Genomic DNA, 56170 nt, shown 5'->3' with positions numbered 1-56170 from the left:
GCGACCGTCTTCCGGGCGACTGCCGTGCCGACTTCGGTCACGTCGCCCGCGGTGGCCGCGACCACGGTGACGTCGGTCTCGCCGTCGCCGACCGTCAGGTCAACCGAGAACTCGCCGCCGACCTCGCGCCGGACCGTCTCGGCGGGCGTCTTGACGACGACTTCCGCGCCGTCGGTGGTTCCGGAGACCGTTACTCGTTCGTCGCTGACGACGGTGGGCGGGAACTCCACGTCGAGAGTCGGCCCCTCGGGTCGGTCGCCCTCGGTGTATCGGTCCGCGACGAACTCGGGTCGCTCAACCGGGCTACCGGCGTCGATGGAGTGGGCCAGACGCACGAACTGGGCCATGCTCCACGCGAGTGGAGTCGCCGACCCGGTTCCCTCGCCGAACTCCCACCCGAACTCGGTGGGTTCGGGCCGGTCCCACACCTGCTCGGGAATCATCCGACCGGAGTTGGCGAAGTCGGCCATCGTTTCGAGCAGGTTTCGCGGTGCGACCGCGCCCGAGTCGGTACCCGCGAGGAGTTCGTACTCGCCGCGCTCGCCCGAGAAGATGGGCCAGAGCCGCCCTCGTCCGGAGTAGTCGAGGCTCCACGGCGCGCCCGCCGGATAGACGTCGCTCCCGTCCTGCTCGCCGTAGCCGTCGCCGTTGTACCGGTAGAACGCCGGGCCGTGCGGCGTCTCCACCCGGATGGTGTCGTCCACGACCGACAGCGAGTTGCGAATAGTAGCGTCGTCCCACGGCTTGACGCCGAGTCGGACGAGTTCGAGGAAGCCCGCGTCGATGACGTTGCGCTCGTCCAGCGAGGGGCCGCCGTTGGCAAGCCCTCGCTCCGCGCCGTCGTCGGGGTCCTCGTCGTCGTTGATGCGGAAGTAGTAGGGCGTGTTGGTGTGCCGGTCGGTGCCCGTCTCGGTCGCCATCCACTCCTCGGTGTTCTCCTGCCAGTCGTCGGCCAGCGCGAGATAGACCAGCGCGTCACCGCGTTCGCCCTCGTCGGCGGCGAGTCGGGCCGCGCAGGCGAGACCAGCGATTTCGGCCGCGGTGGTCGAGGGCGAGTAGCCCGACTCCTCCTCCCATCGCTCTTGGCCGGTGGCGGGACCGTTCGCCGCGACGTAGTCCGCGGACCGGGCGACGTTCTCGTAGTCGAATCCGACCTCCTCGAAGTCGAGGTCGTGGCGTGTCAGATACTGGTAGGCCATCACCTGCGGGAACGAGATATTGTCTATCTGCTCGCCGCCCCACCGCGTCCGACCGTCGAGATAGGTGTTCTGCGGGAGGAAGCCGTCCTCGCGCTGTTGGTACTCGTAGAGGTATTCGAGGGCGGCCCGGGCGCTCTCCTCGTCGCCCATCGCGTCGAGCGCGGTGTACGACTGGTAGAGGTCCCGCGCCCAGACGTAGTTGTAGCCGTAGTCCGCGGGGTCGTTGGCGACGACCGCCTCGCCCCACGGGACGCTCGCGCTGGCGACGCCAGCCCCGGGGAACTGCTTGGACTCGACCGCCTTCAGCACCATCGCGGCCGCGTCGTACTGTCGCCGGAGGTCGGGGTCGCCACGCACCGAGTCGGGGGTCTCGACGCTCTTCAGGTACTCTCGCCACCCCTTCGCGTACTCGGCGCGGACCGCGTCGAAGCCCCGCGAGAGCGCGCCCTCGGCCTCGTTCGCGGCCGCGCTCTCGTCGTTGTCGTCGGCGAAGCCGAGTGCTATCGTGTCTCGGACCTGCGGCGCGCTCTCGGCGAGTCGCCCGACGAGCGCGACGTTGCCCTCGGCGCTGTCGTGAGCCGTGAAACTGCCGTCCTCGAAGAGCGCCTCGACGTCGCCGCCCACCACGTCGGCGCTCGCAGCGCCGAAGCCTCGGTCCGAGGCGAGCGCGGCGGCGACGTCGTAGGGGTCGCCGTCCTCGTCCAGAATCACGGCCTTCTCGTCGCTCGTGGTGTCGCGGGCCGTGAGGTGGCGGTCGTTCTGCTCGCCGCGGACGCGGGCTTCGTCGCCCTTCCCGCTGTTCGAGAGGGCGGTGTCGGCCACGACGTACACGTCGTACTTCTCGGGGCCGCGGGACTGGAATCGCACGTCTGCGAGCAGGGCGTCGCGGTCGGGGTCGGCGGCGTACTCGACTCTTAGTGTCCAACCGCGTTCGGCGTCCTCGATGGTCTGCTCGAAGACCAGCGCGTCGTCGTCGGCCATCTCGGTCCGTCGCTCGATGGGCGACCGGTCGTCGTCTTTCTTGCTCCCGTTGAAGGTGCGAGCCGAGTAGTCCGCGTCGGGGTCGGCCACCACGAAGTCGAGTGTCCGGAGGTTCAGTAGGTCGATTCGCGGGAATCGGGCCTGCGCCAGCGCGCCCTCGGTCAGCGTGAACCAGACCTGCGAGGGGTCGTCCTCGCCGTGGTCGGCGACGGTGCCGACGCCGTACTGCTCGCCGGTAGTCCAGTGGGCGTCCGCGCCGCCGGAAACGCCGGTCTCCCCGCCGAAGGGCGTGCCGGACGCCGCGCCCGCGCCGACCAGCGGGAGGGTCGCGCCCGCGCCGACCGCCTTCAGTACGTCCCGTCTCGATTCACTCGGAACTGGGTTGTTTTTTCGCACAGTCCCCAACGAATCAGCGACACCACTTGGTTCTTGTTGCCACGGAACGGCCGAAAGTCCGGCCGAAAAGCGTTAGTGAGTCGATGCAGCCGTCTCCTCGGGCGGTCCGCCCGGCAGTTCGTCGCGGTCGTGTGGTTCCTCGAAGTCGACGTCCGGTCCCTTCGGCACGATGCGCTTGGGGTTCAGGTCGGCGTGACTCCGATAGTAGTGGTTCTTGATGTGGTCCAGGTCAACCGTCTCGGCCACGCCGGGGGTCTGGTAGAGGTCCCGGAGGTAGGGCCAGAGGTTCTCGTAGTCCGAAATCTGCCGGACGTTGCACTTGAAGTGGGTGTGGTACACCGCGTCGAACCGAATCAGCGTGGTGAACATCGCCACGTCGGCCTCCGTGAGTCGGTCCCCGCAGAGGTATCGCCGGTCGGAGAGTCGGTCGTCGTACCGGTCGAGCGCGTCGAACAGTTCGGTGACGGCCTCGTCGTAGGCCTGCTGATTTCCGGCGAATCCGACGCGGTAGACGCCGTTGTTGATGGGTTCGTAGATGTCGTCGATGGTCTCGTCTATCTCGTCGCGGTAGCCCTCCGGGTAGAGGGTCACGTCGCGCTCGGCCACGTCTCCGAACTCGGTGTCGAGCATCCGCATGATTTCGGCCGACTCGTTGTTCACGATGGTCTGCTTTTCCGTGTCCCACAGCACGGGCACCGTGACGCGCCCGGTGAACTCGGGGTCGGCGGCGACGTAGGTCTCCCGGAGGTAGTCGAAGCCGTTGACGTGGTCCTCGGTGCATCCCTCTTTCTCTGGGCTGAACTCCCACCCGTCGTTCTCGCGGTATGGGTCCACGACCGAGACCGAGATGGCGTCCTCCAGTCCCAGGAGGCTCCGGACGAGCAGGGTGCGATGGGCCCACGGGCAGGCCAGCGAGACGTAGAGGTGGTAACGGTCCGCCTCCGCCGGAAATTCGGCGTCGGGGTCGGCTTCCACCCGACTCCGGAAACTCGTCTCCTGACGGTCGAAGTTCCCCTCCTCGTCGGTGGATTCGTAGGCATCGACCCGCCACTCGCCGTCCACGAGCATGTTCATGACACTCTAGGATGGGTCTCGAACGCCAAAAGGGTCGTTGCTCGCGGCAGTCGGGACCGCGATCCCTGCGCGAATTTCGACTACCCATCTCCGAACGGCGAATCTCGACCAATCATCCCGGCGCGCGCTGGCGCGACCTCGCTGTTCGAGGTCGCGCCCATGCGCGCGAGGGACGCGGCCGCGGATGCGGCCGCGAGGTTGGGGAGGTGTGAGGCTGTCGCGGTGCTGTGCGGGGTGGTACGGTGCTGTGCGGCGACTCCTTGGCTCGAGAAGTAGCTTGCTTCACCCGCGGTTCCGCTCGGCCCGCCGCCCCAGCACGCCGACCTCACGGTCTCGGTTGTCGGTCCCGACGGCGACCGCCTCGAAACCGTCGAACACCGGTTCAACTGCTACACTCCCGACGGTTCGGTTCCGTGACCGACACGCCTCGGGTCGTCGTCGGCTACCGTCGTTCTCCCACGAAACTCCGGGCCAGTTCCGCCTCCGCGCGTCGTAACCGATACGAGAGCGTCGAGCGCGGCAGGTCCAACTCCTCGGCCAACTCGCCGACCGTAATCCCGCGCGGCGTCTCGTAGTATCCGCGTTCGACGGCGGCCGCCATCGCCTCGTAGTGGGTGTAGGGGAGCGCGGGCCGCCCGCTGTAGGCCGAGAGCCACGCAGACTCGTCGGTTACCTGCTGGAGCGTGAACCGAACGTCGTCGCCCGACTCGGCCTGAATCGCGTCCGAGAGGTTCCCGAGGTTGGCGTCGCTCGGCAGCAGGACGTGCCACTCGTAGCGCGGGCCGTGGCGCTCGGTGGCGAAGAGGACGCCGGGCCCCAGATACGACAGCGCGAGGTGGGGAATCGAACTGCACGCGCTCGTTCGCTCCCACGCCGTGAACAGGATGCGCGTCGAGGGGTCCCGGTGGAGGACTTCGGTCCGGTGGTCGGCCCCGCAGTCCTCGGCCCCGAGGCAGTCGGCGGCGTGGCCCCAATCGGCGTACGCGACTTCGGCCGCCTCCAGCGACTCGGTGGGTCCGGTCAGTCGGTCCACCCGCCAGCAGTTGCCGGGCGTGACCGTACACGCCAGCGAGCGCCCGTACAGGTTCGGAGAGTCCCGGAAAGCGTCGGCCACCGAGTCGGCCCCGGCGTCGTACTCCAGCGCGAACGAGAATGCGCGCATACCGTCCGTTCGACCCGTGACAAGTTAGAAGCGGTGGCGTGTCCTCCGACGCACGACCGGCGGAGCGTCACTATCTTCTGGGAAACAAATCTCTACTCTTAAGAAATGTTTTCCAGTGCTAGAAATACGAACATATTTCCTCCATCCGCCGTCAGTCGTGGTGTCCGTTTGCGAATCTATCGACGGCGGAACGTGTCCGCTCGCCTTCAGCGGCGAACCGAAGGCCGTAGCGAGGACGCCCGGTGAACACGACGGTGCGTGATATGAGTTGGCACACACCAACCGAGAAGCCACGTATCTCTCTGCCTTTCGTTGGCACATGGTCGAAGCGGGCCAACTCGTACTGACTGCGGTCATGGGGGTACTACTGGTCGCCGTCGCCGCGTTCATCCTGCGCATCGAGAACTGGCGGTCGTACACGCCGCTCTCCGGTGGCGGCGGTGGTGCCTACCGCGAAGGCGCGGAGGTCACCCACCAGGAGAAACCCGGCGGGTTGGCGAGATGGCTGACGACCGTGGACCACAAGGACATCGGTATGCTCTACGGTCTCTACGGTCTCATCGCGTTCACGTGGGGCGGCATCGCCATCCTCCTGATGCGGACCGAACTGCTCACGCCGGACTCGGTAGTCATCGGGGCGAACTTCTACAACTCGCTGTTGACCTCTCACGGAATCACGATGCTGTTCCTGTTCGGAACGCCGATTCTGGCGGCGTTCGGGAACTACTTCATTCCGCTGCTCATCGGCGCGGACGACATGGCGTTTCCGCGGGTCAACGCCATCGCGTTCTGGTTGCTCCCGCCGGGCGCGCTCCTCATCTGGGCCGGGTTCTTCTTCGCGCCGCTCGGTATCGGCGTGGACCCGGCCCAGACCGCGTGGACGATGTACACGCCGCTCTCCGTGGAGCAGACGAACCCCGGCGTGGACCTGATGTTGCTCGGACTCCACCTCACTGGCGTCTCGGCGACGATGGGCGCTATCAACTTCATCGCCACCATCTTCACCGAGCGCGGCGAGGAAGTCGACTGGAAGAACCTCGACATCTTCTCGTGGACGATGCTGACCCAGTCGGGGCTCATCCTGTTCGCGTTCCCGCTGCTCGGGAGCGCGCTCGTGATGCTCCTGCTCGACCGCAACTTCGGCACCTCGTTCTTCCTGAACCCCGGCGGTGGCCCGTTGCTGTGGCAACATCTGTTCTGGTTCTTCGGCCACCCGGAGGTGTACATTCTCGTCTTACCGCCGATGGGCCTCGTCAGCCTCATCCTACCTAGATTCGCGGGCCGGAAGCTGTTCGGCTTCAAGTTCGTCGTCTACTCGACGCTGGCAATCGGGGTCCTCTCGTTCGGCGTCTGGGCCCACCACATGTTCAGCACTGGCATCGACCCCCGCATCCGGGCGTCGTTCATGGCCGTCTCCCTGGCAATCGCGGTACCGAGCGCGGTCAAGACGTTCAACTGGATTACGACGATGTGGAACGGCAGACTTCGACTGACCGCGCCGATGCTGTTCAGCATCGGTTTCGTCCAGAACTTCATCATCGGCGGCGTCACCGGCGTCTTCCTCGCCTCGGTCCCCGTGGACCTCGTGCTTCACGACACCTACTACGTGGTCGGCCACTTCCACTTCATCGTGATGGGCGCTATTGCAGTCGCCGGGTTCGCGGGCATCTACTACTGGTTCCCGCTCTACACCGGCCGGATGTACCAGCGTACCCTCGCCAAAATTCACTTCTGGCTCACCATGATCGGGACGAACTTGGTGTTCTTCGCCCTGCTCATCCTCGGCTACGGCGGGATGCCCCGGCGCTACGCCACCTACCTCCCGCAGTTCCAGGACCTCCACTTCGTCGCCGGAGTCGGGACGTTCATCCTCGCCTTCGGCCAGCTAATCTTCGTCTGGAACATCGTGACCTCGTGGCTGGAGGGCCGGAAAGTCGAGAGTGGCGACCCGTGGAACCTCGAAGACGACGGTCTCAAGACCAGGGAGTGGACGTGGTTCGAGCGCAAGCGCGAGACCGCGGTCACTGCCACCGACGGCGGTGACGGCGTCGCCACCGACGACGGCGACGAATCCGGGGACGACTAACCCTCCACCTCGAAGACGAACTCCACACCGCCGGCTTCGCTCTCGCCGACCTCGACCTCCCACCCGTGCGCATCGGCGATGCCTTCGACGATGGAGAGTCCGAGACCCGTCCCGTCGTCGGTCGAGTGGCCACACTCGAACAGTCGGTCGCGCTGGCCCTCGGGAATACCCGGTCCGTCGTCGGCGACTGCGAACCCGCCGTTTCGACCGACGACTCGGACCGTCGGGTCGTCGCCCGCGTGGTCCACGGAGTTCCGAAAGAGGTTCTCGAAGAGGTTGCAGAGGCGGTCCGGGTCGGCTTCGACGGTTTCGGGGGCCTCGACTTCGAGGGCGGCCCCGCCGGTTGCGACGTTCGCCCACGCGCCCTCGGCCACCTCCGCGAGCGCGACCGGTTCGGTCCGTCCGACCGTCTGGCCCTTCCGCGCCAACACGAGCAGGTCGTCGATGAGCGACCCCATCCTGTCGTGGGCCGCCGCCACCCGGTCGAAACTCTCCTCGCGGCCGGTCTCGCGGGCGAGTTCGAAGTGGCCTCGCGCGACGTTGAGGGGGTTGCGAAGGTCGTGGGAGACCACGCTGGCGAACTCCTCCAATCGCTCGTTCTGGGCTTCGAGGCCCCGTTCGCGCTCCCGGAGTCGAGTCTCGCGGTCCGCTCGGTCGAACGCGGCCCGGGCGTTCTCGGTCAGGATTTCGACGAACTGGACGCTCGATTCGGTGAACGGTTCGTCTTCGTGCTTGCCCACGCTCAGAATCCCGTACTCGCCGACCGGAACGTACATCGTGCGACTGAAGGGACCGAGGTCGTCGGTCGTCGCTTCGTCCACCTCGACCGTGACCGTCTCGCCCTCGCGGTACGCCCGACCGTGCGGGCTATCCTCCACGCCGAACTTCGGTCGCCCGTCGATTTCGTCGGCGTTCTCGCCGCCGATGGCGACGTTGACGAGGGCGTTCTGTTCGGGGTCGTAGAGTCGCATACCGGTTCCGGGAAACTCCAACACGGTGTCGGCGGTTCGGCAGACGATGGACGCGATTTCGCGCTCGGTTTCGGCGTGCATGAGTTCGCGGGTGGCGTCGTGGAGCGCGTTCAGCGTATGCTCGTGGCGTCTGCGTTCGGTGATGTCCCGAAAGTATATCGAGAGGCCGTCCTCCGAGGGAAACACTCGCTCTTCGACCCACCGGCCGGGCTGAAACACGGATTCGGCGACCAGCGTGACTGGCTCTTTGGTTTCGAGCGCTTCGGTGTAGGCCTCGTAGAACTCGTCGCCGACGGCCTCGGGGAACGCCTCGCGGATGTCCTCCCCGACCAGTTCGTCGGGGTCGCGCTCCAGGAAGTCGGCGGCCTGCTCGTTGACGTAGGTCATCTGCCAGTCGTCGTCCAGCGCGTAGAAGGCGTCGGTGATTCTGCTGTGTAGTCGGCGAACCTGCTCGTTTGCCTCTCGGGCCTCCTGCTGGGCGCGGTACTGGGCGACGGCGTTCTCGATGCGGTTGGCCAGCACTTCGTACTGCTCGTTCCCGCTCCCCTTCTGGAGGTAGTCGGTCACGCCCGCCGAAATCGCTTCCGAGGCGATCTCTTCGCTCCCCTTCCCCGTGAAGAGGACGAACGGCAGGTCGGGAGCGAGGTCGCGCACGTCCGCGAGAAACTCCAGTCCGTCCTGCTCGGGCATCTCGTAGTCGCTCACGACGCAGTCGAACGACTCGGCATCGAGGCGTTCGAGTCCCGCCTCGGCACTGGTCTCGATGTGGGCCGAAATGTCGTCGTCGACTCGCTCTAAGTACGTCGCGGTGAGATCGGCGACCGGCGGACGGTCGTCTACCAACAGAACCCGGATAGCGGCCATTTACTCGGAGCGACGGACGACGTCTACAATAACGTTTCGTCGGTTACATGTCACCCTCGGCTCACTCTCCGGTGGTTATCGGCCCGACCTCGTCCACTGGTATCACGGAGTAATCGACCGTGAGCGTGTCCTGAGTGGCCCGAATCTTGCCGACGAACGTGGAGATGTCTTCGAGGCTTCCTTCGAGGATGAACAGTTCCATGCAGTAGTGGTCACCGACGTGGTTGTGGACGTTCGACGTGACCAACCCGTCGTGTTCGTGGCGGAGGTGCATCATCCGCTCCTCGACGGTCGTGTTCTCGTAACTGAACAGCACCGTAACCACGCCCATCAGATCGCGGTCCTCCAGTTTCTTGTCTTCGAACTCTCCGAGGAGGTTCCGGCCGGCTTCGCGGAACACCTCGCTTCGCCCGGTGTAGCCGTGTTCGTCCGCGAAGTCGTCTATGCGGTCGAGGAGTTCGTCGGGCATCGAGATGCTGACGACGGTCATGGTATTAATCGAGGGTCCGAAAAATAATAGCTTTTGTTATCAACTGCCGGATTTCGAAGGCCGTGTTACTAACTCGCACTCATAAGTGCTTGATGCACTCGCTCATGAACTCGTTCAACTGCCGGGCGGCGTCGGTGTCGAGGGTGACGATGGCCCCGTGTTCTTGCGGGAGTGGAAAGTGCATCACCACGGCGTCTTCGAACGAGCGGACGGTCCCGTCGAGGTCACCGTAGGGAAAGGCGCGCTGTTCGCGGGCGCGAGACTCGTTTCGAAGGTGCGAGACCATTCGCTCGATCTCCGATTCGAGCGTTTCGCGCCGCAGGTCGGGTCTGACGTACAGCACCTCGTAGTCGTCGGCGTCGTAGAACCCGACGCCGCGCAGATACTCTCCGGTAGTCTCCCGGAGAAACACCGCCAACTCTTCGACTCGTTCGCGGGGCATGTCACTCTAATCGAACCCCGTCGTGAATAATTTTTAGGCCGGCGAAGGTGTGACGCGCCGTAGTCGGAACGCGGCTACCCTTCCCGGCGCATCGCCTCCGGGTCGCCGAGCAATCCCCACGGCCGGTACGTCATGACGAGGACGACCAGCAGACCGATGACGAGCAGTCGGAGATTCGTCACGACGCTCTGGAAGGGGACGAAATCCTGCAGGAATCGCGGGAGTTCCAGCAGAACCGCCAGCAGGAACCCGCCGAGGAGCGCCCCGCGATTCCGCCCGCTTCCGCCGACGATGACCGCGATGTAGACGTAGAACGCCCACCGCGGTCCGAACTGACTCGGCACGAGGAAGTTGAGTTGGAGCGCCGTGATGGTGCCCGCCGCGCCCATCACCGCACTCCCGAGGACGAAACTCTGCGTCTTGTGGGTGAATGTGTCTTTCCCCACGCTCTCGGCGACCGTCTCGTCCTCTCGAATCGCCTTCAGTACCCGGCCCCACGGGCTGTCCACGCCGACCTCCAGTAGCCAGTACGTGACCGCGAGCAGGGCGAGCGCGACTCCGAGCAGAATCAGATTCGAGTAGTCCATCCCGAGGATGGGATTCGAAACCGAGAGGCCGCGTGCGCCCTGCGTGAGCCACTCCTCGTTCGTCAGGACCAGTCGGATGACCTCCGCGAGACCGAGCGTGGCGATGGCCAGATAGTCGTCTCGGAGGCGCAAAGTCGGAATCGCTATCAGGAGACCGACGGCCCCGGCCGCGAGTGCGCCCACGAACACGGCGGGCGCGAGCGGGAGCGGGACCCCGGCCACGTCCACCCAGAGGTAGGGGAGGTTCAGGCCGAAGGCGGTCGGCGCGCTCGGGGGTTTGGTGACGAGCGCCGCGGTGTACGCGCCGATGCCCCAGAAGGCGGCCACGCTGATGTTGAACAGGCCGGTGTACCCCCACTGGAGGTTCAGGCCGAGTGCGAGAATCACGTAGACGACCGCGAAGGTGGCGACGTTGACGAGGAACGCGGGGAGACCGGTTAACCCTGCGAGAACCACGAGGTCGCCGCCAGCGCCCGTCATCCCCACTGTCCTCCCGCGATGCCGTCCGGCTTGACGAGCAGCACGACCACCAGAATCAGGAACGAGACCGCGGCCCGATAGCTCGCGCTCACGCCGGGGATGGCGATGGACATCTCCTGGGCGATGCCGATGACGTACGCGCCGACCATCGCACCGTAGGGGCTTCCGATGCCGCCGAGGATGACCGCCGCGAACGCGACGAGCAGGACGTTGAACCCCATCCGAGGCATGATGACGCCGGTCTGGACGCCGAGGAAGACGCCGCCGACCGCCGCGAGTGCGCCCGACAGGCCCCACGTCGCCCGGAGAACCCTGTCGGTGTCGATTCCCGTGACCTTCGCCAGCGAGCGATTGTCGGCGGTCGCGCGCATCGCCACGCCCATCTTGGTCCGGGTCAGAAAGAGGTGGGTCCCGAGCGCGAAGGCCGCGGCGACCCCGACGATGGTCAGGCCGTCCTGCGTGATTCGCAGTCGGAGAAGGAGGTCGTAGCCCGCGACGGGGACGGTCGAATCGACCAGTTCGACGCCGCGCCGGAGCGGGAGTCCGTAGGACCGGAGTTGGTTCGACCAGACGATGCGAATCAGGCTTCGGAGGACCAGCGCGACCCCGATGGTGACGATGAGGAGGACGATGGACGAGGAGTCCCGGTGGCGGACGAACAGCACTCGGTCGAGTACGAGTCCGACGAGTGCGGTGGCGACGACGCTGACCGCGAGCGCCGCCGCGAACGGGAGTCCCATCGTGACCTTGGCGACGAAGGCCGCGTACGCGCCGACCGTCAGCAACTCTCCGTGGGCGAAGTTGGCGAAGTTGCCGATGCCGTAGAGTAACGACAGACCTATCGACGCGAGCAGGACGATACTGCCGAATATCACCCCGTTGACGAACAACTGGAGGAGGCTAGCCATCGGCCGAGTCCTACTGTCCCTGCGTCGTCGTCTCTGTCCCCGTTGCCGTCTCCGTCGTCGTCTCCGAATCTTGCTCCACGTCGAGGAACCCCTGCATCCGGTAGTCGCCGTCCTCGAACCGCCACCACTGGTAGGTGCCCGGTACGTCGCCGTCCTCGTTCAAGTCGATGGACCCGGAGACGCCCGAGTAGTCGATCTGATCGCCGTTCTGAAGCGCCTGCTTGGCGGTCTCGAACGAGGAGACGGTCTCGCCCTCGGGGCGAGAGACGGGATAGATGGTCTCCCGGAGCGCCGAACTGTCGAACTCGTCGGCGGCCTCGATAGCGAGCGCCGACAGCATCGTCGCGTCGTAGGAGTAGGCCGCCCAGACCGACGGTTCGGTGTCGTGGCGGTCTCGGAACGCCGAGACGAACGACTCCCACGCGTCGCTCTCGGTCGGCGCGCTCGGCGTCGTGCCTATCATCCCGTTCAGCGCCCTCGCCGGAACGTTCTCCTTGATCGGTTCGGCGAGGGTACTCTCCGCGCCGACGTACTGCACCTGGTCTTTGAGTCCCATCTCGAACGCCTGGCGGGCCATCGTGGTGAACGACTCCGGATACGCGACGAACATGATCGCCTCGGGGTCGCCTTGGGACGCCTGATTGAGTTGCGGGCGATACGAGGCCTCTCCGGAGTTGTACGGTACCATGTTGGTGATGGTGCCGCCGCCCGCCTCGAAGCGCGACTTGAGGACGTCGGCGAAGCCCCGACCGTAGTCGTTGTTGACCAGTATGACAGCGGCCGACTCGATGCCCTCGTCGAGCGCCAACTGCGCCATCGCCGCGCCCTGAAACGCGTCGGAGGGCGCGGTCCGGAGGACGTAGCCGTCGTCGTCCAGCGTCGTAATCTGCGGACTGGTGCTGTGCGGACTCACCTGTACGACCTGATTCGGAATCGTGACCGAGCGCGCGATGGCGACGGTCACGCCGCTGGAGACGGCCCCTATCAACAGCGGGACGCCCTCCTGATTGACCAACTTCTGGGCCGCGCTGACGCCGGTTTGCGGCGCGCTGGCGGTGTCTTCGAGCGACACCTCCAACTCGCCGCCGTCCTTCAGTCCGGCCTCGTTCACGCGGTCGAGCGCGAGGTTCATCCCGCGTTCGTGACGCTGGCCGTACACCGCGAGGTCGCCGGAGTTCGACACTGCCGACCCGATTCTGTACGTCTGGCCCTGCTGGAGTAGTCCGGTCGTCGTCGCCGCGACGCCGCCCGCGCCGAGCGCCTTCAGCACTGACCGTCGTGTGGTACGTGTTTGCATTTCCCCCCACCATCGGGTTGGTCAACCCAATCCGCCTAATACGCTTCGGTGGTACGACAGGTTCGGGCCACGGGCGGGCGGATAAATCTCGGCTTACGTGTCACTCGGCGTCGAAAACGCGGGTACGCCGGGTTTCGTCGTTCTCTCTTCTCTCGACGCTCTCGCCGCCCAATTCATCTGCCGCGCGCTGGCGTGGCCCGCGGTCTTGGGTCACGCCCATGTGCGGGAGGGTCGAGTAGCGCAGCGGAGCGAGCAACGCAGTCGGGTGGGAAGGGTGTGGTCCGCGGTTGCGGTGCGGGTGCGGTATGATTGGCTCAAGGGGTAGCTAGCTTCTTTAGGATTAGAATTCGTCTCCTTGGCCGCTAAAGATGAGTCTAATAGTGCTTATAGATGGCTCTAACATTTCTATATCCATCTACTCAACCAAAAACCGATTACTGGAAATACATTTATATTATTTTGATACCTGAATTTAAGTGTTACAGATATTTACAGTGGTGTCAAAATAACTCATTCCTGGTTTTTAGGTCACTGAAACTGCACTACATAGCACTGTACACTAGAAAAGGTTACAAGAAGCTAGCTACCCCTTGAACCAAGGAGTACCGCCCCGCACAGCACCGCCAGAGCCACACCCTCCCCACCCGATTCCGCTTCTCGGCCACGGGCCTGCGATGCTCATCCCTCGCGCGCCTTGGCCCGGTCTCAAACCGCGAGACCGAGCCAGCACGCGCCGACCGCACCCCACGAGTGGAGACGAGTGCAAGAGACGGTTTGAAGAGCGAGTGCATGCCATGTCTCGAAGTCCAGTCCCGACCGCTTCCGGTCGCTCCACTCTCGAACCCCTAAGGCGCTCCTCACTGCTCTTGGGACGGCGTCGTGAACGGAATCGTCGCCACCGTGCGCTCGGTCACGGTCGCGGTGCGGACGATGAACGACAGCAGTATCGCGAGCGGGAGGAACGCCACCGTGACCGTCACGGGCAGTAGCAGGGGGAGCGAGTCGGTCAGCGCGGACCCCTGGTCGGCGGTGAACCCGAGGAGGACGACGACCGAAATCAACTCCGCGGGGAGTCCGGCGTAGAGCAGAATCCGCGACAGGGCCGACAGTTCCTCCTGCAGGTAGAGCGACTTGAAGTACTGGCGCGCCACGTCCACCTTCTGGAGGTGTTCGATGAGGTCGTCGAGCGCCTCCATCACCGACTCCGGCAGGTCGTCGCCGTGTCGCCAGCGAATCCGGCGAATCCGATTGATTTCGTTGGCGTAGTTGGTCGTCAGCGTGACCGACAGCACGTCGAACGTGCCGGCGCTCGAATCGTCGAGGAGGTCCACGACGCGGTCGGCGTGGTCGGTCAGCGACTTCACCACGTCGTCCACCGCCGAGCGCGTCTCTTCGCCCACCGCGCCGAACGTCATCCCGTCGATTCGTTCGGTCTCTTTGCGGGTGTTCTCGAAGAGGAGTTCGAGGAAGCCCTGGGGTTTCACCGGCGCGACTTCGCCCGCGTGGTCCTCTACCTCCTGTCGGTACTCGATGACGTTCCGAATCTCGGATTCGAGCTCCCCCGGCGAGTGGAACGCTCGCCCGAGGAGCAACTGGTTGATGGACACCACGACCGTAATCAGCGTGAGATTCCCGCTGATTAGCGCGCTGAACACGTAGTACATCGGCTGAGTGCGTTCCATCGGAACCCATCCGAGTCGCTCGACCGCGACCAGTACGGCGAGAACCACCACCAGCACGCCGCCAGCGACTACCAGCCGATTCCCGTCGAGGAGCAACCACTCCCGTAGCCTCTCTTTCTTCTCGACCAGCCTCGAACTGCCGCCGGACGACTCGCTACCACCGAACGACCCACCACCGTCTGACGACTCACCACTGCCGAACGATTCGGTCTCGTCGTCCCTACTCATTCCACGTCGGGTACGACAGTGAGACGGAAAACACTGTGTGCCGGAGGGGACGCCGGCCGGTCGCTCAGTTCCGCAACCGGGCGATCACCACTGCGGCCAGCAGGGCGACGACCGCCGCACCGACGCCGAACCCGGGGACGTTAGGGGCCTCGTTGCCGAGGACGCCGTCGTCCTCGGCCGCCGTCACGCCGAGAGTCGCCGTCTTCCCCTCGACGTCGACCGTGTAGTTCCCGGCCGCGTTCACCTGCCGGACGAAGGTGACTTCGGCCGTCTCGCCCGCGGGCACCGTCACGTTCCGGGTCGCCAACTCCTCGCCGAACATGGTCAGCGTCACCGCCTGCTCGCCCGCTTCGCCGCCGGTGTTCTCGACCGTGGCCGTGATTTCGACCTGCTCGCCCGCCGCGATGGTCGAACCGTTCAGCGACACGTCCACGACCGACGTGTCGGCAGGAATCGTCTCCTTGACGGTGAGACTCCCGGCCGAGGTGTCGCCGACCGCGACGTCGTAGCTACCGGGCGACGGGGCGGTCCCCGAGAGCGTCACGTTGGCCGACTCGCCCGCGGCCACCTCGACCGTCTCGGAGGCGATAGTACTTCCGTCGAGCGTGAGGTTCACCGTCGCGCTCCGGTCCGCAGTTCCGGTGTTCTCGACAGTCGCGTTCACGGTCACGTCGTCGCCGGTCGCCACGGTGTCGCTGGCTAGCCCGGCGTCGGCGACCGAGAGCGGTCGATTCGCCCCGACCGCGAGCGTCCCGAGTCGGCCGGTCGTTGCCTTCAGTCGGAAGGCGTCGTCGGTCGGTTCCACGACGGTCGCGTCGAGTCGTTCCCACCCGGCGTCGTACCGGTAGACCGCCACGTCGTTCCCGGACGCGAGCGGGCCGAGCGCGGACCGCTGGACCGTGAACTCGACCGTCGCGTTCTCGATCTGGGTGTCGAGATACTGCGAGTCGAGTTCGAGATACGCCAGCGTCTCGTCGGTCGAGTCGAGGGGTGTGGCGTCGTCGGGCGCGTCGGCGCTCGCCGACCCCTCGAACACGACGTGGGTGTCGTCGCGCGAGACGTCCACCGCCACGGTCCGGAAGTCGACTCCGGTCCGGTTGGCCACGCCACCGGCGTCGAGGTCGGCCTTGATGGTCTCGTCGCTCCGGGCGTTGCGCACGTCGATGGCCACGCTGTTCGCGCCGGTCCGTTCGGTCTGGGTGACGACCGGCGGCGGGCCGAGGCTGGTCGAACCGCCACCACCGCCGCCACCGCCGCCACCGCCGCCACCGGTCGCGGCCTTCTCCTCGGACTCGACTTCGATACTGGCCGACGCGTCGTCGGTGTTCCCGTCGTCGTCCACGACCGTCACGACCGGGTCGTAACTCCCGGAACTCCCGTACTCGTGGGTCACCGTCGCGTTGCTGGTGGTGGTCTCGTCGACCGAACCGTTCCCGTCGAAGTCCCACCGATACTCGACGATTTCGCCGAGTTCGTCGGTCGAGTTGCTCGCGTCGAGCGTCACCGTCTCTCCAGTGCGGGTCTCGCCCGGCACCGAGAGTTCCGCGTTCGGCCTGTCGGTGACTTCTATCGGAACCCGGCCGGTCGCCGCCGCTCGGCCGGAGGCGTCCCTGACCACGAGTTGGACGGTGGCGGGTTCGGTGCTGTCGAACGTGTAGCTCGCGCTCGCACCGTTTCGCTGGTCTGCGCTCCCCGCCTGCCGGAACGTCCACGTGTAGGTGAGCGACCTGTCGCTGTTGTCGGTGGCCTCTGCGGACACTTCGACGGTCTCGCTCACGGACGTTTCGTTCGGAATGGAGTAACTCGTGATGTTGGGGTCGCTCCCGTTCGTGACGGTGACGGCCACGCCGTCGGTGTCGGTGTTGCCGTTGTTGTCCGTGACGGTCAGGTTGATCCGATAGTCGCCCGGCGAACCGAACGTGACGTTGGCTTCGGGGTCGCTCGGGTCGGCGTCGTCCACGTTACCGCCGGGGGCGCTCCACTCGTAGGATTCGACGCTCCCGTGTTCGTCGCTGCTCTCGCTCCCGTCGAGGATTATCGGCGCTCCGGCCTCGACTTCCGTGGGGTTCGCCTCGGCACTCGCGTTCGGGTCGTCCTCGGCCACGATAGTCACCGTCTTGGTCACGTTGGCGGTCTTTCCAGTTCGGTCGGCCACGGTCAGGGTCACGTCGTAATCGCCCGGCGAGTCGAAAGCGTGCGGGACTCGCTCGCCGCTCTTCGACGTTCCGTTGATGGTCCACTCGTAACTGTCGGCGAGCGCCACGTTGTCGGAACTGGCCGACCCGTTGAGGGTGATGGTCTCGCCGACGACGTGGTACTCGCTGTCGCCCACGTCGTCGTCGACGGTGAAGTCGGCGGTCGGCGGTTCACTGGCCTTCACCTCGACCGTCGTTGACGCCGTCACGTTCTGGCCGTCGGCGGACATCGTCACGGTCACCTGCTCGCTTCCGGCGCTCTCGTAGGTGCGCGTGAACCGCGGACTCTGCGTGGTGTTGTCCGTCTCGCCGTCGCCGTCGAAGTCCCACCGGAACTCGTCCGCGCTATCGTCGGCGGTGAACGTCACGCTCTGGCCTGCTTCGATGGTGTCCGCGTCGGCGTCGACGTTCGCGTCGAGGCACTCGGCACCGCGCTCGATGATGACTGGCTGGTCCATCTGGAGGTCTTTCATCTCGCCGTCCACGTCGTCGTGGCCCGCGTTGTGGCGCACGGCCCAACGCTGGATGTCGCCGGTGAACTCGGCGTCGATAGTGACGTTCTCGCCCTCTTCGAGGTTGTGGAAGCCGCGGTACGCGCCGCCGTCGGTTCCGTTGTGGCCCCACTCCCAGTGGATGTCGAAGTAACCGCCGTCGAACGCGCGGAGGGGTTCGAATTCGGTGCTGTTCTCCGCGAGTTCGCGGTGACCGTATCGGGTACCGCTCCCGTCCACGTACCTGTCGTCGATCTCCTCGCGGGGGTACATGTCGTCGATGTACGCCCACTCGCCCGACGGCAGGTCGTCGAAGGTCCAGTCGGCCGTGCCGCCGCCGGGGGACGGTTCGAGGAATCCTTCGTGGGGACCGTGTACCCCGTTGTACGGGCTGTGCGACGAGGTGCCGGTCTCCTCGTACAGCCGGTCGTGACGGATGACGAGGCTCACCTCGCCGTTCGGGTTCTCGTAGAAGAACAGGTGGCTCTCGCCGTTCGCCGACCAGTTGTACTTGCCGTAGGTCGCGTACTCCCAGTCCTCGTTTCGGTACTGGTCGTTGAGATACGGCGCGTAGTAGCTAGTCTGTCCTTGCCCGTCGTCCCGGTATCGGTAGTCCATCTGGGACTCGATGGACTCGAACCCGTTCCAGTCGGGATCCCTGTAGTCCCCGTACACGTCCGCTTCCGGCGGCCCCGGGTAGTACTCCAGTTCGCCCCGGACCTCGACCTCCGGTACCATCTTCGGGTGGTCGTAGGAGTACGGCTTCACCTCGTAACAGACCGACGTACCGGGTTGCTTGACGGTGTACACCGGCGAACCGTCGTGGTCTGCGCTCGCCGTTCCAACCAGTCCCGCGATGCCGGGCGGGAGCGCCGACGTGACTAACAGCACCGTCAGCGCGAGACTCAGAATCGTGGTTCTATCGGTGTTCATCTCGTTGCTATCGGTCCGTATTCCGGTATTTCCCTTTGTTATGGACTCTCTGCGGCGTCTTCTACAGAATGCTACGCCCGTGTAAACGAGTCGTAACTGTCGCTCACCGACGACGTACCGACGGGTAGCCGCGGCCTATCCCGGCACGCTGTTGTTCTGGCTCCCGCGGGCGGTCACGAAGTCCCGTCGGTTCTCACGCATCTCGTTGCCCCGGATGCGGTTGTCGTCGGACGCCAGCAGCGAGACCCCGCGCAAGTTCTCGACCACGCGACTCTCCGCGACCAGATTCCCGTCGCTCTCGATGAGCAGGACCCCGTCCCGGTTGCCCGACGCGACGTTGCGCCGGAGGCGGTTCCCGTCGCTGTTCCGGAGGCGGAACCCGACCGCGTTGTCCGCCGCGTCGTTGCCCCGGAGCGTGTTGTTCGTCGCTCCGTCGGCGAGAAACGCGCCGTAGAACCGATTCGTGAGTCGGAGGTCGGCGACCACGTTTCCGTCGGCGGCCGAGAGCCAGACGCCCGCGATTCGGTTCCCGGTCGCCGACCCGCCGACGACGCGATTGCCCGACGCGCCGACCGCGACGACGCCGTACTCGTTGTCCCGCGCCGTCACGTTCCGGACCGCGTTCCCCGACGAGTCGGCCGCGAGGTGGACGCCGAACAGCGCGTTTCCGGCGACCGTGACGTTCGCCGCGACGTTCCCGTCGCTGTCGTCCAGTAGCGAGACGCCGTGAACCGCGTTGTCGGTCGCACGCACGTCGGCGAGTCGATTCTCGCTCGCGCTCAGCAGTCTGACGCCGACTCTACTCTCTGCGGCGGTCACGTTCGACAGCGTGCCGCGGTCGGCCTCGGTCAGTCGCACGGCGTCGTCCCAGTCGGTGACGGTGAGGTTCCGAACGGTGACGTTCGAGACCGCGCGCGCCCACGTCCCGACCGTGACCCCCGCGGTGCCGAAAGCTCCTCGTCCGTCCACGAGGTGGCCCCTTCCAGCGAGTTCTACGTCGCTCACCCGAACTCGAATGCACTGCCCGGCCGAGACGTTCCGGAGGTCGGTCGAGAGCGCGTACCGGCCCGGTTCGTCGATGGTCGTGCAGGAGTCGATACTCCTCGCCGACTGGTCGGCGTCGGTCCCGGCCGAGGCAGTCGCCGCTGGCACGGGCGGTACGACCAGAATCAGGAGACCGAAGACGACGAGCGCGCGGTGCATACACCCAGTTCCATCCCGGAACCCCTCGTTATTCGGCCGTTCTCCACGCGTAACCCGGATTATCGACGGCGGAACTCGCTCACGGCGTGCGGTCCTCGACCGCCTCGGCGCTCTGCTCGGTCACGCGAACTCCCTTCGCCGAGAGGTGTTGCATTCGTCGTCGCGCGAAGTCCTCCTCGGTCGTGCCGCGCGTGGCGAGGACGTACAGTCGGGCGTTTCCGGTCGGGCGCATCGTCCGGCCGGCGCGCTGTGCGCCCTGTCGCCGGGACCCGCCGAGTCCGGAGGCCACGATAGCCAGTTCGGCGTCCGGCAGGTCGATGCCCTCGTCGCCGACGCGAGAGACGACCAAGGTGTCGCGCTCGCCCGACTTGAACTCCTGTAGCAGGTGCTGGCGCCGGGCGTGGCGCATCTCGCCCGAGATGAACGGGACGTTGAGCGCCTCGGCCAACTCGTCGCCCTGGTCGAGGTACTCCACGAATATCAGCGTCTTCGCGTGGGGGTGTTTGGCGCGCAGGTGTCGGATTTCCTCGACCTTCGCGGGGTTGCTCGCCGCGATTTGGCGCTTCTCGTGGCCGTCGGCGGTTCCGTACTCGTGGCGGTAGGTCTCGTCGTCCCACGGGACGTAGCGAATCTGAACCTCGGGTTCCTGGACGTATCCGGCCTCGAAGAGCGCGTCCCAGTCGGTGCCGATGGGCGGGCCGATGAGGGTGAAGATCTCCTCTTCCTTGTCGTCCTCGCGGACCGGCGTGGCCGAGAGGCCCAGTCTGTGCTTGCTCTGAAGTTCCGCGGACCGTCTGAAGACCCGAGACGGAACGTGATGAACTTCGTCGTAGACGATCAACCCCCACTCGCGCTGGTCGAACAGTTGTCGGTGGCGGTCCATCCCGGCGGTCTGGTAGGTCGCGATGGTGACGGGGCGAACATCCTTGGTGCCGCCGTGGTACTCGCCGATTTGGTCGGGCGAGAGGGTGGTGTGGGCGAGCAGTTCGTCGTGCCACTGGCTGGCGAGCTCCCTGCCCGGCACCAGAATCAGGGTCTCGCCGCCGACGGCCTCTATCGCGCCCATTCCGGCCACCGTCTTCCCGCTCCCCGGCGGACCGACGAGGACGCCCGACTTGGTCTGGACGAACTGGTTGACCCACTCCTGCTGGTAGTCCCGGAGTTGGAGGCTCAGGCTCACGTCCAGTTCCTCGCCGGTTTCCAGGTCGCGCTCGTCGCGCACGGGGTATCCGGCCTCGTAGAGGATTCGCTTCACCTCGGCGACCGACTCCGCGGCGACCCAGCTTTCGGTGTCAGAGAGCGGGGCGCGCAACTGGCCGTCGTCCAACTTCTGGCGCGCGACGTTGCCCATCAGGTCCTCGCTCGCGGCTTCGAGGACGACGTAGCCGTCCTCCTCGTCCGTTCGGAGGACGAACTGGCGGGCGCGCTTCCACTGGCTCTCTATCCACTCTTCGAGGTGCGGCGACCGGTCGGGAAGCACGTCTCGGACGGTCCCGAGCAGGTCCCCGAAGTCGTCGAACGGAGCGGCCCACACGTCCTCCTGGCGAATCTCGTACATGTAGCCGCCGTCGCGCGTGGTGTCCACGAGGTGGGCGAACTGCGAGAGTTGCGCGCGGGTGAACTGGCTCGGTTGGTCTACGACCAACTCGCGGCGCTTCGGAAAGACGACCACGCGCTCGCGGTCGGCCAGTTTCCCCCAGTCGGTGGGGTACCAGACCACGGGGTCGTTCGACACGTCGAGTCGCTCGACGCCCACGCCCTCCGCGAGGCCCGAGAGCGCGTCGTCGGTCTCGGCCTGCGAGCGGTCGAGCGCGCGCGCCACCTCCTCGGCGGTGACGACGGGCCGCTCGAACTGCTCGACGGCGTCGTGGAACGCCTCTACGTCCAGGCTCCCGGCGCTCTCGCTCGTCCGGTCGTCGGTTTTCGGGTCGTCGCTCTCGGTGTCGCCGACGCAGTCCTCGGGGTCGGTCATCGGACCGCATTAGGGGCATGGTATATAAACGGGTTTTGCTACAAAAGCCGATCAATTTCCATTGAATCCGACCTTGTTTTTCCAACAGATGGCCACAAGTTTTATCTCTGTAGGTTGACAATCAGAGTAAGCTTTGAGTAGTGGGGGTTTGTCGGGGCAGATATGAATACGGGAATTACGGCCATCGAACGCTGTGCGTACTGCCGGGAGTACGTTCCGATAACGGTCTTGCCGGTCGCTCCGGACGACGGGCCGATTTCGGCCGAGGTGGCCGTTTGCGAGGAGTGCCGAACCGACGGACGCTGACGCGGTACGAACGACGGACGTTGATGCGTCTCGGCCGGTTCCTGCTCGGTCGAGACGCGCCCGAGTCGTGGGTCGTTAGCGCCCGCCAGCGACGCTTCGCCGGGTTCTTTCCCCGGCGTCTCTCTCGTCCGACGTCGCTCGACCGGTGGCGCTCGTCCGGTGTCTCTCTCGCCCGGCGCTACCGGCCGTTTAGCCCGCACTTACTCTTTCGTTTGCAACTGTTGACGGTCGAACTGGCAAGAGGGTATAACTACCCGTCCGTCGTTGCCGAAACCATGACTCTTCGAGGCGTACGCACGCTCGGCGTTCTCGTCGTCGCGTTCGGACTCGTGGTCGGCGGTGGCACGGTGCTGACGACTGCGGTCCCGTTCGGCGCGGCGACGGAGACCGATGCCGACCAGTCGGCGACCCAGATCGACTCCTGCACGACCATCGACGAACCCGGCACCTACGTCCTGACCAGCGACATCGACAACGGCGGCAAGACGCCCATCTCGGAGGCCTGCATCGAAATCACCGCCGACGACGTGACGTTCGACGGCGACGGCCACCTCGTAGACGGCAGAGGCGAGAGTCACACCAAGGGTATCGTCGTCGCCGACGCAGAGGGTGTCACGATTCGGAACGTGGCGGTGGACGACTGGCACGTGGGCGTCCTCGTCACGGGCGGGTCGGCGACGGTCCAGAACGTCGAAACCTACTCGAACGCCTACGGCGTCCGACTGGAGAACGCCACCGAGGTAACGGTCGAAAACAGCACCATATCGGACAACCTCGTCGGCATCTCGGCCCCGGGCGAGAACGTGACGCTCTCGAACAACGAGTTCTCGGACAACGAAATCGAAATCAAGCGCGAGGAGTGAGTGCGACGACCGAGTTACTTCGTTCACGACGCCCGTGCGTGTTGGCGCAACCGCGCCGCGCACGAGCAGCGCGTTCTCGTACCCTACTAGACGTTCTTTAAAGAAATACATTTGATTACATTAGAATTATATATATGTCTCTGAGCGTCCTGACGGTTGCGTTCGACGGAAGAGAGTCCCCGGCGCGTGCCGGCGTCATCGTGGAGACGAGATTGGGGAGACGTGAGATTCGCGGTCGCCGTGGGGTGCTGTGCGGTCTGGCCGACTCGCGGAGTAGCTAGCTCCCTCCTGCTTCCGTCTCTTGCTCGCGTAATCGCCACTACCGAATCCCAGACGGTGGGGCGCGCCGAAGAGCGGAAACCACCCCGAATCCGTCGGTTTAAACGGTCCCTAATCCCCCTCGTACTCCGACGACCACCGACCGGATTCCACCGACGCGGGCGAAGCGCGACTGGGATTTTAAGTCGGCCGACTGCGTACACCCTCGCCATGTCCGAAAGCCTGTTCGACACCACGTTTCGCGTCGGCGAAGTTCTCGACGCGGAGTCGTTCCCCGAGACGAACAAGCCCGAGATGGCGAAGTTGCAAATCGACCTCGGCGACGAGGAGGTCCAGTCGGTCGCCCAGACGGGGTACAACTACGACCCCGCGGACCTCGTGGGTCGGCAGGTCCTCTGCGCGACGAACCTCGGGTCGGTCCGCATCGCGGGCGAGAAGTCCGAAGTGCTGACCGTCGGCGTGCCGGACGAGGAGGGCCATCCGGTTCTGGTCGGTCCCGACGAGGACGTACCGCTCGGCGGGAAACTGTACTGAACTCCCTGTTCGACGGCAACCCGACGAAAACTCAGTTCCCGCCGAACGCGTGACGTTTGACCTTCGCCGCCCACTCGGGCCACTCGCGGCGCTGGTCGACTTCGACTTCGGCGTCGCCAGACATCGCCTTGATGGCCTTGGCGTCGGCCTCGTTCCAGACTGCGCCGTCCTCGTGGAACAGGCCGTTGATGATGCCGCGCTTGCGCATGTACCGGACGTAGGCCGGTTTCACCATCAGCGACCAGAAGAAGTTGCTGACGCCGTGCTGGTGGACGACCGGCGCGATGGAGGCGTAGTCGGGTTGCCACTCGTCCACCGTCTCGCTGCTTCCCCAACCGTAGTTGGCGACGCGTTGCCACTCGCTCAGGTAGACCGGCATGTCGAGGTCCTCGCCGAGTTGGACGGCGTCCGGGAGCAGGTCGTGGTACACGTCGCGGTTGCTCGGGAAGTTGTAGTGGAACTGGAGCACGTCGGACCCCCAATCGACGTAGTCCGCGTTGTTGGCGAGACTGGTCGAACCCACGGTCAACGGGACCGACCCGCGATTCTTCGCCATCGTCTCGAACATCCCCTTGGCGAATCGCTTCATGTTCGGGAGCCACCCCGGTTCGTTCATCGACTCGATGGCGAGCAGGCGGTCGTCGTCCCGCCACCGCTTCATGAACCACCGGACGTACTCCCGCGGTCCATCCCACTTGCTGCGGTTCTGGATGACTTCGCTCGACGGCGACTGGACCGGCGGGGCGGTCAGCGGGTCGGTGTTGTGGAGGTTGTGCTCGGTAGGTTCCTTGCCGACGCTCTCGAAGAGCCCGAACAACACTCGTATCCCTCTCTCGTCGGCCGCCGTCAGAAAGTGTTCGACGGCCTGCTCCAACTTCCTGGAGTCTTCGACCCACTGCTCGTAGCTGACCCACGTCCGAATGGCGTTGATGTTGATCTGTTCGGCGTAACCGAGGTCGCGCTCGATGACCTGCTCGTCGTACTCGTGCCACATCTGGAAGGTGTTCCACGCCCGCGAGGGGACGTAGAGCGCACCCCGGACGTCTACCGGTTCGGCGTTGGCCTGCGCCATCTCCTCGGTCGTCGTGTCCGGAGTGGTCGATTCCGGGGGTCGGCTTCCCCCGCCGTCGGTGCCGCTCTGCTGTCGCCGATTGCCAGTCGGTGCGGCGCACCCCGCAATCCCCGCGAGTCCGGCCGATACGCTAGTCCCCAGAAACTGCCGACGAGTGTGCCGACGGTTCATTGAAGCCTGCCACGACATCATCTGGTGTAAAAGTGTGCTTACGTTGCACGACAGGTTCCGGCTTACGCACCGTATAACGCCGTATTTCCCCGAAGACGTGAGAACTGCGACTACCGCGGCCCCCGGAAGACGATTTCGGCGTCGCACGCCGGACAGACGCCGCGGTCGGCGTCGAACTCGGTCTGGCAGAACGAGCAGACGTGTTCGTCGTCGCGGTCCGAGTCGGTGGGTCCGGAGCCGTCGGTCTCGGAGTCGGTTCGGCCCGCCGTAGTGTCGGTAGATTCGCTCACAGAGGACTGCGCCGCGCCGTCGGGCCGAGAGTCGGCCGTCGCCCGCGATTGGTCGTCCTGACGTGTGCGTTCGTCGTCGCCTCGCAGTCCGCGCGTTATGTCTTTCAGGTCCATGCCATCGGTTCTCTGGGCCACGTTTCCATTGTTATGGCGCACCTTACCCGGCGTAAGAAGAGCCTATCCCCGGACACTGGGCTGATTCGACCGACGGACGGTCCGTCCTGTCAGTCGAGTCGCCGGAGCGTAACGCGGGCCGAGAGCAGCGCCAGCAGGGGGAGCGCGGAGGCCACGACGACGGCGGTCGCGGCGGCCGCGAACAGGGCGACGGGATGGGCGGGCAGGGTCGACAGGACGACGGCGAGCGCGAGCGCGATGGTCGTGGCACCCGCGGTGAAGGCCGCTGTCGCGGCGAGGACGACTGCCGCGGTCGCGGCGCAGTGAGCGGTCGCCTCGACCGTCCGGGCGGCGGCGTCTCGCAACGTCGTTCGCTTGGGCAATTCGAGCGTGTACTGCGTGTGTCGCATTGGTCTGAGTCGGGTGAGTTCGGTGGTCGAGCGATGCGTCGTGTCCGCGCGGCGCCGAAGTCGGCCGACAAAGCGTCGCGGAGTCGGTCGGCGGGTCACGGCGGAGTCGCCCGACCGCTGGCTGAGTCCAGCGGTCAGGCCGACTGGTCGGTCTCGACGGCCGTGACGGCCCGAACGCCGAACTGGTCGGCGACGGTTTCGCGGACGGCCGCCCGCTCGTCCTCGACCGAATCGTCGAGGTGGACGTGCAGGCGGACCGAGGCGTCCACGCGGAGGTCGTTGAGCGTCGGAGTGACGCCCGAGATGTCGACGACTTCCGTGCGGTCGACTGCGGCGCTTCGGCCGAGGACGGTGGCGATACCGTCCTGTAGCGTACCGTCGTCGCCGCGAGGGACTTGGATTTCGAGGTCGGCGGTCGCGTCGATGGTGGGTGCGGTCATGGTGATACGTCGTGGTTGGTGTGTTCGTGGTCGTTCTGTGTGGGGTGGTCGTTCGGTCGCGGTCGGTGTCTCCCGGCGAGTGTTCGCTCGCGGCCGCGAGACGCGGCGCTGTCGGGAGCGCAGACGTGTCTGATCGTTCGGACCGACTCACGGAGACGAGTCGCGGCTACCGAGTCAGTGCGCCGGAGAAGGACGTGGTCTCACGGACCCTTCCCGACGCACGCCGCTCGCTTCCGAGTCGTGAGTTCGAGAGGAAGCGAGCCGACCCGGCGTCACGTGGCCGACGGGAACGAGTTCCCGTCGGCGTCCGCGAACGCCTTACGCGGTCGGGATGGTCCGTTCGAGGCGATACCCATTATCGCCCGTATTGCCCACCCGACCGGCGTCGTCGGCCCCCGCCGGAATCACTCCGGCCGAAGGAACGAACGCCGTGAAGACGGACGCCACGCCGTCGGCTGAAGCGCCGAGGGCGTCGGTCCGGATGGGTGGGCATTTCATGGGTGTCACCTCGCGCGCCCAGTCGTTCTGGGCGGCTGACGTATCTGCTGCTATTACCGGACATCTATTAAAACTGACTGAACTGTGTTATCACGTGACGTGGGACGGTCTCCTCCGAGGCAGGTCAACATTTATGCTTGATACTCTCTAACAATAGCTTACGAACCGATTTCCATGGCTCGAACGGCCTATCTGGTGAGTGCGCTCGTGACCGGCGTCGTACTGCTCGGGGTCTGGGCGTTCGTCGCCCGGATGGAGGACTGGCGGAGATACGACTCCTCGGCGAGCGGGGGGAGGCGCGACCCGACGGACGGAACCGGCGTGACCGATTCGGTCGGCGCGTGGGTCGCGGGCTTCCTCCTGCTGGTTTTCGTCGCGGCCGGCGGCGCGGTACTGCTCGTCAGTGACGCCGCGGTAGCGTCGGCGGTCGGAAGCTGGGTCGCCTTGGCGGGGATGTTCGGCGTTCTGATCGTCGGATTCCTCCTATGGGGAACGTACAGTTCCGCGCGATTCCGCGGACTCCAGAGCGCCCAGGCCGCACTCCTGAGCGCGTGGCTGCTCGGGTCGCTGTCCGTCGCGGCCATCGCGGTCAAACTCGTCTTCGGAGGGTAGCGATGCCGATCGCGCTGGTGACGACGATTGCGACGACGACTGTCTCGGACACCGACGTGCGCGTGCCCGACGACGAGACGCCCGTCAGGTGTCCCCACTGTCACCGACCGTTCCGGACCGAGCGACTTCGTGCGCTCCACGTCGGCGACTCCCACGGAGACGACTGCTCGGCAGACGAGCGAGAGGCCTACGACGCGGCGCTCGAAGCCGAGCGCGAGGACCTGTTCGTCTACCACCTGAAGGTCGTCGCCGGTCTCGTGGCCGTCTACGCGTTCTTCTTTTTCACGTACCTCGCGGTGTCGATGGTGCAGGCTCCGGGCTGAGCGGACGGCGCGTGTGCGCGACCGGTTTCAGTCGTCGTCCGACCCGACTTTAGACGCGGGAACGAACGGACCGAACGCCGCCGTCCGGCGCGCGATGGTCGCCACTCGGAGGATGTACGCCGACAGGACGGCGAGCGGAACCAGCGAGAAGACTACCAACGAGCCGGCTATCGAGACCATCGCCGCGTGATAGAGCGTTAGCCCGGCGATATCTCTATAGGTGAAGATTCCGAGCGCGGCCACAGCGACCGACGGGATACCGGTGTAGACGAGCAGTCGGGAGAGCCGTGCGAGTTGTCGTTCGACGACGACCGTCTTGAGGTACTGCCGGGCGGCGTCGATTTCGGTGAACTGTTCCTCGATTTCGTTCAGTTTGGCCACCGTCTCGGCCGAGAGGTCCGCGTCCAACCCGTTCCGTATTCGCCGGGTCTCGTAGAACTGCATCGAATCGTCGTACGCCAGTACGGTCAACAGCGTGTCGAGCATGCTGTACTCCTCGGCGGCCAACTCGTCACTCGTCCGTTCGGCCTCGGCGACCACCGACCGGACGTACGACTCGATTTCGTCGCCAAGTTCGCCGTCCTGCTCGCATTCGTCTCGGAACGCCGTCGCCGTTTCGGAGACGGCGTTGAGAAGCGTCCGGAAGAACTCGGACGCTCGCGGCGAACTCACTCGCTCGTCGGCACGACGTTCGACGCGCTTGCGGAACTCGCCGATTTCCCGCCGACGTTCGTAGAGGTCCTGAATCGACCCCAACTCGTGAGAGAGGACGATCTGATTGACGCCGACCGAAATCGGCACGAGGGTCAACAGACCGTTGACCGTTCCGTTGAGGAACCACAGCACTCGACTCGGCGTCGTCACCGTGGCGAGACCGAGCAACCCGGCCACGGCGAACAGTCCTCCGATACCCGCGAGGAGGACGACTGCGACCAGGGACCTGCGTCCGGTCAACAGGAACCATCGTTCGGCTCTGCCGGTCCCTCGACGTGACCTCGGCGTTTCGTTCGTCTCGCCCATTGGCGGTACGGACCACGCCACGACATATCAAGACGGGGGTACCGGGCAAGACGGTGGCACCGGGCGTTTCGCAACCACGTCACGGAAGGCGCTCCTACAGTATCGAGTACGCCGCCGCAGTCGTCAGCGCCAGCGCCGCCAGCAGGCCCACGAACATCGTGAACGACACCGACCGAGGTTCCCACTTGAGGTGCTGGTAGTACCACGCGACCATCAGGGCCTTCACGAACGACAGCGCGATGATGACCCAGAACGCGGTCCAGTAGGGCAGTCCGCCCGACTGCTCCACGAGGACCTGTGCGGTCGCGAAGACGAACAATACGACGTAAATCGCGGTGTAGAGTTTCGTTCGTGTCATGGGTGGATTCGGAGTGTGGATTCGATGGTGTAATTTCGGTTCATGGTCACAGGATGTAGAACAGGGGGAACAGGAACAGCCACACGATGTCCACGAAGTGCCAGTACAGCCCGAAGTACTCGACCGGCCTGTCGTCGTCGAGATACGCTCCGTTCCACGCGCGGGCAATCAAGTACAGAGTGACTATCAGCCCCGCGATGACGTGCAGACCGTGCAGGCCCGTCGTCAGGTAGAACGTCGAGGACGCGACGTTCGTCCCGATGTTCCACCCCTGCGGGAACGCTTCGGTGTGGACGTGGAACAGGTGCATCCATTCGAGCGCCTTGTTGACGAGGAACGCGACTCCGAGGACGAACGTCGTCACCAGCGACCCGACCAGTCCCCACCGGCTTCCCTTCTCGGCCGCGACGAGGGCCAGAACAACCGTGAAACTACTCGTCAGCAGGATGTAGGTGTTGACGAGTCCCGGCAGGGGGACGTGTGCCGCCGGAATCAGGTGGTGCCAGTCGGTCCACCCCTCCGCCACGCGGATGAAGGCGTAGGAGCCGATGAACGCGCCGAACAGCACCACGTCGCTGGCGAGGAATATCCAGACGCCGAGTTTGGTGTTCTCGACGCCCTCGAACGGCCAACTCTCGCCGAACGGGCCGGTCAGCGCGTGGAACTCCTCGCGGGCCATCCGGACCAGCGCCCACAACCCGCCGAGCAGGCCGCCGACCGTCATCGTAGCGTAGAAGCCGCCTTCGAGACCCGCCGGATAGCTCGCGCCCTGGAGGCCCGACAGGCCCAACAGCAGGACGAACGACGCGACCCCGATGGCGAAGGGCCAGATGCTGGCGTGGCTCTCGGGTTCGTCCGCGCGGGCCTCGGCCGCGTGGCCGTGCGCGACGCCTCCGTCGGTCGCTTCCTCGCTCGTCAACTCGCCACCGTCTGCGACGCCACCCGCGCCTCTCCGGAACTCCAGCGACCCGCTACTGAACGAGGGTCGGCCGGGGAAGTTCTCCAGCGGCGGTGGCGAGGGGATGGCCCACTCCGTGGTGGTCGAGTACTGCCACGGGTTGTCGCCCGCCTCCTCGCCCACCCAGAGGCTCTTCGAGAGGTTGTAGAACATCACGAGGAACGACGCGCCGAGGACGAACCCGCCGACCGTCGCCACCTGGTGCCATCCGATAAACGCCTCGGGATACACGAAGTCCCGGCGCGGCGTCTCCCACGCGACGAACATCGGGAAGTAGAGCAGATTGAACCCGACGAAGTAGAGCGCGAAGTGGACCTTCCCGAGGAACTGGTCGTACATCTTGCCCGTCATCTTGGGGTACCAGTAGTAGAGTCCGCCGACCAGCGCGGTCACGCCCGCGACCATCACGTAGTGGAAGTGCGCGACCACCCAGTAGGTGCCTCGGAACTCGTAGTCGAGGACGACCGCGCCGAGGAAGACGCCCGTGATGCCTCCGAGGATGAACAGCATCAGCGCGCCGAACGAGAACAGGAAGGGCGTGGTGAACCGGACCTTCCCCTTGACGGTGGTGTAGATGAGCGCGAACACCATCAGGTCGAAGGGCAGCGAGATACCGATGGTGGTCGCCATGAACAGCGTCTTTATCTCGAGGTTGATGGACGTCAGGAACATGTGGTGCATCCAGACGAGGAAGCTCTGGAGCGCCACCAGCACCATCGCCGCGATGAACCACTTCCGGCCGACGAGTCGCCGACCCGTGAAGGTCTGGAAGCACTCGGCCATCACGCCGAGCGCCGGGAAGAACACGATGTACACCTCGGGGTGGCCGAAGAACCAGAACAGGTGCGCCCAGAGCAGCGCTCCGGCGTGGCCGGTCGCCGCGAAGTAGGTCGTCCCGAGCAGGCGGTCCGCGGAGAGAATCATCAGCGCGGCCAGCAGGGCGGCGAACGCGAACAGCATCATCCACGTCGTGAGCAGGATGGTCCACGTGAACAGGGGCATCCGACGGAGGGTCAGCCCCTCGGCGCGCATCCGGTGCATCGTCGTCAGGAAGTTGACCGACCCGATAGTCACCGACGCGGTGAACATCGTGAGCGCCAGCACCGCCGTACTCGCGCCGATGTTCGGCGTGTACACCGGCAGGTTCAGCGGCGCGTACATCGTCCACCCGCCCGCGAAGGTACTGCCCTGGAAGAACGACACACCCAGCAGGACGCCCGAGAAGAGGTAGAGCCAGTACGACAGCGCGTTCAATCGCGGGAACGCGAGGTCTTTCGCGCCGATTTGGAGGGGCACTACGTAGTTCGCGAACCCGAAGGCGAACGGCGAGAGGAACCAGAACACCATGATGAGGCCGTGGGCCGAGACGGCCTGATTGTACTGTAACGGTTCGAGCAGGGTCGCGCCGGGCGTCCACAGTTGGAGGCGCATCAGCAGCGCCAGCACCCCGCCGAACACGAGGAAGAACAGCGCCGTGATGGTGTAGAGGACGCCGACGTCCTTGTGGTTGGTCGTGACCAGCCACCGCTTGACGCTCGAGGGGTCGGGCAGATCGTGGTGGTGGTCGGCCCCGTGAGTCGCGTCTGCGTACCCGCCGTCCGTCTCCGTTTCGATCTCTTCGTCGGTCATGTTGCCACCCCGTGCGCGCTCGTCGCGCCCGAGGGCCCGACGAATGCAGAACTATTCGACACCGAACCGTCCGACGCGGAACTGTTCGAACTCGTCGTGTTGGCGTACCACGATTCGTACTCGTCTGGTTCCATGACCACTACCTCCGCGGTCATGTAGGAGTGGCCCGCGCCGCAGAGCTCGAAGCATCTGGCTTCGTAGGTCCCCGTCTCGCTGGCGACGAACCACGTGTCGGTCTGCTGGCCCGGAATCGCGTCCGTCTTCACCCGTAAGTCGGGAACCCCGAAGGTGTGGAACACGTCGTCCGAGGTCACGCTGAGGTGGACCGACTCGTTTCGCGGAACTCGCAGCGTGTTGGCGGTGTGGCCGTTGGGGTAGACGAACTCCCATCCGAACCGGAAGCCGACGACTTCGACTTCGAGGCTCTCCTCGCCCTCTGCTTCGCCGGGCGGGTTCTCCTCGACGTACAGTAGCGTCCCGTAGGTCCAGACGATGAGCGAGACCACGATTATGGTGCTCAATCCGAACGAGAGGAACAGTTTTCGACCGCCACCACCGCCCGTGGGGAGTTCACCGAGGCCGGGCGCGTCGTCGTCGGGCGCCCGACCGTCGCCGTCTCGGTACTTGTAGGCGTTGTACACCATGTAACCGACGACCACGACGCCGACCAGCGTTCCCAGCGCCAGAAACACCGTGAATATCTGCTGGAACACCTCTACTCGCGTTCCCTTCGGTACGATCCCGGACTGCGCCGGGACGATCTCACCGACGAGGTGGGGTAGCTCTCCGGCCGACGGAATCATGTTGGTTGATAACACGCTTCGTATACTTATCGGTTTCCCACAAATTTACGTGATGGAGGGAGAACGCTTTTTGCTTGAGGGGTGGTATCGATACACATGGATGGGGACGAATCAGAAGTTACGACCGAGTTTCCCGACGACGTAACCGACGGTGCGGAACCGGACTTCGACCACCTCTGGGGTATCGTGACCGACGGACTCATCGGGGCCGTGGGTGGACTCGTCGGAACCGGGTCGCTGACGGTGGGCCTGCTCATCGCGGCCTCGCTCGGTGCGTTCGACATCAACGAGTTCGCCACTCTGGCCGAACTCACCGGTCTCAACGTCCTGTTCGAGCGGAACCCCGCGGCAGTGGGCTACATCCTGTTCCTGTTGACCGGGATGGTGATGTGGCCGCTCCTGTTCGCGTCCATCGGGTCGTACCTGCCGGGCGACAAGTACGCCATCAAGGGTCTTCCGTTCGGTTTCGTCCTCTGGACCGGGTTCGCGCCCGCCTTCTACGACGGCTACACTGGCCTGGCGATGATACTCTATCTGGTGCTCACGCTGGGTGCCCACTTCTCGTACGGATTCACGCTCGGTGCGGTGTTCGACTACCTCGGGAACCGGCCGGATACGCTGGTCTAGGTCGCCTCCACCGACCCGAAGACTTTCGTCGGAATCTTTCCGGGGGTGGAGTCCGTTCGACGGGCATGGTCAGTGAGTACGCCAGACTACTCTTCGCCGTGCTTGGACTGGCAGTTGGATACACCGTGGGCGGACCGCCAGTCGCGGTTCTGGCTTCGATTTTCGGTTTCTTCCTCGGACACGTCTTCAGAAGCACTACCCGAACCGTGAAGACCGAATAGTCTGCCACTCAGTCGGGGTCCGTCGCGTGGTCGTCGGGACGGCTCTCCGAGGTGGTTCGCGAGTCGTCGGTTCCCTCGCCGCCGTCGGCGAGGGCGGTTTCGCGCTTGCGCTCGAACCACGCCCACTCGTGGGTCTGGAGGCCGTCTTCGGCGAGGTCCCACGGGTCGCCGTCCTCGACTGCGGGGCCTTCGAGCCACGAGACCAGCAGGTTGTAGACGAAGACGAGTTGGCCGAGCGCGAGGACGTAGACGCCGATAGTCGCCAGTTGGTGGAGGTCCGCGAAGTAGGCCGTCGGACCGACCGACAGGTCGTAGCCCGCGTATCGGCGAGGCATCCCGCCGTACCCGAGCAGAATCATCGGGAAGAAGGTGAGGTTGGTGCCGACCATCGAGAGCCAGAAGTGCCACTTGGCCAGCGTCTTCTGGTACCATCGGCCGGTGTAGAGCGGGAACCAGTAGTACACCCCGGCGAAGACCGCGAACGCGATTCCGCCCATGATGACGTAGTGGAAGTGCGCGACCACGTGGTAGGTGTCGTGGAGCACGAGATCGACTGGAATCGCCGCCTCGAAGACGCCGGTGACGCCGCCGACGATGAAGTTGGCGACGAACCCGACGCAGAACAGCATCGGCGCAGTCAGTCGAACCCGGCCGTTCCACATCGTCGTTATCCAGTTGAACGTCTTGACCGCGCTCGGGAGCGCAATTGCGATAGAGACGGCCATGAACGACGCCCGGAGTCGGGGGTCCATCCCCGTGGCGAACATGTGGTGGGCCCAGACGCCGAACGAGAGGACGCCGAGCGCCAGCGTCGAGTAGACGACGAACTTGAAGCCGAACAGTTTCCGGCCCGAGAACCGCGGCAGGATGAGGCTGACGAGACCCATCGGGGGCAACACGAGGATGTACACTTCGGGATGGCCGAAGAACCAGAACAGATGTTGCCACAGCATGGGACCGCCGCCCTCGGCCGCGAAGAAGGAGGTGCCGAAGTTGCGGTCGAGCAGGAGCATCACGAGCGCGCTCCCCAGCAGGGGAAACGAGAACAGAATCTGACCCGACTGAACCAGCACGGTCCACGAGAACAGGTCGAGATTCGCCCACGTCACGTCCTCTCCGCGCTCGGCGAAGATGGTGGCGATGAAGTTGATAGCACCCATGGTCGCCGAGACTCCCGAGAGGTGGAGACCGAGCAACATCATGTCCACGCCGGGGTTCGTCTGTTCGACCGACAGTGGCGGATATAGCGTCCACGCGGTCTGGGCTCCCGAGACCTCGCCGACGAACGGCTCGAGCAGGATACCGCTCCAGATCAACACCGCCGATGCGGGCAACAGCCAGAACGCGATGGCGTTGATGCGGGGAAACGCCATGTCGTCCGCACCGATGAGCAACGGGATGAGGTAGTTCGATATCGACGCCAGAATCGGCGTCCCGAACAGGAACAGCATCGTGATGCCGTGGGTGGTCATCAGGGCGTTGTAGAAGTTCGCCCCGAGCAGGTCCACCGGCGGCGTGACCAGTTCGGTCCGCATCAGCAGGACCGCGACGCCGCCCCACGCGAACGACACGAGGGCGAAGACGCCGTAGAGGAGGCCGATGTCCTTGTGGTCGACCGTGGTCAGCCATCGAACGACACCGGACGGTTTCTCCGCGGTCCCGCGACCCGACTCCGGGGCCGTCGACCCGCCAGCGGTCGGAGCGTAGGACCGCCAGTCCTCCATCCGCGTGAGCCACCACCCGACGCCGAGCAGGAGCAGACCCATCAGTATCGACAGGGTCGATTGGAACGTTGCCATGAAGCCCGATTGTCGGTGGGCCGACATGGAGATTATCCGGTACATGTTCGGCTCCGACGTAATACCGGCGCGTCACGCCGGAATCGAGGAAGACCGATATCCCGATTAACCTCCGGTGGCTCCCTGTTCGAGACGGACCTCGACCGTCATTTTTGATATAGCGGGATACAATATATGTGTTTCACTCCGGATTCTGCCGCGAGAGGCGTGGGTCTAACAGTCCACACCGGACCGTTATCTCCACGATACCATAAGAAATAAGATACGAGTGTCGAGAGTGGAGAGTATGGCTGGCTTGAAATCGCGGACCGGAGGAGCGAACCGGCTTCTTGCCGGCGAAGCAGGCAAAAACCGAGGGACCCACGTGGACTCCCCACGAGCATGACGGACGCCGTCACGACCGACCCGTTCGGCGACGTTCGCTGGACGACCTGCTCGCTGGACGACTTCCGCGACCTCTACTGGGAAGTCGTCGCTCCTCGCCTCGAAGCCGAGGGCCGCGACCCCGAAACCCATCGTCCGACCCATCAGTGGTTCCGCGACGAAGGCCTTCGGGCGTTTCTCGCCGCGCTCCGGCGACACCACGACCGCTCTTTCGGCGACTTCTGGCGCGAAGACCTCGACCTCGGCGACGGCGAGGCGTACGACTGGGCGACGAACGACCCAGACACCCGCGACGCCCTGCAGACGTTTCTCGACCGGCGTCGGAGCCGCCACGCGCTCCGCGAATCGACCATCGAAACCAAGCGCCGCCGACTGAACCTCTACGTCCGCGCCTACCGGGCGGCCAACGACACCGACGACCTGCTCTCGCCGGTCGCTCGGGACTCCGAAACCCCGACTCACGAGGCGGTTCACGCCTGCTACGCGGCGTTCGATTGGATAAACGCCCGGGAGTACAGCGCCAGAACCAAGATCCGCGTTCGAGGCGTCGTGGACGAGTGGTATCAGCATCTCGTGGGACGCCGCCTCGCGGCGGTCAACCCCGCGACCGGTCTCCACGACGAGTTCAAGTGGCAGGTCGCGGAGTCCGACCCGTCCACGCTCTCACACGTTCACGTGCGCGCGCTCGTCCGAGCGGCCGAGTCGCCGCGCGAGCGCCTGCTGGTCGTCGCCCTCGCGGCCTGGGGTCTCCGAGCGAACGAGGTCGCCGCCCTGCACGCCTCCCAGTTCGTCCGTGACGTGGGCGAGGACGAAGCCCCTTACGTCACGTTCGAGGAACGGAAAAACGGGCCGGGCGAGGTCAACCTCGTCTACGGTCTCGACGCGCTCGACGCCCGACTCGAACAACTCGCCGACCGCGACGACTGGTCGGGACACCTCTTCCCCTCCGAGCAGGGCGCGGCCCCTCACGCGACCCGGGAAACCGTCTGGTCGTGGTTCCGCGAACTGGCCGAGCGCGCGGACTTGCCCGACGAGATCGACGGCGAGCGCCCGAGTCCCCAACTCTGTCGCCGATACTGGTACGACACCTACACCTCGGTCCTCGAAGGCGTGCTGGAGGGGTTGGAGGACATCGCGGCCGAACAGGGTAGCGACGACCCGCGCGTCGTGCTCTCGAACTACCTCTCGGACGAGCGCGCTCGTCGGGTTCGCCGGGAGTTCATGCGGTCGGAACTCGCCGACGCGTTCGAGGGTGCATAAACTACTTTCTGCTATACTCAAATTCGGCGCGTAGTCACGCCTCGACGGTCGGAAGAAGGAGCGTCTCGACGACGCAAAAATCCGGGTTAGGCGTTGTTCATCCGCTTGTTCGTCGTCTCCCCGCACTCCAGGCATTCGGCGACGCGATACGGTTCGCGGGAGAACTCGGTGTTCTCCGATTTCTTGCTCTCGGTTTGAATCTCGATAGTTACGTCGTGAGGCGTCGACTCGCCACACGCGTCACAAATCTCGACAGTCTCCGAGAACGCTGAACTTTGTGTTGCCATTTGAGGTTCCCCCGATTAGTACCTCGGAGTACAGGCCCATCAAGTGGTAACTCGGTTGAACGACGTTTCACGAGTTTGAATAGTTGCGGGACGGAACAATACGGGTTTGAAGACGAAATCCCGGGATTCGCGGACAGTTCACGAATCGTTCAAACGTTTCACTATCTTGAACGGGACGGATTTGGCCGACGCTGCGTAGTAACCGTCGGCTAAAACGCCCCGACGCTTCACGTTTTTAGGTCCGCTCCCCGTAGTCGAGGCGGTGTCTGGAGGAACGAAAACCGCAAACGGAATCGTCGCTCGGCGGCAGAACGCGGTCGCCGCGTGGGCGCTGGTCGCTTGCATCGGTGCTGCCGCAGGGTTCAGCGCGAGCGACGGCGACGTTCTCTGGGCCGGACTCGGTCTTTCGGCGATCGCGGTCGCGTTGGTTCCGGCCGTCGCCTACCGACGCTGGACCGCGACGCTCCCGTGGGAGGTGTCGCTGTTCGTCGCGGCCCCCTACGCGCTCGAGTCGTTCGACCTGCTTCTGCCGCGGTCGGTCGCGACGTTCCTCGTCGTCCCCTCGCTGGCGCTGGCTATCGCGGTGGAGTTCGACGCCTTCACCTCCGTCGAGATGTCACCGGGGTTCGCCGTCGTCTTCGTCGTCACGACGACGATGGCCGCCGCGGGCGCGTGGGCGGTCGTCCAGTGGGTCGCGGACCTCGTGCTCGGGACGCAACGCCTCCGGGGACTCTCCGAGGTGATGTGGTCGCTGACCGCCGCGACGGGCGTCGGAATCGTCGCGGGCGTCGCCTTCGCAGCGTACTTCCGGCGGGTGGACCGCGAGCGACTCGGCTTCCGGACCGCCGACCGCTCGCGTGAGTCGGCGGTCGAACCGTCCCGGCCAGACTCTGCGGTCGAATCCTCGCAGGCCGACGCGCGACCGGAGTCCGACGGGTGGCTGCAGCTGTCCGACCGCCGTCGGAAGCAAGTCGTCCGGACGCTTCAACTCGCGCTGGTCGTGATTCTCGCGGTGGGTCTCTACCAGCGGCGCGTCGGAGTCGTCGTCAACACCGTCGTCGCGCTCGCGGTGATGGAACTCCCCGGCCTGCTCGAACGCGACTACGGACTGCCAATCGACGCCCGACTCACGCTCTGGATAGTGATTCCGGTGTTCCTCCACGCCCTCGGGTCGTTCGGTCTCTACGGGGCCATCGGACTCTGGGACAACCTCACTCACACGCTCTCGTCGTCGCTGGTCGCGGCCACCGGGTACGCCACGGTCCGGGCGTTTGACGTACACGACGCCGACGTGTTCCTCCCCCGGAAGTTCGTCGCCGCGTTCATCCTCGTCTTCACACTCGCGTTCGGCGTCCTCTGGGAGATACTGGAGTTCGCCCTGGACGGGTTGGCGTCGTGGAGTGGAACCAGGAGCGTCCTCGCACAGGTCAGCCTCGCCAACACGATGACCGACCTCGTGTTCGACCTGTTCGGGGCCGTCGTGGTCGCTATCTGGGGTGGCGCGTACCTCTCGGGGGTGTCCCGGTCGCTGGCCGAGCGATTGGAAACGGACGAACCCGAGTCGGAGTGAAACGCGGCGTGCCGTTAAACCTCTAAACCCGTCCGTCGTAGTACGCCGGACACTCATGAGCGACGCTCAGCACCCGTTCTCTCGGGACCGAATCGCGGCAGTCGCCGACGAGTACGCGGTGGACGAGGACACCCTCGACGACGCACTCTCCCGAGTTCAGAGCGCGATAAGCCGGGACAGCAACGACGAGGAGTACGAGTACTCCTCCCAGCACAACTTCGGTTGGCGCGACGAGGAGGCGTACTACCTCTACGGCGACGGCGTCTGGGAGACGCTCCGCGACGAACTCTCGCTGGCCGAATCGGTCGCCGAGGCCGCCCGCGAGGTCCACCGCCGCAAGACGGTGGCGTCGGCCGACGAGCGCGACGAGCGCGAGAACGTCGAGGAGATGCTGGCCGACGGGACCGAACCGCTCGTGGTCGTGGACACCGCCAGCCAGCCGCCGCTCTACGGACAGGACGTGTGAAACGCGCGCGTCGGCCGTAGCCGTCGCCGATTACTCGGCTTCGTCGGGCACGTCGAAGTCGTGGAAGTGTTCGCCCTGCTCCTTGCTCAAGATGTCGAGGGCGGCCGCGCCGCCGTCGCCCGCCGAGATGACGGCCTGCCACTCCTGATTTCGAATCATCGCACCGGTGGCGTAGGCGTTCTCCACGCTGGTCCGCATCGAGAGGTCCACGTCCACGAGGCCCTCGTCGGTCGTCTCGCAACCCAACTGCTCGGGGAGTTCGGTGTCGGTCCCGGTGGCGAACACGACGTACTGGGCGTCGTACTGGCCGTCCTCCGTCGTCACGGAGAACTCGTCGCCGTCCCGCTCGACCTCCGTCGTCTCCTCGCCGACGCGGAGGTCGGCGTCGAACTCCTCGACCTGCTCGCGGGCGTCCTCCATAAACTGGCTTCCGCCGACCGAGTCGATGCCGAGGTAGTTGTACAGGTGGGCCTTGTGCATCCACGTCTCGTCGGTGTCGAACACGACGGTTTCGAGGTCGTTCTTCGCGGTGAACAGTCCGGCGCTGAGTCCGGCGGGACCGCCGCCGATGATGACAACTGTTGACATGTGTCTCGAAACGACGTTCAGCGACGTAAGCGTTCACCCCGCGGTCGGTTCTGCCGCCTCGGCGTGAGACTGCGCTCGGAGTTCAGAAGTCGTCCAGTCGCGTCTGGTCACCCAGAAGCGGTCGCGCGTCGTACCCGAGGTGAGTAGCGAGGTGGTCCGAAAAGTCCTCCTTGAAGCCGTGATGGGTGTAGACCACCTCGGGGTCCACCGCTTCGACGGTTTCGACCAGTTCGTCGAAGTCGCAGTGGTCCGTCAGGGGGAAGGTAACGTCGTAGCCACCGCGGTAGCGGAACGACTCGTCTACGGCCCATCCGGAGAACCCGGCCTTCAGGCCGTCGTGGCGCTCCACGAGAGTCGTCACCCAGTCGCTCCGGGCGAGGTGGGTCGGGAGGACCACGATTTCGTCGCCTGCGAGGCCGTCGCCCTCCCCGGCCGCCAGCGATTCGGCCGGGAACGAGAGGTCGGTCGCCGTCTCGATGGCGTCGTTGACGCCCCGAATCGCGTCGTGGACGACGAGCGGCCGGTTGGTCGCCTGCCGCGCGAGTCGCTGGAGTTTCTGGGCCCGGCCGAGCGAGTAGCCGAACAGGAACAGTGGTCGGTCGGGGTTGTCGGCCAGCCAATCCCGGATTTCGGCCTGCAACTCGGCTTCCTCCGGAAACCGATACCCGGGCTTCCCGTAAGTCGTCTCCATCACCAGCACGTCGGCGTCCACCGGGTCGAACCCCTCCAGGTAGAGGCGGTCTCGCGTCGAGAAGTCGCCGGTGTAGAGATACCGGCGTGCGGCCCCGTCGGGTCGGTCCGCGCCGTCGGGTTCGACCAGCGCGGCCCGCGACCCGACGACGTGGCCCGACGGGTAGAGCGTCACTTCGTCGGTCCCGTCTCGGAACTCGGGGAGGGTCGCGCCGGTCCGAGCCTCGACCAGCGCCGCGGTCGGGGCCGAACAGACCACGGTTTCCGGAGTCCGTCGGAAGGTGTGGTCGGAGTGGGCGTGGCTCACCAGATTCACGTCGCCGACCGCGCTGGAGGCGTCGGCGACGTAGGTTCGCCCGGCCTCGATGTGGATGCCGTCCTCGCTTCGGACCGTCATTGCCGGATTTGGGGGCCAGAGCCTAATCAGTCTCGCGCTCCGGCCGGAAGTCCGAGACACCGAACAGAGTCCAGGGCAACATTTACATTCGTTAGACGTTAGTTATTCTTTCTTTACTCCGTCGCCACAGTGTTCTATCGGACCGCGACGCTCCCGGCCCAACCCCGCCGTTTCCGCTGTCTTTTCGGCCGTACCGCGCTCGGCCACACCGGCCTTTCCGCTGTCTTCTCGCCGCAATCGCTCGCTCCCCGCGTCGGCGACCCGTCCGCGGCGACTCGCTTTTGGGTGAGTAGCCCGTCCGTTCGGACGTGATTCGACTCCCGATCCGTCGATGCCCGAACTGTTGGTACGTCGGGCCGACTCGAAAGTTCGTGGCGGAGGACGGTACTCGCTACCGATGCCCGCGATGCGACCACGAAGTCGAGGCTCCGGACCCCCGGCTGAGCTAACACCGTCGTTTCCGCTGTTTCGTCCGGTGGGTTCGTCGGCCCGTGCCACGTTCCGCTTGGACCGCTACCGTCGCGCCCCGACCCGAATCCGTAAATCCGCTCGGCGAGTACGGGAGGGTATGTCCCCTTCGTCTACGGCGTGGATGGTCCTCGACGCCGGACACGGTGCGAGCGCGGGCCCGGTCTTCGTCGTGCTCCTCGCGCTGGCGGGTCTCGGGTCGGCGGTGGTCCTCGGTCTCGCGCTAACGGCACTGATCCAGCGGCGTTCCCGGTCGTACCTGCTGGTGACGCTGGCACTGGCGACCCTGCTGGCCCGGACCGCAGTCGCGGCGATGACGCTCACCGGGTCGGTCGCTGCCGGACCGCACCACCTGCTCGAACACGGATTCGACGTGGTGATGGCGGCGCTGGTCGTCGCGGTCGTCTACGACGCGCGGTCGGTCCGCAAGTCCGTCGACAGCGGAGACGACCCGCCGATTCGGAGCGACGGCGGCGGTACGCCGGTCGAGAGCGAGGTCTCCCGGGAGGACGAACCATGAACGAGACGCGCCGGTCCATCGCCGACCACGTCCGTGCGAACCCCGGCGTCCACTTCAACGCGGTCGTCCGGGCGCTCGACCTCGCACCGGGGCAGGTCCAGTACCACCTCCGGCGACTCACCGCCGACGAGGAGGTCGTGACCGACGAGGTGCAGGGTCGGACTCACCTCTATCCGCCTCGATTCGACGACTGGGAGCGGTCGGCGCTCGCCATGTTTCGACGCGAGACCGCCCGCGACGTGCTGGCCCACCTGCTCGACTCCGGGGCGACCACGCCCGCCGAACTGGCCGACGAACTCGGGCTCGCTCGGAGTACTGTCGAGTGGCACCTCGACAACCTGACCGACTACGACCTCGTGGACAAGCGCCGGGAAGGCAATCGCGTCCACCTCGAACCTGCCCGGCCGGAGGCGACCGCCGACCTGCTCGGCGAGGTCACGCCCTCGCTTCCCGAACGCATGGTCGACCGGTTCACGAAGTTAGTGGACGGACTGGTCGAGGAAGGCTAGTCGGCTCTACCGCTCGTATTTCCCGGTCACGTCCGGGACCACCGCCTTCGCCGTCGCCGACCTTTCGACGGTCGCCCGTCCTCACGCTCGCGGTTCGGCGTTCGTTTCGGTCGGGCACGTCCCGACGGCGTACGGGATGCAAACCCATTCATGATGAACTTCTAATATTTTTAATCTGCGAAGTTCGAGGCGTCATTATTCCAAAAATATTTCACTATCTATCCCATTCTCTGTAACGGTTTTAGACACCGCTAACGAACCCGATACTAATGAGCCGACAGGGAGACGGACGGAACGTGGAGACGAGGACGGAGAGGTATCGTACTCTCGTCGACGAGGGATTCGAACCCTTCGTTCGAGAACTGGGCTCGAACCTCCGGAGATGGTTTATCGAGCGATTACCTCCGGAAGTACTCTACTACTGGTTCGAGGCACGCTCGCGCTCGATTCCGAGCGTGAGTGACGCGAACCCGCTTCGGTTGGTGTGGGTCGACCCCGATAGAATCGCGTACTACGACAGGAGGATGACGTACAGTTTCGGTCAAGTACTTGACGGAACGTGGGACGAACACACCGGCGTTTTCGAGGACGAACTCGTCTACTGGTCCATCGAACGACGATACGTGGGCGGCGTCGCGTGGGAGGATACGGAACTGTATCGGGAGTACTACTCGCGGTTGCGAAACGACGGACCTCCGTTGTACGCGCGGAAGTTCGACAACGTATCGGAGTTAGACGCTTACGTCGAGGCGATAGACGATCTCTACGAGCGGATATCCACCGAGGGATACAAGTCACAGCGAGAGTTACTCCGCGAAGAGCCGGACCGTGTACGGGACTCGTCGTACGACACCGACCACATTCTCCTCAACGAAGTCGTCGTGAACGTTCACCGGAACGGGGAACTGGCGAAGAGCGGCAATGGAAATCACAGACTCTCGATAGCGAAACTCCTCGGTATCGACGAGATTCCGGTACTCGTCCGGGTTCGACACGCCGACTGGCAGGCGATTCGGAACGAAATCCGACGTGCCGAATCCCCCGACGAACTGAGCCGAAGAGCGCGGAACAACCTCTCGCATCCCGACTTGACAGATATCGTTCCGGACGACTGGGCGAGAGCGACGGGAATCGAATCGACGGAGGGCGGGTTTACCGACGACTACGAGCAACCACCGTGACGCCACGCGGTCGAATCCACCCTCCTGGTCGCTCTTCGACTCCTTCGACGCTAGAAGTCCAGTCCCGGGAGCGAGTCAGTAGTCCGAGAAGGAGCGTAGTTCGGGTTCGAGTCGGTCGTAGGCGTCGCGTTCTACGTGGTCCCGGACGACGCGGTCGGCATCGAAGAACAACAGCGAGAGCAGTCGTTCGAACCGGTCTTCCAGTTCGGGGGACGAGAAGACCCGCTCGGAGAGTTCCTCACATCGGCGTTTGTAGTACGGCGGAAACTCCCCGCCGTGCGGGAAGACTCCTCGACGGATCAGGTGGGCCAGCTCGTCGGGTTCCGACGGGACCGGAATCCCGTCTGCGAACCGACGATGCCGGAACAGGGATTCCTCTACCTCCGGGTCGACGCGAATCACGTTCCGGACTTCGCTCTGCATCGGCGATTCGTAGCCGACGTGGTTCATCAACTGCAACAGGACGTCCCCGTACCGTTCCCTCCACTCCTGGTATCCGGAGCGGACGTTCTCCGAGTGAGGGTTTCCAGAGCGAGTCTCAGCACCTTTTCCCGCTCGGTCAGCAGTCCGTCTTTCACCCGGCCGGGGTTCGCCACGATTTTATCCACGAACCCTCCTGTGTCGGTCCGTTCCGATCGGAACTGTAGCCGTTTCGAAATCCGAATCGGCCTCTCGAAGTCGTCGGCGGCGACGTACACGTCGACGTCGCTCCCAGGCACCGAACGCGGAAGGTTCTGATGTCCCCGGGGAATCACGAACGTGATGTCGGAGTCCACCAGTTCGGTCAACAGACGTTCGAGGTGCCGGGCTTCTTCTCGACTATACTCCATCCTTCGTCTGCAGTAGGTCTTCTTTCCCCTCCTTGACGGCGTTGGCGAACCGGTCGAACTCCTCCAGGGAGAACGATAACCGGAAATCGTCGACGTGGAGGTGGATGCGGTCGCTTTCGTTGTGTTCGACCGCTACAGCCTTCCCGTCGGACAGAGTCGTCGCTCCGAGCCCTTCCTCGATAATCCCCATCCTCGACTCTCCGCTTGGCCCCTTCGATGCAATCAGCGAACTCCAGATAGTTCTCGATAGAGAACTCCAGACGAGTAGTTCCGACGTGTACGTGTATCGACTCACCGATGTTGTCTTCGACGACTATCCGTTCGCTCGAAAACCGTAGTTCCCGTGGCGTTTCCGCTCGGCCAATCTCCCTCACGAACACGTTCACCGTCCCTTCCCCCTCGTTCATTGCTCCGTCCCCCATTCTCGCTACTTCTCGCAGCTAGCATGAGACGTGTTCATTCTGAACACGAGCGGCAAAAGCGTTCCGCGCGACCGACTTCGCCGCTGTGACCGGGTACGGGACCCGCGGTGAAGAGACCGGAGTCGTTTCGCGTTGGGGTTCGGAGCGTCCAACGTGAGGGACCGTTCTCCGTCACCTCGATGCGCGTCGGCGCGTTTTCGACGTCCGAACCAGAACCCCCTTTCGCGCCGTGTCCTAAGCCTACACCGATGGACGACACTGGGCCATCCGAACCCGGACGACTCTCTCGTCGGCAGTTCGCAAAGGCCGCCGTCGCTATCGGGGGTGCCTCGGCGCTGTCGGCGTGTCTGGGTCGGAACGGTGAACCGGACGTATCGGCCGGTCCCGACGACCTCTCGACGCTCCCCGCGCGCCAGCACGCGTGGAACGAGTTTCTGGCGACCGACGACCACGGAAACGACGTCGCGCCGCGCCACCGCGTCCTCCTCCTGCTGAACTACGCGACCGACGGGACCCCGAGCGACGACGACCGGAAGACCGTCGAGACGGCGTTTCGAAGTCTCGAACGCGCCTACGCCCGGGGCAACGACGGCCTGCTGTTCACTGTCGGCTACTCGCCGTCGTACTTCGAGCGATTCGATGCCGACCTCCCGGAGTCGGTCGATTTGCAGCAACCGAGGGCGCTCGCGTCGTTCGAGGACCCGGAACTCGACCAGCAGGACGCCGTGGTCCACCTCGCCAGCGACCACGCGTCGGTCGTGCTGGCGGCCGAGGAGGCTCTGCTCGGCGAGAAGTCGGAACTCAACGGCGTCGAGATGGAGGCCGACCTCTCGGGAGTCTTCGAGCGGGCCGACCGCCGGACGGGGTTCGTCGGCGAGGGTCTGCCCGCCGACAATCAGGACGCGGAGGGCATCCCCGACTCCGACCCGGTGTCCGAGGACGCGCCGCTGTTCATGGGCTTCAAGTCGGGATTCCAGAAGAACCAGGCGACCGAGGACCGCGTGACGATTCGTGACGGTCCCTTCGCGGGCGGGACGACCCACCAACTCTCGAAGATTCGGCTGAATCTACAGCAGTGGTACGAGCAGGACAGTCGGTCCCAGCGCGTCGGCAAGATGTTCTGCCCGGTCCACGCCGAGGAGGACCTCGTGGAGGGAGCGGGCGACAACCTCGGCGACTCCGCGCAGATGGAGGAGCGAGGCTGTCCGGCCCACACCGAGGACCACGCCCGGACGAAGGGAGTGGTCGGCCACTCCCAGAAGTCGGCTCGGGCGCGGGACGACGACGGGTCGCCGCTGATGATTCGCCGGGACTTCAACTCGACCGACGGCGGCCGAGCGGGACTCCACTTCGTCTCGCTCCAGCGCACCGTCTCGGACTTCGTGGACACCCGCGAGGCGATGAACGGCGAGGACGTGGCCGAGCGGTCGGCGGTCGGCCAGAAGAACAACAACGGCATCTTGCAGTACATGGAGGTTCTCCGGCGCGGGAACTTCCTGCTCCCGCCGCGGGAGAAGCGGTCGCTTCCGACGCCGAATTAGAGCTAATTATACCTTTCTTAGACGCGTATTTTCGTTTTCCTTAGATGTCTGTACATTTCTCCACCCTCGGTTTTGCTCGTCTTTGTAAACCTCCCGGCGCGTGCTGGCGCGGTGCTCACGAGCGCCGCGCCAACCGCGCAAGGGCTGAGCATCGCAGGCCGAAGGCCGAGAAGCGCAAGCGGTTGGGGAGGCGTGAGGTCCGCTGTCGCGGTGCTGTGCGGTTGCGGTGACTCCTCTGCTCAAGAAGTAGCTAGCGTTTCGCTTCCGTTCGGTGGGAGGTGCTGTAGATGTCATCGTTTCCGACTCAAGAAGTCGCTAGCGTCTGGTCGAGTCCGGGCCGCCAGCGCGGCAATTCCTCGGAGTCGGCAGTCCAAACCGCCGGTTTCCATCGCCCGCCTACGGAACCCCCAAACGCTTGCGGATTCGCGAACCTCTTTACCACCCCGCCACACACCCACTCACATGCGAAAAGTCAGATTCCGTGACCCCGCAGGCTCTACCCGAACCGGCGAGTGGACCGACGACGGCATCGAATTCGGTGACCGGACCTACGACGAGTCCGAAGTCGAACTCCTCCCGCCCGCCGACCCCAGCAAGATAGTCTGCGTGGGGTTGAACTACGCCGACCACGCCGCGGAGCGAAACAAGGAACCACCGGAGCGTCCGCTGCTGTTCCTCAAACCCCCGAACGCCCTCTCGGCCCACGGCGACACCGTGACGCTCCCGGCCGGAAAGGAGCGCGTGGACCACGAGGCCGAACTGGCGGTCGTCATCGGCGAACAGGCCCGCGACGTCGCCGCGGATGAGGCGATGGAGTACGTCGCGGGGTTCACCTGCATGGACGACGTGTCGAACCGCGACGACCAGGACCGCGAGCAGAACTGGGTCCGCGGGAAGGCGTTCGACAACTCCGCGCCGCTCGGGCCGGTGCTGGCTACCCCCGACGAGGTGCCCGACGACGCGACGGTCGAGTTGCGCGTGAACGGCGAGACTCGCCAGCAGTCCTCGCGCGACGAGTTCATCTGGTCGGTGCCGGAACTCGTCGAGGAGATTACGACCTACCTCACGCTCGAACCCGGCGACGTGGTTTCGACCGGGACGCCCGCCGGAGTCGCGCCTCTCGAAGACGGCGACGAGGTGGAAGTGGAAGTCGAGGGCGTCGGCGTGCTTCGCCACGGCGTGCGAGAGGTCTGAGCGAGGACGCGACCGACCCGCTTTTCGACGCCCGAACCAGAATCCGTATTCTTCCGCTCCCGCTACTCCCCGACGATGCAACGACGCGACTTCCTTCGTGCTACCGCGCCGCTCGGTCTCGCAGGTCTCGCCGGATGTCTGGGGATGGTGAACACCGAATCGGCGTCGTCTCAGCAGTTCACGACGGTTGCCGACCGGAAGAAGAAGGTCTACTACCCGTCGCACATCGACGGCGTGGAGATGGTCGGGATGGGTGGCGAGGGTCGGTACAAGGTCGGTCTGATGTACAGTCAGCCACACGCCTTCTGGACGATCACGGGCACCGACACCAACCTCGCGCAGGTCGGCGAGAGCGTGACCGCCCACCTGATGGCGACCATCTGGGACCGGGAGACCGAAACCGTCCTGCCGACCGCCAACGTCTCGTCGGAGATTCTGAAGGACGGCGAGGAGGTCGATTCCCGGAGCCTCTGGCCGATGCTCTCGCAGAACATGGGCTACCACTTCGGCGACAACGTGGAACTCGACGGCGACGGAACCTACACCGCGGACCTCTCGGTCGGCGCGATGCAGGCCCGCCGGATGGGCGACCTTCGGGGAGCGTTCGGCGAGCAGACGAACCTCCGCGTGGAGTTCGAACACTCCCGCGAGAAGGTGGGCAACCTCTCGTACGAGAATCTCCCCGACAAGAAGGGCGAACCCGGCGCGCTCGACCCGATGGAGATGAAGATGCCCATCGCGCAGGTTCCGAAGCGCGAGAACCTGCCGAACGTCGTCGGCACGGGGGCCAGCGGTGACGCCGACTTCGTGGCGTTCGCGCCCGACGAGACGCCTCACTTCGTCGCCGACGGCAAGTCCTACCTCGCGGTGTCGGCCCGGACGCCGTACAACCGCTATCCCCTGCCGTTCATGTCGCTGTCGGCGACCCTGACTCGCGACGGGAGCGCGGTCTACGACGACGTCCTCGACCCTGCGCTCGGCCCCGACCTCGGGTACCACTACGGCGCGGCCGTGGACGACGTGCAGTCGGGCGACGAACTTACGGTCACTGTGGGCGCCCCGCCGCAAGTTTCCCGTCACGAGGGGTACGAGACCGCCTTCATCGAGATGCCGAAGATGCAGATGACGGTCTGAGGCGTGACACCCGGCGGTCGTTCCGACTCCTTCTTTCACGGAAAGTTAACCTTCCGCCCGCCGAACCCGTTCTCATGCGCTACGTCACCGTCGTCGCGCGCCCGACCGAGGGCGCGCTCCACCCGCTCGACCGCGCGTTGCGCGACGAACCCGCGGTCGAGCGCGAGGCGATTCACCGCGCGGAACTGCTGGACGACGACACCATCGTCATGTTCGCCGAGGCCCGCGGGGACGCCGACCGGCTCCGCGAGATTCTGGCCGACAGCGACCACGTCCGGGAGTTCACGGTCACGGCCGACGACGAGGGCCGAATCTACTCCTACAGCCACTACGACCCGAACGACACCCTCCGGAAACTGCTGCTCCGGCGGCGCGAGCAGGAACTGGTCGTCCGGATGCCCCTCGAATACACCGACGACGACGCGATGCGCGCGACCTACGTCGGCCGGGACGAGGCCTTCCGTGAGGCGATGGCGAACCAACCCGAGGGCGTCGAGGTCGAAATCGAGTCCACCGGCGAGTACCACCCGAAGGCCGAGGACCTCTTCGCCCAGTTGACCGAGCGCCAGCAGGAGGTCCTCCGGGTCGCGGTTCGGGCGGGCTACTACGAGACTCCTCGCGAGGCGACCCACGAGGACGTGGCCGAGGTTGTCGGTCTCTCGCCGGGCACCGTGGGCGAACACCTCCGGAAGATAGAGTCGAAGGTGCTGTCCCGGTTGGTCCTCTGATGAGTACGCCCAGAGCCGGAACCGCGGACGTTGCGAAGCTGGCCCACCCGCGGCGGGCGCTGGCGACGGTCGTCGCCGTGGTGTTTCTCGACCTGTTGGGGTTCGGCATCATCATTCCGATTCTCCCGTTCTACGTCAGGAGTTTCGGCGTCAGCGACGTGTACATCGGTCTGCTCGCGGCCTCGTACTCGGCGATGCAGTTCGCGTTCGCGCCGCTCCTCGGGTCGCTCTCGGACCGCCGGGGACGGCGACCCGTCCTCCTCATCTCGATTCTGGGAAGCGTCGTCGCGTGGACCGTGTTCGGACTCGCCGGGAGCGTCGCGGTCCTGTTCCTCTCGCGGATGCTCGCGGGTGCGATGGGCGGCAACCTCGCCGCCGCGCAGGCCTACGTCGCCGACGTGACCCCACCGGAGGAGCGGGCGGGCGCGTTCGGTCTCGTCGGCGCGGCGTTCGGTCTCGGCTTCGTCTTCGGCCCGGCGCTCGGCGGGTTCTTCGCCAGCGACCCCGTGGTGGCGCTCGCCAGCGACGTGTTTCCCGCGGGGATACCGGCGACTCGGTTCTCCCTCCCGAGTTTCGCCGCCGCGGGGCTGAGCCTCCTGAACCTCGGCTTCACGGCGCTGTTCCTCGAAGAGTCGAGAGTGCGACGAGAGACCACCGAGGCGGCCCGAGCGGTACGAGGGTGGGTCGAAACCTTCCGGAGCGCGCTCGCCGACGACGCCCTCCGGGGACTGGTGGTGGCGTTCTTCCTGCTCTCGGTCGCGTTCTCCGGCGTGCAGGTGATGTTCATCCCCTTCGTGGCCGACCGGTTCGGCTTCGGTGCCAGCGAGACCGCCCTCCTGTTGACGTACATCGGCGTCCTCGGCGTCGTCTTTCAGGGGGTTCTGGTCGGGCGACTCTCGCGCCGATACTCCGACTCGCTCCTGTCGGTGGTCGGGGCGGCGGTCCTGCTCGCGGCGCTGGCGGCGCTTCCGTTCTCGCCGGACCTCGGCCGGGCGGTCTTCCCGGCGCTCGGCCCTCGGTATCTGACCGCCGAACTCCTCGCGCTCGTCCTGATTCTCCCGGGGCTATCGCTCGGAAACGCGCTGCTCTCGGTGTCGCTGACGACCCTCGTCTCGAAGGCCGCAGGCGCGGCGGTTCAGGGAAGCGCCTTCGGTCTCACGCAGGGCGCGGGGAGCCTCGGCCGGACGGTCGGCCCGCCGATTATGGCGGCGCTCTACGTGGTCGCGTTCTGGACCCCGTTCGTGGCCGGAGCGGGGTTACTGGCCGTCGCACTGGTGGTCCTCGTCAGGCGGTCGCGCGGCGTCGCCGGGCCAATCGGGGCCGACTGACGCCGCGTCGTGTCGGTGTCGCGGTGGCGTCGCTCGCTACTCTTCGACCTCCTCGGCGTCCACCAGGTCGAAGAGGTCGTCGAAGTCGTCCGGAAGTTGCGCCCGAACCTGTTCGAGTTCGCCCGCCGGAACCAGTTCGCTGACGAGTCCCACGACGACCTTCCCGTAGTAGACGGCGTCCGAGCGATCGACGTTGGCGCGGTCGGCCACGCGGTCCACGAACTCGTCGTAGTCGAACCGCTGGCCCGAGTCGGCCGACAGGAGGTAGTAATCGACCTCCATCGGCAGCGGACTGGCGAGGTCCTCGGCCTCCCCTTCCTGTAACCGTTCGGCGAGCGACTGGAGGACTGCGCGAGTCGCTCGGACGGCCCGGCCGGTATCCGGTAGTTCGAGTCGGTTCTGGACTTGCCCCATGAAGTCGTCGTACTTCATGCCAGGGCCTACCACGGACGCGGGAAAATACGTAACGGCGAGTTCCCGGCCGCCGAGAATCGCCGGAGCGTTCTTCTCGGGAGCAGTCGAACGTTGGTGCATGTACGACCGCATCCTCGTCCCGGCCGACGGAAGCGACCAGTCCGAGCGCGCGTTCGAGCAGGCGCTGGAGCTCGCCCGGACCTACGACGCCGAAATTCACGTTCTCAACGTGGTGGACGTGTCTGCCTTGGCGGGTGAGTTCGACGCCGTGAATGTAGTGGACCAACTCGAAGAGAGCGGTCGGAAGATTACCCAGAAGCTCCGCGAGCGCGCCGAGGACGCGGGAATCGACCGCGTCCAGACGGAAGTCGTAGAGGGTGTCCCCTACGAGACTATCCTCGATTACGCCGACGGCAACGACGTGGACCTCGTGGTGATGGGCACCCACGGCCGGACGGGACTGGACCGCTACCTGCTGGGAAGCGTCACCGAGCGCGTCGTCCGGAAGTCGGACGTGCCGGTGCTGACGGTGCGCGGGAGTTCGCGGCCAGAAGACGAGTAGTTCGGTTTTTCGACTCGTCGGTCCGTCAACTCGGATAGACAAACAAAAATAGTTGCTCGAAAATCGATATTGTTTCCTTAAGAATAACAGAGTTATGTACACCCGTGACCGAGCAGACGCGAACTACCCCTGACGGAAGATAGTTCGCCTCGCGGACGCGCCGGTTCTCACGGTTCACGCTGACAGCGAGCGGGAACCAGAGTAGAGGGGGTCAGTCCTCGGCCGGTTCCGCCATTGCGGTCTCGCCGTGCTGAACCTCCGTCCCCAGTACGTCGAGGAACTGGGAAATCCACTCCACGTGGTCGCTCCAGTCGCGGCCTGTCACGAGGTTCCCGTCGGTGGTCACGCCGTCGTAGTACTCGCCGCCCGCGCCTTCCACGTCGGATTCGAGCGCGGAGTACGCCGAGCAGGTCCGGCCCTCGATCACGTCCGCGGCCGCCAGAATCTGGGCCGCGTGACAGATGGCCGCGACCGGCTTGTCCTCCTCGAAGAAGTGCCGGACCGTCTCCAGCACCTCGCCGTAGGTTCGGAGGTACTCCGGCGCGCGCCCGCCGGGCAGGACGAGTCCGTCGTAGTCCCCGGGGTCAACCTCGGATAGCGATGCCGTCAACTGGAAGTCGTGGCCTCGCGACTCGACGTACGTCTGGTCGCCGCGGAAGTCGTGGACCGCGGTCTTGACCGTCTCGCCCGATTCTCTCTCGGGGCACACCGCGTCCACCTCGTGGCCCACGGCCTGCAGGGCCTGAAACGGTACCATAATCTCGTAGTCCTCGCCGAAGTCGCCGACTATCATCAGCAGTTGCTTGCCGGACATGGTATCTCCTCACACAGGGGTACGGCGGGAGTCGGAAAATAGGTATCGCCGACACCGATTCCTACGGTCGAAACACCGATTCGAGTGGTCGAAAACGAGTCCGCGTGAGGTCTCTACGACGGGGGACTACCACCAAACGCTACGGCTGTGCGACTCTGACCGAAAAATCGACGTTTACGCCGGGGCTGCACCGCTCTCGGACGCTTCGAGCAGTTCGTGGTAGCGGTTCCGAATGGTCACTTCGCTCACCTGCGCGACTTCGCTGACCTCGGCCTGCGTGACCTTCTCGTTGGTCAGGAGCGGGCCGGCGTACACCGCGGCGGCCGCGAGACCGACCGGCGACTTCCCGCTGTGGAGGCCCTGCCGCTTGGCATTCCGGAGGAGTTCGCGGGCGCGGCGCTCCGATTCGTCGGAGATGCCGAGTTCGCTGGCGAATCGCGCGACGTAGTCCTCGGGGTCGGCGGGCTGAATCTGGAGGCTGAGTTCGCGGACGATGTAGCGGTAGGTCCGCTTGAACTCCATCTCGTCGATGCGGCTGACGTTGGCCACCTCGTCGATGGACCGCGGCGTCCCGGTCTGTCGGGCCGCGGCGTACAGCGACGCCGTGGCGACGCCCTCGATGGACCGTCCCGGCAGGAGGTCCTCGTCGAGCGCTCGGCGGTAGATGACCGAGGCAGTTTCGCGCACGTCCTCGGGCAGACCGAGCGCGCTCGCCATCCGGTCGATTTCGCCGAGCGCCTGCTTGAGGTTGCGCTCCTTGGAGTCGCGGGTGCGGAACCGCTCGTTCCACTTGCGGAGGCGCTGCATCTTCTGGCGCTGGCGGCTACCGAGCGACTTGCCGTAGGCGTCCTTGTTCTGCCAACCGATGTTGGTCGAGAGCCCCTTGTCGTGCATCATCTTGGTCGTCGGGGCACCGACCCGGGACTTCTCGTCCTTCTCCTTCGAGTCGAACGCGCGCCACTCCGGCCCGCGGTCCACCTGGTCCTCGTCCACGACCAGACCGCACTCCTCGCAGACGGTCTCGTTCTCGTGAGTGGCGAGGTCACCGCCGCACTCGGGGCACGTCTGCACCTCTTCGCGCTCGCTCTCGGCCTGCTCGTTCTCGTCGGTTCGTTCGGTTACGTCGGTCTGTTCGTCGTAGCTCTGGATGCGTGTACTCGTCATGGTTGGATGGGTGGGCTGAGGCTCAGGGAGGGGGAGAAAACCAAAAGAATCTCCAGGGCCTCGCTTCCTAACCAACAGTTAGGCCGATAAGTACTTAAATGTTTCGCCATCGTGTGGGCTGTTTGCACGCAAACGCGGCAGTTTCGGCCGGTATAAGGTCGGATTCGACGCCGGCCGTATCGGCCGTCTAACGTCGTAATAGGTGCTGAAGGTGCCTTTACACCGGTTGGGGGAGCTTGCCAACAGTATTGTAATGAAGGTACAATACCTCCCGAGAAATCTCCCGTTTCTCGGCGTCGAGACGGGCGGGTATTGAAACGCGTCGCTCGTGCGGAGTCGAAACGGGTTCGGCGAGGAAACGACTCGTCAGCGGTCGAGGTGCGCCATCGCTTCCTCGTCGGAGACCTGTTCGAACGACCGGTAGAACTGACCGACGGCGCTGAAGTGCGGGGGAGTCTCGATAGCGACTACCCGGTCGGCCTCGGCGCGCAGTCGCTCCACGGAGTCGGGCGACCCGACCGGCACTGCGAGGACGACGTGACTGGCCCCCGCCGCCCGGACCTGCTGGAGCGCCGCGATGGTGGTCGCGCCCGTGGCGAGTCCGTCGTCCACGACGACCACGCGCTTGCCCTTCACGTCGGGCAGTTCACCGGTGCCGCGGTAGCGTTCGAGTTTCTCGCGGGCCGCCTCGGCCTCCGACTCGCGCTCGCGTTCGACGTACGCCTCCTCGACGCCGAGCCGGTCGATGAGGTCCTCGTTGCGCCAGATGGACCCGTCGCTGGCCACTGCGCCGATGGCGAGTTCGGGATTGTTCGGTGCGCCGATTTTGGACGCGACCACCACGTCCAGCGGTGCGGAGAGCGCGTCCGCGACCGGTCGTGCGACCGGCAGGCCGCCGCGCGGTATTCCCAGCACTACGTCAGCCTCCACGTCGTGGTCGTCGAGCAGGTCTGCTAACTGTCGTCCGGCGTCGGTTCGGTTCTCAAACATCGCTCCCCCTGTAAAGCGCCGGTCCCAGTTCGCTTAAACCTGGTCGCGGTCGGCGTGTTGGGGGTCGGCGTTCAGAACCGACCCCGGATGCGGTGCCAGACCGCGGCGACGACCGACCCGTCGGTCTCGCCTCTCGGAGGTCGAACGTCGTCGGCGTACTGCTGGTCGGGCGTCAGGTCGTCGGGCGACCGGGCGTACGGCGGGGTCTTGCAGAAGGTCTCGATGCGCTCCTTGTCGTCGTCGGTTAGTCCGGAACTCATCGGTGACGGTACTCTGACTTCCACGGTCTTAGACGGCCCCGATTCTTTCGACCAGTCGAACCGAATTAACCGGGATTAAGACGCGTAACGGAACGTGGGAAACGGTCGCACGCCCGACCAGTCGGCGACCGGAGACGACCCAACCGACTTCGTGACCGCTCGCGTCCCCGTTTTGGTCCGTCGCGACCTCACGATTATACGGATTGCCGACGAACGACTGCCATGGAACTGGTCGCAAGCGAAATCGATATCGGGACCCACTTGCCGACGGTCCTGCTCAACGGCGCGGACGCCGAGGAGTTGGGCGTCCACCCGCTAGACCGGGTGCAGATAACGACCGACGGGGCGACTACGATCGGCATCGTAGAAGTAACCGACGAGCTCGTCTCGCCGGGGTCGCTCGGCGTCACGCGCCGACTCGGCCACGTCGAGGGCCCGGTCGAAGTCACGCACGCTCCCAAGCCGAACTCGGCCCGGTACGTCCGGAAGAAACTCGACGACCGCGAACTGGAGGCCGACGAAATTCGGGCCATCGTCCGGGACATCGCGGCCGACCGACTCAACGACGTGGAACTGTCGGCGTACGTCTCGGGGGTCTACTCGAACGGCATGTCCGACGCCGAGACCACCTATCTCACCGAAGCCATGGCCGAGGTCGGCGACCACCTCTCGTGGGACGACCCCGTCGTCGCCGACAAGCACTCCATCGGCGGCGTGGCGGGCAACCGGGTCTCGCCGATTCTGGTGGCCATCGTGGCCGCGACGGGCGTCAAGATACCCAAGACCTCCTCGCGGGCCGTCACCTCGCCCGCCGGGACGGCCGACACGATGGAGGTGTTCTGCGGCGTCGAGTTCTCGACCGGCGAGATTCGGGACGTAGTCGAGGAGACGAACGGTTGTCTCGTGTGGGGCGGCGCGGTCGACCTCTCGCCCGTGGACGACAAGATCATCCGGGCCGAGAACCCCCTCTCGCTCGACCCGACCGGCCAACTCATCGCGTCGGTGCTCTCGAAGAAACACTGCGCGGGGTCCACCCACGTCGTCGTGGACGTCCCCTACGGCGAGGGGTCGAAGGTCGACGCCACCAGCGAGGCCCACGAACTCGCCGACGACTTCGAGCGCGTCGGCGACCACCTCGGAATGGAGGTCTCGCCCGCCGTCTCGCCTGGCGACCAGCCAATCGGTCGCGGCATCGGTCCCGTCCTCGAAGCGCGCGACGTGTTGTCTGTCCTCGGCGGCGATGGACCCGAGGACCTGCGCCTCAAATCGGTTCGCCTCGCCGAAATCCTCCTCGAAGCCTGTGACGTGGACGCCGACGCCGCCACCATCCTCGAATCCGGCCGGGCCGAGACCAAGTTCCGCGAAATCGTGGCCGCGCAGGGCGGCGACCCCGACGTGACGTCCGACGATCTCACTCCGGGCGGCGAACGCGCGACGGTCTCGGCCGACCGCGCGGGCGTCGTGACCCACATCGACAACCGCCTCGTCAGCGAACTCGGTC

At 65.3% G+C, this 56170-nt stretch carries 54 protein-coding genes (2 of these 54 cut by a window edge); 20 read left to right on the top strand and 34 right to left on the bottom strand.

The features are described 5' to 3' along the window. The 3 genes from E2484_RS16095 to E2484_RS16085 all read right to left on the bottom strand — a co-directional run. On the bottom strand, nucleotides 1-2576 hold the 5' portion of the coding sequence (locus E2484_RS16095) for a glucodextranase DOMON-like domain-containing protein (protein WP_321112678.1). Its footprint begins 685 nt before the window's first position; only the first 2576 of its 3261 coding nucleotides appear in the window; it begins with the start codon at nucleotides 2574-2576; its stop codon lies beyond the left edge, outside the window. Nucleotides 2577-2648: 72 nt separating this feature from the next. Further along, entirely contained in the window at nucleotides 2649-3650 is a 1002-nt protein-coding gene (locus E2484_RS16090; protein ID WP_137286198.1) for a glutathione S-transferase family protein, read from the bottom strand. 442 nt (nucleotides 3651-4092) lie between these two features. Continuing rightward, entirely contained in the window at nucleotides 4093-4812 is a 720-nt protein-coding gene (locus E2484_RS16085; protein ID WP_137286197.1) for a helix-turn-helix domain-containing protein, read from the bottom strand. A 355-nt stretch (nucleotides 4813-5167) separates the two neighbouring features. Here E2484_RS16085 and ctaD point away from each other — a divergent pair, with 355 nt between their 5' ends. Next, a complete protein-coding gene (gene ctaD / locus E2484_RS16080) occupies nucleotides 5168-6898 on the top strand; it encodes a cytochrome c oxidase subunit I (protein WP_137286366.1) in 1731 nt (576 codons plus the stop codon). On the opposite strand, the gene E2484_RS16075 is transcribed toward ctaD, so the two are convergent. The 10 genes from E2484_RS16075 to E2484_RS16030 all read right to left on the bottom strand — a co-directional run bounded on the left by E2484_RS16075 (nucleotide 6895) and on the right by E2484_RS16030 (nucleotide 21641). Further along, nucleotides 6895-8733, bottom strand: coding sequence for a hybrid sensor histidine kinase/response regulator (locus tag E2484_RS16075; RefSeq protein ID WP_137286196.1), 1839 nt, complete (start codon nucleotides 8731-8733; stop codon nucleotides 6895-6897). The two genes, ctaD and E2484_RS16075, sit on opposite strands and share 4 nt — an antisense overlap. 61 nt (nucleotides 8734-8794) lie before the next feature. Next, entirely contained in the window at nucleotides 8795-9223 is a 429-nt protein-coding gene (locus E2484_RS16070; RefSeq protein ID WP_137286195.1) for a CopG family ribbon-helix-helix protein, read from the bottom strand. A gap of 79 nt (nucleotides 9224-9302) precedes the next feature. Next, nucleotides 9303-9665 carry a DUF7522 family protein gene (locus tag E2484_RS16065; RefSeq protein ID WP_137286194.1) on the bottom strand — a complete coding sequence of 121 codons (363 nt, stop codon included), beginning with the start codon at nucleotides 9663-9665 and terminating at the stop codon, nucleotides 9303-9305. A 74-nt stretch (nucleotides 9666-9739) separates the two neighbouring features. Continuing rightward, a complete protein-coding gene (locus tag E2484_RS16060; protein ID WP_137286193.1) occupies nucleotides 9740-10732 on the bottom strand; it encodes a branched-chain amino acid ABC transporter permease in 993 nt (330 codons plus the stop codon). After that, nucleotides 10729-11640 carry a branched-chain amino acid ABC transporter permease gene (locus E2484_RS16055; protein WP_321112677.1) on the bottom strand — a complete coding sequence of 304 codons (912 nt, stop codon included), beginning with the start codon at nucleotides 11638-11640 and terminating at the stop codon, nucleotides 10729-10731. The genes E2484_RS16060 and E2484_RS16055 overlap by 4 nt, the downstream gene beginning before the upstream one ends. A gap of 10 nt (nucleotides 11641-11650) precedes the next feature. Next, nucleotides 11651-12937 carry an ABC transporter substrate-binding protein gene (locus E2484_RS16050; RefSeq protein ID WP_137286364.1) on the bottom strand — a complete coding sequence of 429 codons (1287 nt, stop codon included), beginning with the start codon at nucleotides 12935-12937 and terminating at the stop codon, nucleotides 11651-11653. Nucleotides 12938-13794: 857 nt separating this feature from the next. Beyond that, nucleotides 13795-14847, bottom strand: a complete 1053-nt coding sequence (locus tag E2484_RS16045; protein WP_321112676.1) for a hypothetical protein — start codon at nucleotides 14845-14847, stop codon at nucleotides 13795-13797. 64 nt (nucleotides 14848-14911) lie between these two features. After that, nucleotides 14912-18466, bottom strand: coding sequence for a PKD domain-containing protein (locus tag E2484_RS16040; RefSeq protein ID WP_137286192.1), 3555 nt, complete (start codon nucleotides 18464-18466; stop codon nucleotides 14912-14914). A gap of 135 nt (nucleotides 18467-18601) precedes the next feature. Continuing rightward, nucleotides 18602-19669: a right-handed parallel beta-helix repeat-containing protein gene (locus tag E2484_RS16035; RefSeq protein WP_137286191.1), complete on the bottom strand. Its 1068-nt coding sequence runs from the start codon at nucleotides 19667-19669 to the stop codon at nucleotides 18602-18604. Nucleotides 19670-19748: 79 nt separating this feature from the next. Then, entirely contained in the window at nucleotides 19749-21641 is a 1893-nt protein-coding gene (locus E2484_RS16030) for a DEAD/DEAH box helicase (RefSeq protein WP_137286190.1), read from the bottom strand. A 162-nt stretch (nucleotides 21642-21803) separates the two neighbouring features. On the opposite strand from E2484_RS16030, the gene E2484_RS25085 reads away from it, so the two are divergent. The 3 genes from E2484_RS25085 to E2484_RS16020 all read left to right on the top strand — a co-directional run bounded on the left by E2484_RS25085 (nucleotide 21804) and on the right by E2484_RS16020 (nucleotide 23623). Beyond that, entirely contained in the window at nucleotides 21804-21947 is a 144-nt protein-coding gene (locus E2484_RS25085; protein WP_170977382.1) for a hypothetical protein, read from the top strand. Between the two features lie 275 nt (nucleotides 21948-22222). Further along, on the top strand, nucleotides 22223-22810 hold the full coding sequence (locus E2484_RS16025) for a right-handed parallel beta-helix repeat-containing protein (protein ID WP_170977381.1): 588 nt from the start codon (nucleotides 22223-22225) through the stop codon (nucleotides 22808-22810). Nucleotides 22811-23299: 489 nt separating this feature from the next. Continuing rightward, nucleotides 23300-23623, top strand: a complete 324-nt coding sequence (locus E2484_RS16020; protein WP_137286188.1) for a tRNA-binding protein — start codon at nucleotides 23300-23302, stop codon at nucleotides 23621-23623. Nucleotides 23624-23654: 31 nt separating this feature from the next. Here E2484_RS16020 and E2484_RS16015 read toward each other — a convergent pair whose 3' ends face one another. From E2484_RS16015 to E2484_RS15995, 5 genes are all read right to left on the bottom strand, one after another. Further along, the gene (locus E2484_RS16015) at nucleotides 23655-24866 is read right to left on the bottom strand and encodes a glycoside hydrolase 5 family protein (RefSeq protein ID WP_321112675.1); all 1212 of its coding nucleotides are present in this window, start codon (nucleotides 24864-24866) and stop codon (nucleotides 23655-23657) included. Between the two features lie 110 nt (nucleotides 24867-24976). Then, a complete protein-coding gene (locus E2484_RS16010) occupies nucleotides 24977-25270 on the bottom strand; it encodes a hypothetical protein (protein ID WP_137286187.1) in 294 nt (97 codons plus the stop codon). Nucleotides 25271-25380: 110 nt separating this feature from the next. Continuing rightward, a complete protein-coding gene (locus E2484_RS16005) occupies nucleotides 25381-25680 on the bottom strand; it encodes a hypothetical protein (RefSeq protein WP_137286186.1) in 300 nt (99 codons plus the stop codon). A 134-nt stretch (nucleotides 25681-25814) separates the two neighbouring features. Next, nucleotides 25815-26120: a hypothetical protein gene (locus E2484_RS16000; RefSeq protein WP_137286185.1), complete on the bottom strand. Its 306-nt coding sequence runs from the start codon at nucleotides 26118-26120 to the stop codon at nucleotides 25815-25817. Nucleotides 26121-26438: 318 nt separating this feature from the next. Then, nucleotides 26439-26618, bottom strand: coding sequence for a hypothetical protein (locus E2484_RS15995; protein WP_137286184.1), 180 nt, complete (start codon nucleotides 26616-26618; stop codon nucleotides 26439-26441). 174 nt (nucleotides 26619-26792) lie between these two features. Here E2484_RS15995 and E2484_RS15990 point away from each other — a divergent pair, with 174 nt between their 5' ends. Both E2484_RS15990 and E2484_RS15985 read left to right on the top strand, forming a co-directional pair. Continuing rightward, a complete protein-coding gene (locus E2484_RS15990; protein ID WP_137286183.1) occupies nucleotides 26793-27230 on the top strand; it encodes a hypothetical protein in 438 nt (145 codons plus the stop codon). A gap of 2 nt (nucleotides 27231-27232) precedes the next feature. Further along, the gene (locus E2484_RS15985) at nucleotides 27233-27553 is read left to right on the top strand and encodes a DUF7410 domain-containing protein (RefSeq protein WP_321112674.1); all 321 of its coding nucleotides are present in this window, start codon (nucleotides 27233-27235) and stop codon (nucleotides 27551-27553) included. Between the two features lie 27 nt (nucleotides 27554-27580). Here E2484_RS15985 and E2484_RS15980 read toward each other — a convergent pair whose 3' ends face one another. The 4 genes from E2484_RS15980 to coxB form a co-directional block, all read right to left on the bottom strand. Then, nucleotides 27581-28573 (bottom strand): hypothetical protein, encoded by a 993-nt coding sequence (locus E2484_RS15980; protein ID WP_137286182.1) that lies wholly within the window; start codon nucleotides 28571-28573, stop codon nucleotides 27581-27583. 94 nt (nucleotides 28574-28667) lie between these two features. Next, nucleotides 28668-28931 (bottom strand): cytochrome C oxidase subunit IV family protein, encoded by a 264-nt coding sequence (locus E2484_RS15975; RefSeq protein ID WP_137286181.1) that lies wholly within the window; start codon nucleotides 28929-28931, stop codon nucleotides 28668-28670. A 46-nt stretch (nucleotides 28932-28977) separates the two neighbouring features. Next, nucleotides 28978-31518: a cbb3-type cytochrome c oxidase subunit I gene (locus E2484_RS15970; RefSeq protein WP_137286180.1), complete on the bottom strand. Its 2541-nt coding sequence runs from the start codon at nucleotides 31516-31518 to the stop codon at nucleotides 28978-28980. Continuing rightward, nucleotides 31515-32321 carry a cytochrome c oxidase subunit II gene (gene coxB, locus E2484_RS15965; RefSeq protein ID WP_137286179.1) on the bottom strand — a complete coding sequence of 269 codons (807 nt, stop codon included), beginning with the start codon at nucleotides 32319-32321 and terminating at the stop codon, nucleotides 31515-31517. The genes E2484_RS15970 and coxB overlap by 4 nt, the downstream gene beginning before the upstream one ends. Before the next feature lie 96 nt (nucleotides 32322-32417). Here coxB and E2484_RS15960 point away from each other — a divergent pair, with 96 nt between their 5' ends. Continuing rightward, nucleotides 32418-32948, top strand: a complete 531-nt coding sequence (locus E2484_RS15960) for a DUF6789 family protein (protein WP_137286178.1) — start codon at nucleotides 32418-32420, stop codon at nucleotides 32946-32948. Between the two features lie 229 nt (nucleotides 32949-33177). Here the strand turns inward: E2484_RS15960 and E2484_RS15955 are convergent, their stop codons facing one another. Then, nucleotides 33178-34968, bottom strand: coding sequence for a cbb3-type cytochrome c oxidase subunit I (locus E2484_RS15955; RefSeq protein ID WP_394347923.1), 1791 nt, complete (start codon nucleotides 34966-34968; stop codon nucleotides 33178-33180). A gap of 381 nt (nucleotides 34969-35349) precedes the next feature. Between E2484_RS15955 and E2484_RS15950 the strand changes: the two genes are divergently transcribed. Next, on the top strand, nucleotides 35350-36612 hold the full coding sequence (locus E2484_RS15950) for a tyrosine-type recombinase/integrase (protein WP_137286177.1): 1263 nt from the start codon (nucleotides 35350-35352) through the stop codon (nucleotides 36610-36612). An 86-nt stretch (nucleotides 36613-36698) separates the two neighbouring features. Here E2484_RS15950 and E2484_RS15945 read toward each other — a convergent pair whose 3' ends face one another. Next, on the bottom strand, nucleotides 36699-36899 hold the full coding sequence (locus E2484_RS15945) for a DUF7835 family putative zinc beta-ribbon protein (RefSeq protein WP_137286176.1): 201 nt from the start codon (nucleotides 36897-36899) through the stop codon (nucleotides 36699-36701). A 262-nt stretch (nucleotides 36900-37161) separates the two neighbouring features. On the opposite strand from E2484_RS15945, the gene E2484_RS15940 reads away from it, so the two are divergent. Then, entirely contained in the window at nucleotides 37162-38469 is a 1308-nt protein-coding gene (locus tag E2484_RS15940) for a hypothetical protein (RefSeq protein ID WP_137286175.1), read from the top strand. A gap of 55 nt (nucleotides 38470-38524) precedes the next feature. Next, nucleotides 38525-38935: a hypothetical protein gene (locus tag E2484_RS15935; RefSeq protein ID WP_137286174.1), complete on the top strand. Its 411-nt coding sequence runs from the start codon at nucleotides 38525-38527 to the stop codon at nucleotides 38933-38935. Nucleotides 38936-38965: 30 nt separating this feature from the next. Here E2484_RS15935 and E2484_RS15930 read toward each other — a convergent pair whose 3' ends face one another. Then, nucleotides 38966-39523: an NAD(P)/FAD-dependent oxidoreductase gene (locus E2484_RS15930; protein WP_137286173.1), complete on the bottom strand. Its 558-nt coding sequence runs from the start codon at nucleotides 39521-39523 to the stop codon at nucleotides 38966-38968. An 82-nt stretch (nucleotides 39524-39605) separates the two neighbouring features. Further along, entirely contained in the window at nucleotides 39606-40610 is a 1005-nt protein-coding gene (locus tag E2484_RS15925) for an MBL fold metallo-hydrolase (RefSeq protein ID WP_137286172.1), read from the bottom strand. A 568-nt stretch (nucleotides 40611-41178) separates the two neighbouring features. Between E2484_RS15925 and E2484_RS15915 the strand changes: the two genes are divergently transcribed. From E2484_RS15915 to E2484_RS15905, 3 genes are all read left to right on the top strand, one after another. Then, a complete protein-coding gene (locus E2484_RS15915) occupies nucleotides 41179-41598 on the top strand; it encodes a DUF7471 family protein (RefSeq protein WP_321112673.1) in 420 nt (139 codons plus the stop codon). Further along, nucleotides 41595-42107: a winged helix-turn-helix transcriptional regulator gene (locus tag E2484_RS15910; protein ID WP_137286170.1), complete on the top strand. Its 513-nt coding sequence runs from the start codon at nucleotides 41595-41597 to the stop codon at nucleotides 42105-42107. Before E2484_RS15915 ends, E2484_RS15910 begins: the two co-directional genes overlap by 4 nt. Nucleotides 42108-42376: 269 nt before the next feature. Next, nucleotides 42377-43288, top strand: coding sequence for a hypothetical protein (locus E2484_RS15905; RefSeq protein WP_137286169.1), 912 nt, complete (start codon nucleotides 42377-42379; stop codon nucleotides 43286-43288). 75 nt (nucleotides 43289-43363) lie between these two features. Here the strand turns inward: E2484_RS15905 and E2484_RS15900 are convergent, their stop codons facing one another. The 3 genes from E2484_RS15900 to E2484_RS15890 are packed head-to-tail and all read right to left on the bottom strand — an operon-like array spanning nucleotide 43364 to nucleotide 44308. Further along, nucleotides 43364-43738 carry a hypothetical protein gene (locus E2484_RS15900; protein WP_137286168.1) on the bottom strand — a complete coding sequence of 125 codons (375 nt, stop codon included), beginning with the start codon at nucleotides 43736-43738 and terminating at the stop codon, nucleotides 43364-43366. After that, entirely contained in the window at nucleotides 43738-44064 is a 327-nt protein-coding gene (locus E2484_RS15895) for a hypothetical protein (protein WP_137286167.1), read from the bottom strand. Before E2484_RS15895 ends, E2484_RS15900 begins: the two co-directional genes overlap by 1 nt. Before the next feature lie 43 nt (nucleotides 44065-44107). After that, a complete protein-coding gene (locus E2484_RS15890; protein WP_137286166.1) occupies nucleotides 44108-44308 on the bottom strand; it encodes a hypothetical protein in 201 nt (66 codons plus the stop codon). A gap of 480 nt (nucleotides 44309-44788) precedes the next feature. Between E2484_RS15890 and E2484_RS15885 the strand changes: the two genes are divergently transcribed. The 5 genes from E2484_RS15885 (at nucleotide 44789) to E2484_RS15865 (ending at nucleotide 50465) form a co-directional block, all read left to right on the top strand. Continuing rightward, nucleotides 44789-46081 carry a DUF7405 family protein gene (locus E2484_RS15885; protein WP_137286165.1) on the top strand — a complete coding sequence of 431 codons (1293 nt, stop codon included), beginning with the start codon at nucleotides 44789-44791 and terminating at the stop codon, nucleotides 46079-46081. Between the two features lie 462 nt (nucleotides 46082-46543). Beyond that, complete coding sequence (locus E2484_RS15880; RefSeq protein ID WP_137286164.1) at nucleotides 46544-47275, top strand: fumarylacetoacetate hydrolase family protein; 732 nt, start codon at nucleotides 46544-46546, stop codon at nucleotides 47273-47275. A 75-nt stretch (nucleotides 47276-47350) separates the two neighbouring features. After that, nucleotides 47351-48409: an iron transporter gene (locus tag E2484_RS15875; RefSeq protein WP_137286163.1), complete on the top strand. Its 1059-nt coding sequence runs from the start codon at nucleotides 47351-47353 to the stop codon at nucleotides 48407-48409. A gap of 74 nt (nucleotides 48410-48483) precedes the next feature. After that, a complete protein-coding gene (locus tag E2484_RS15870; RefSeq protein WP_137286162.1) occupies nucleotides 48484-49137 on the top strand; it encodes a helix-turn-helix domain-containing protein in 654 nt (217 codons plus the stop codon). Further along, complete coding sequence (locus E2484_RS15865; RefSeq protein WP_137286161.1) at nucleotides 49137-50465, top strand: MFS transporter; 1329 nt, start codon at nucleotides 49137-49139, stop codon at nucleotides 50463-50465. The genes E2484_RS15870 and E2484_RS15865 overlap by 1 nt, the downstream gene beginning before the upstream one ends. A 36-nt stretch (nucleotides 50466-50501) precedes the next feature. Here the strand turns inward: E2484_RS15865 and E2484_RS15860 are convergent, their stop codons facing one another. Next, nucleotides 50502-50897, bottom strand: coding sequence for a DUF2267 domain-containing protein (locus E2484_RS15860; protein ID WP_137286160.1), 396 nt, complete (start codon nucleotides 50895-50897; stop codon nucleotides 50502-50504). 100 nt (nucleotides 50898-50997) lie between these two features. On the opposite strand from E2484_RS15860, the gene E2484_RS15855 reads away from it, so the two are divergent. Next, complete coding sequence (locus E2484_RS15855) at nucleotides 50998-51441, top strand: universal stress protein (protein WP_137286159.1); 444 nt, start codon at nucleotides 50998-51000, stop codon at nucleotides 51439-51441. 211 nt (nucleotides 51442-51652) lie between these two features. Here the strand turns inward: E2484_RS15855 and E2484_RS15850 are convergent, their stop codons facing one another. The 4 genes from E2484_RS15850 to E2484_RS15835 form a co-directional block, all read right to left on the bottom strand. Then, a complete protein-coding gene (locus E2484_RS15850; protein ID WP_137286158.1) occupies nucleotides 51653-52255 on the bottom strand; it encodes a DJ-1/PfpI family protein in 603 nt (200 codons plus the stop codon). A gap of 174 nt (nucleotides 52256-52429) precedes the next feature. Next, on the bottom strand, nucleotides 52430-53419 hold the full coding sequence (locus E2484_RS15845; RefSeq protein ID WP_137286157.1) for a transcription initiation factor IIB: 990 nt from the start codon (nucleotides 53417-53419) through the stop codon (nucleotides 52430-52432). 366 nt (nucleotides 53420-53785) lie between these two features. Further along, entirely contained in the window at nucleotides 53786-54409 is a 624-nt protein-coding gene (locus E2484_RS15840) for a phosphoribosyltransferase (RefSeq protein WP_137286156.1), read from the bottom strand. Nucleotides 54410-54480: 71 nt separating this feature from the next. Next, nucleotides 54481-54669 (bottom strand): hypothetical protein, encoded by a 189-nt coding sequence (locus E2484_RS15835; protein ID WP_137286155.1) that lies wholly within the window; start codon nucleotides 54667-54669, stop codon nucleotides 54481-54483. A 222-nt stretch (nucleotides 54670-54891) separates the two neighbouring features. Between E2484_RS15835 and E2484_RS15830 the strand changes: the two genes are divergently transcribed. Beyond that, a protein-coding gene (locus tag E2484_RS15830) for an AMP phosphorylase (protein ID WP_137286154.1) crosses the window boundary here: on the top strand, nucleotides 54892-56170 show its 5' portion. 200 nt of this gene lie beyond the right edge of the window; the window shows 1279 of its 1479 coding nt (coding positions 1-1279); its start codon is at nucleotides 54892-54894; its stop codon lies beyond the right edge, outside the window.

Origin of the sequence: Halorussus salinisoli, from assembly GCA_005239435.1 — an archaeon.
GTDB classification, from domain to species: Archaea; Halobacteriota; Halobacteria; order Halobacteriales; family Haladaptataceae; genus Halorussus; species Halorussus salinisoli.
The sequence above is the reverse complement of the archived record's forward strand: the minus strand, read 5'-3'. Positions and strand labels throughout refer to the sequence as shown.

Coding starts and splice junctions, on each gene's coding strand:
- E2484_RS16090 (WP_137286198.1), bottom strand. CDS start 3,650: ATGAACATGCTCGTGGACGGCGAGTGGCGGGTCGATGCCTACGAATCC.
- E2484_RS16085 (WP_137286197.1), bottom strand. CDS start 4,812: ATGCGCGCATTCTCGTTCGCGCTGGAGTACGACGCCGGGGCCGACTCG.
- ctaD (WP_137286366.1), top strand. CDS start 5,168: ATGGGGGTACTACTGGTCGCCGTCGCCGCGTTCATCCTGCGCATCGAG.
- E2484_RS16075 (WP_137286196.1), bottom strand. CDS start 8,733: ATGGCCGCTATCCGGGTTCTGTTGGTAGACGACCGTCCGCCGGTCGCC.
- E2484_RS16070 (WP_137286195.1), bottom strand. CDS start 9,223: ATGACCGTCGTCAGCATCTCGATGCCCGACGAACTCCTCGACCGCATA.
- E2484_RS16065 (WP_137286194.1), bottom strand. CDS start 9,665: ATGCCCCGCGAACGAGTCGAAGAGTTGGCGGTGTTTCTCCGGGAGACT.
- E2484_RS16060 (WP_137286193.1), bottom strand. CDS start 10,732: ATGACGGGCGCTGGCGGCGACCTCGTGGTTCTCGCAGGGTTAACCGGT.
- E2484_RS16055 (WP_321112677.1), bottom strand. CDS start 11,640: ATGGCTAGCCTCCTCCAGTTGTTCGTCAACGGGGTGATATTCGGCAGT.
- E2484_RS16050 (WP_137286364.1), bottom strand. CDS start 12,937: ATGCAAACACGTACCACACGACGGTCAGTGCTGAAGGCGCTCGGCGCG.
- E2484_RS16045 (WP_321112676.1), bottom strand. CDS start 14,847: ATGAGTAGGGACGACGAGACCGAATCGTTCGGCAGTGGTGAGTCGTCA.
- E2484_RS16040 (WP_137286192.1), bottom strand. CDS start 18,466: ATGAACACCGATAGAACCACGATTCTGAGTCTCGCGCTGACGGTGCTG.
- E2484_RS16035 (WP_137286191.1), bottom strand. CDS start 19,669: ATGCACCGCGCGCTCGTCGTCTTCGGTCTCCTGATTCTGGTCGTACCG.
- E2484_RS16030 (WP_137286190.1), bottom strand. CDS start 21,641: ATGACCGACCCCGAGGACTGCGTCGGCGACACCGAGAGCGACGACCCG.
- E2484_RS25085 (WP_170977382.1), top strand. CDS start 21,804: ATGAATACGGGAATTACGGCCATCGAACGCTGTGCGTACTGCCGGGAG.
- E2484_RS16025 (WP_170977381.1), top strand. CDS start 22,223: ATGACTCTTCGAGGCGTACGCACGCTCGGCGTTCTCGTCGTCGCGTTC.
- E2484_RS16020 (WP_137286188.1), top strand. CDS start 23,300: ATGTCCGAAAGCCTGTTCGACACCACGTTTCGCGTCGGCGAAGTTCTC.
- E2484_RS16015 (WP_321112675.1), bottom strand. CDS start 24,866: ATGAACCGTCGGCACACTCGTCGGCAGTTTCTGGGGACTAGCGTATCG.
- E2484_RS16010 (WP_137286187.1), bottom strand. CDS start 25,270: ATGGACCTGAAAGACATAACGCGCGGACTGCGAGGCGACGACGAACGC.
- E2484_RS16005 (WP_137286186.1), bottom strand. CDS start 25,680: ATGCGACACACGCAGTACACGCTCGAATTGCCCAAGCGAACGACGTTG.
- E2484_RS16000 (WP_137286185.1), bottom strand. CDS start 26,120: ATGACCGCACCCACCATCGACGCGACCGCCGACCTCGAAATCCAAGTC.
- E2484_RS15995 (WP_137286184.1), bottom strand. CDS start 26,618: ATGAAATGCCCACCCATCCGGACCGACGCCCTCGGCGCTTCAGCCGAC.
- E2484_RS15990 (WP_137286183.1), top strand. CDS start 26,793: ATGGCTCGAACGGCCTATCTGGTGAGTGCGCTCGTGACCGGCGTCGTA.
- E2484_RS15985 (WP_321112674.1), top strand. CDS start 27,233: ATGCCGATCGCGCTGGTGACGACGATTGCGACGACGACTGTCTCGGAC.
- E2484_RS15980 (WP_137286182.1), bottom strand. CDS start 28,573: ATGGGCGAGACGAACGAAACGCCGAGGTCACGTCGAGGGACCGGCAGA.
- E2484_RS15975 (WP_137286181.1), bottom strand. CDS start 28,931: ATGACACGAACGAAACTCTACACCGCGATTTACGTCGTATTGTTCGTC.
- E2484_RS15970 (WP_137286180.1), bottom strand. CDS start 31,518: ATGACCGACGAAGAGATCGAAACGGAGACGGACGGCGGGTACGCAGAC.
- coxB (WP_137286179.1), bottom strand. CDS start 32,321: ATGATTCCGTCGGCCGGAGAGCTACCCCACCTCGTCGGTGAGATCGTC.
- E2484_RS15960 (WP_137286178.1), top strand. CDS start 32,418: ATGGATGGGGACGAATCAGAAGTTACGACCGAGTTTCCCGACGACGTA.
- E2484_RS15955 (WP_394347923.1), bottom strand. CDS start 34,968: ATGGCAACGTTCCAATCGACCCTGTCGATACTGATGGGTCTGCTCCTG.
- E2484_RS15950 (WP_137286177.1), top strand. CDS start 35,350: ATGACGGACGCCGTCACGACCGACCCGTTCGGCGACGTTCGCTGGACG.
- E2484_RS15945 (WP_137286176.1), bottom strand. CDS start 36,899: ATGGCAACACAAAGTTCAGCGTTCTCGGAGACTGTCGAGATTTGTGAC.
- E2484_RS15935 (WP_137286174.1), top strand. CDS start 38,525: ATGAGCGACGCTCAGCACCCGTTCTCTCGGGACCGAATCGCGGCAGTC.
- E2484_RS15930 (WP_137286173.1), bottom strand. CDS start 39,523: ATGTCAACAGTTGTCATCATCGGCGGCGGTCCCGCCGGACTCAGCGCC.
- E2484_RS15925 (WP_137286172.1), bottom strand. CDS start 40,610: ATGACGGTCCGAAGCGAGGACGGCATCCACATCGAGGCCGGGCGAACC.
- E2484_RS15915 (WP_321112673.1), top strand. CDS start 41,179: ATGTCCCCTTCGTCTACGGCGTGGATGGTCCTCGACGCCGGACACGGT.
- E2484_RS15910 (WP_137286170.1), top strand. CDS start 41,595: ATGAACGAGACGCGCCGGTCCATCGCCGACCACGTCCGTGCGAACCCC.
- E2484_RS15905 (WP_137286169.1), top strand. CDS start 42,377: ATGAGCCGACAGGGAGACGGACGGAACGTGGAGACGAGGACGGAGAGG.
- E2484_RS15900 (WP_137286168.1), bottom strand. CDS start 43,738: ATGAACCACGTCGGCTACGAATCGCCGATGCAGAGCGAAGTCCGGAAC.
- E2484_RS15890 (WP_137286166.1), bottom strand. CDS start 44,308: ATGGGGATTATCGAGGAAGGGCTCGGAGCGACGACTCTGTCCGACGGG.
- E2484_RS15885 (WP_137286165.1), top strand. CDS start 44,789: ATGGACGACACTGGGCCATCCGAACCCGGACGACTCTCTCGTCGGCAG.
- E2484_RS15880 (WP_137286164.1), top strand. CDS start 46,544: ATGCGAAAAGTCAGATTCCGTGACCCCGCAGGCTCTACCCGAACCGGC.
- E2484_RS15875 (WP_137286163.1), top strand. CDS start 47,351: ATGCAACGACGCGACTTCCTTCGTGCTACCGCGCCGCTCGGTCTCGCA.
- E2484_RS15870 (WP_137286162.1), top strand. CDS start 48,484: ATGCGCTACGTCACCGTCGTCGCGCGCCCGACCGAGGGCGCGCTCCAC.
- E2484_RS15865 (WP_137286161.1), top strand. CDS start 49,137: ATGAGTACGCCCAGAGCCGGAACCGCGGACGTTGCGAAGCTGGCCCAC.
- E2484_RS15860 (WP_137286160.1), bottom strand. CDS start 50,897: ATGAAGTACGACGACTTCATGGGGCAAGTCCAGAACCGACTCGAACTA.
- E2484_RS15855 (WP_137286159.1), top strand. CDS start 50,998: ATGTACGACCGCATCCTCGTCCCGGCCGACGGAAGCGACCAGTCCGAG.
- E2484_RS15850 (WP_137286158.1), bottom strand. CDS start 52,255: ATGTCCGGCAAGCAACTGCTGATGATAGTCGGCGACTTCGGCGAGGAC.
- E2484_RS15845 (WP_137286157.1), bottom strand. CDS start 53,419: ATGACGAGTACACGCATCCAGAGCTACGACGAACAGACCGACGTAACC.
- E2484_RS15840 (WP_137286156.1), bottom strand. CDS start 54,409: ATGTTTGAGAACCGAACCGACGCCGGACGACAGTTAGCAGACCTGCTC.
- E2484_RS15835 (WP_137286155.1), bottom strand. CDS start 54,669: ATGAGTTCCGGACTAACCGACGACGACAAGGAGCGCATCGAGACCTTC.